General features: G+C 64.3%; 54 protein-coding genes. 19 read left to right on the top strand and 35 right to left on the bottom strand.

Features of this window, described 5'->3' with window-relative positions:
• The first annotated feature begins 331 nt into the window (after positions 1-331).
• Positions 332-1606, top strand: coding sequence for an acyl-CoA dehydrogenase family protein (locus Q2941_RS26690; RefSeq protein WP_458194215.1), 1275 nt, complete (start codon positions 332-334; stop codon positions 1604-1606).
• Between the two features lie 119 nt (positions 1607-1725).
• Here the strand turns inward: Q2941_RS26690 and yghU are convergent, their stop codons facing one another.
• Entirely contained in the window at positions 1726-2607 is an 882-nt protein-coding gene (yghU, locus tag Q2941_RS26685) for a glutathione-dependent disulfide-bond oxidoreductase (RefSeq protein ID WP_027525854.1), read from the bottom strand.
• 242 nt (positions 2608-2849) lie between these two features.
• Here yghU and Q2941_RS26680 point away from each other — a divergent pair, with 242 nt between their 5' ends.
• Together Q2941_RS26680 and Q2941_RS26675 are read left to right on the top strand one after the other, a co-directional pair.
• On the top strand, positions 2850-3983 hold the full coding sequence (locus Q2941_RS26680; RefSeq protein ID WP_458194214.1) for a nitronate monooxygenase: 1134 nt from the start codon (positions 2850-2852) through the stop codon (positions 3981-3983).
• Between the two features lie 120 nt (positions 3984-4103).
• A complete protein-coding gene (locus tag Q2941_RS26675) occupies positions 4104-5621 on the top strand; it encodes an acetyl-CoA acetyltransferase (protein WP_458194213.1) in 1518 nt (505 codons plus the stop codon).
• 135 nt (positions 5622-5756) lie between these two features.
• Here the strand turns inward: Q2941_RS26675 and Q2941_RS26670 are convergent, their stop codons facing one another.
• The 4 genes from Q2941_RS26670 to ltnD all read right to left on the bottom strand — a co-directional run bounded on the left by Q2941_RS26670 (position 5757) and on the right by ltnD (position 10612).
• Positions 5757-7448 carry a methyl-accepting chemotaxis protein gene (locus Q2941_RS26670; protein ID WP_027525851.1) on the bottom strand — a complete coding sequence of 564 codons (1692 nt, stop codon included), beginning with the start codon at positions 7446-7448 and terminating at the stop codon, positions 5757-5759.
• A 179-nt stretch (positions 7449-7627) separates the two neighbouring features.
• Positions 7628-8905 (bottom strand): 3-oxo-tetronate kinase, encoded by a 1278-nt coding sequence (otnK, locus tag Q2941_RS26665; RefSeq protein WP_458194212.1) that lies wholly within the window; start codon positions 8903-8905, stop codon positions 7628-7630.
• Positions 8902-9684 carry a 2-oxo-tetronate isomerase gene (gene otnI, locus Q2941_RS26660; RefSeq protein WP_458194211.1) on the bottom strand — a complete coding sequence of 261 codons (783 nt, stop codon included), beginning with the start codon at positions 9682-9684 and terminating at the stop codon, positions 8902-8904. Before otnI ends, otnK begins: the two co-directional genes overlap by 4 nt.
• 13 nt (positions 9685-9697) lie before the next feature.
• A complete protein-coding gene (ltnD, locus tag Q2941_RS26655) occupies positions 9698-10612 on the bottom strand; it encodes an L-threonate dehydrogenase (protein WP_458194210.1) in 915 nt (304 codons plus the stop codon).
• A gap of 119 nt (positions 10613-10731) precedes the next feature.
• Here ltnD and otnC point away from each other — a divergent pair, with 119 nt between their 5' ends.
• Complete coding sequence (gene otnC, locus Q2941_RS26650) at positions 10732-11397, top strand: 3-oxo-tetronate 4-phosphate decarboxylase (RefSeq protein ID WP_458194209.1); 666 nt, start codon at positions 10732-10734, stop codon at positions 11395-11397.
• Positions 11398-11659: 262 nt separating this feature from the next.
• Here otnC and Q2941_RS26645 read toward each other — a convergent pair whose 3' ends face one another.
• The 6 genes from Q2941_RS26645 to Q2941_RS26620 form a co-directional block, all read right to left on the bottom strand.
• Positions 11660-12364, bottom strand: a complete 705-nt coding sequence (locus Q2941_RS26645) for an ABC transporter ATP-binding protein (RefSeq protein ID WP_458194208.1) — start codon at positions 12362-12364, stop codon at positions 11660-11662.
• Complete coding sequence (locus tag Q2941_RS26640; protein ID WP_458194207.1) at positions 12348-13079, bottom strand: ABC transporter ATP-binding protein; 732 nt, start codon at positions 13077-13079, stop codon at positions 12348-12350. The genes Q2941_RS26645 and Q2941_RS26640 overlap by 17 nt, the downstream gene beginning before the upstream one ends.
• Positions 13076-14053, bottom strand: coding sequence for a branched-chain amino acid ABC transporter permease (locus Q2941_RS26635; protein WP_254106998.1), 978 nt, complete (start codon positions 14051-14053; stop codon positions 13076-13078). The genes Q2941_RS26640 and Q2941_RS26635 overlap by 4 nt, the downstream gene beginning before the upstream one ends.
• Positions 14053-14931, bottom strand: a complete 879-nt coding sequence (locus tag Q2941_RS26630) for a branched-chain amino acid ABC transporter permease (protein WP_458194206.1) — start codon at positions 14929-14931, stop codon at positions 14053-14055. The genes Q2941_RS26635 and Q2941_RS26630 overlap by 1 nt, the downstream gene beginning before the upstream one ends.
• 34 nt (positions 14932-14965) lie before the next feature.
• A complete protein-coding gene (locus tag Q2941_RS26625) occupies positions 14966-16216 on the bottom strand; it encodes an ABC transporter substrate-binding protein (protein WP_027525841.1) in 1251 nt (416 codons plus the stop codon).
• A gap of 84 nt (positions 16217-16300) precedes the next feature.
• Positions 16301-17116, bottom strand: a complete 816-nt coding sequence (locus tag Q2941_RS26620) for a putative hydro-lyase (protein WP_458194205.1) — start codon at positions 17114-17116, stop codon at positions 16301-16303.
• Positions 17117-17235: 119 nt separating this feature from the next.
• Here Q2941_RS26620 and Q2941_RS26615 point away from each other — a divergent pair, with 119 nt between their 5' ends.
• Together Q2941_RS26615 and Q2941_RS26610 are read left to right on the top strand one after the other, a co-directional pair.
• Positions 17236-18153 carry a LysR family transcriptional regulator gene (locus Q2941_RS26615; protein WP_027525839.1) on the top strand — a complete coding sequence of 306 codons (918 nt, stop codon included), beginning with the start codon at positions 17236-17238 and terminating at the stop codon, positions 18151-18153.
• 31 nt (positions 18154-18184) lie between these two features.
• Positions 18185-19435 carry a Zn-dependent hydrolase gene (locus Q2941_RS26610; protein WP_458194204.1) on the top strand — a complete coding sequence of 417 codons (1251 nt, stop codon included), beginning with the start codon at positions 18185-18187 and terminating at the stop codon, positions 19433-19435.
• A gap of 157 nt (positions 19436-19592) precedes the next feature.
• Here Q2941_RS26610 and Q2941_RS26605 read toward each other — a convergent pair whose 3' ends face one another.
• Together Q2941_RS26605 and Q2941_RS26600 are read right to left on the bottom strand one after the other, a co-directional pair.
• Entirely contained in the window at positions 19593-20234 is a 642-nt protein-coding gene (locus tag Q2941_RS26605) for a hypothetical protein (RefSeq protein WP_245288143.1), read from the bottom strand.
• 92 nt (positions 20235-20326) lie between these two features.
• Positions 20327-21400, bottom strand: coding sequence for a tartrate dehydrogenase (locus Q2941_RS26600; RefSeq protein ID WP_254107004.1), 1074 nt, complete (start codon positions 21398-21400; stop codon positions 20327-20329).
• A 191-nt stretch (positions 21401-21591) separates the two neighbouring features.
• Between Q2941_RS26600 and Q2941_RS26595 the strand changes: the two genes are divergently transcribed.
• Together Q2941_RS26595 and Q2941_RS26590 are read left to right on the top strand one after the other, a co-directional pair.
• Complete coding sequence (locus tag Q2941_RS26595) at positions 21592-22368, top strand: SDR family oxidoreductase (RefSeq protein ID WP_458194203.1); 777 nt, start codon at positions 21592-21594, stop codon at positions 22366-22368.
• Between the two features lie 124 nt (positions 22369-22492).
• Entirely contained in the window at positions 22493-23914 is a 1422-nt protein-coding gene (locus tag Q2941_RS26590; protein WP_027525834.1) for an amidase, read from the top strand.
• Between the two features lie 35 nt (positions 23915-23949).
• On the opposite strand, the gene Q2941_RS26585 is transcribed toward Q2941_RS26590, so the two are convergent.
• The 3 genes from Q2941_RS26585 to Q2941_RS26575 form a co-directional block, all read right to left on the bottom strand.
• Complete coding sequence (locus tag Q2941_RS26585) at positions 23950-25380, bottom strand: extracellular catalytic domain type 2 short-chain-length polyhydroxyalkanoate depolymerase (RefSeq protein ID WP_458194202.1); 1431 nt, start codon at positions 25378-25380, stop codon at positions 23950-23952.
• 98 nt (positions 25381-25478) lie between these two features.
• On the bottom strand, positions 25479-26579 hold the full coding sequence (locus tag Q2941_RS26580; protein WP_458194201.1) for an amino acid ABC transporter permease: 1101 nt from the start codon (positions 26577-26579) through the stop codon (positions 25479-25481).
• 2 nt (positions 26580-26581) lie between these two features.
• Positions 26582-27769, bottom strand: a complete 1188-nt coding sequence (locus tag Q2941_RS26575) for an amino acid ABC transporter permease (RefSeq protein WP_254107009.1) — start codon at positions 27767-27769, stop codon at positions 26582-26584.
• A 107-nt stretch (positions 27770-27876) separates the two neighbouring features.
• Between Q2941_RS26575 and Q2941_RS26570 the strand changes: the two genes are divergently transcribed.
• The 4 genes from Q2941_RS26570 (at position 27877) to Q2941_RS26555 (ending at position 31936) form a co-directional block, all read left to right on the top strand.
• Positions 27877-28749 carry a MurR/RpiR family transcriptional regulator gene (locus Q2941_RS26570; protein WP_027525831.1) on the top strand — a complete coding sequence of 291 codons (873 nt, stop codon included), beginning with the start codon at positions 27877-27879 and terminating at the stop codon, positions 28747-28749.
• Between the two features lie 3 nt (positions 28750-28752).
• Positions 28753-30102 carry an aspartate aminotransferase family protein gene (locus Q2941_RS26565; protein ID WP_254107010.1) on the top strand — a complete coding sequence of 450 codons (1350 nt, stop codon included), beginning with the start codon at positions 28753-28755 and terminating at the stop codon, positions 30100-30102.
• Positions 30103-30114: 12 nt separating this feature from the next.
• Positions 30115-31128: an amino acid ABC transporter substrate-binding protein gene (locus Q2941_RS26560; protein WP_254107011.1), complete on the top strand. Its 1014-nt coding sequence runs from the start codon at positions 30115-30117 to the stop codon at positions 31126-31128.
• A gap of 169 nt (positions 31129-31297) precedes the next feature.
• Complete coding sequence (locus Q2941_RS26555; RefSeq protein WP_458194199.1) at positions 31298-31936, top strand: aspartate/glutamate racemase family protein; 639 nt, start codon at positions 31298-31300, stop codon at positions 31934-31936.
• Here Q2941_RS26555 and Q2941_RS26550 read toward each other — a convergent pair.
• A complete protein-coding gene (locus Q2941_RS26550) occupies positions 31933-32574 on the bottom strand; it encodes a TetR/AcrR family transcriptional regulator (RefSeq protein WP_027525827.1) in 642 nt (213 codons plus the stop codon). The genes Q2941_RS26555 and Q2941_RS26550 overlap by 4 nt on opposite strands.
• Positions 32575-32734: 160 nt before the next feature.
• On the opposite strand from Q2941_RS26550, the gene Q2941_RS26545 reads away from it, so the two are divergent.
• The 5 genes from Q2941_RS26545 to Q2941_RS26525 are packed head-to-tail and all read left to right on the top strand — an operon-like array spanning position 32735 to position 37563.
• Positions 32735-32944 carry a ferredoxin gene (locus Q2941_RS26545; RefSeq protein ID WP_027525826.1) on the top strand — a complete coding sequence of 70 codons (210 nt, stop codon included), beginning with the start codon at positions 32735-32737 and terminating at the stop codon, positions 32942-32944.
• Between the two features lie 51 nt (positions 32945-32995).
• Positions 32996-34216 (top strand): cytochrome P450, encoded by a 1221-nt coding sequence (locus tag Q2941_RS26540; RefSeq protein WP_458194198.1) that lies wholly within the window; start codon positions 32996-32998, stop codon positions 34214-34216.
• A gap of 33 nt (positions 34217-34249) precedes the next feature.
• Complete coding sequence (locus tag Q2941_RS26535; RefSeq protein ID WP_027525824.1) at positions 34250-35572, top strand: MFS transporter; 1323 nt, start codon at positions 34250-34252, stop codon at positions 35570-35572.
• 48 nt (positions 35573-35620) lie between these two features.
• A complete protein-coding gene (locus tag Q2941_RS26530; protein ID WP_458194197.1) occupies positions 35621-36286 on the top strand; it encodes a sulfite oxidase-like oxidoreductase in 666 nt (221 codons plus the stop codon).
• A gap of 53 nt (positions 36287-36339) precedes the next feature.
• Positions 36340-37563 carry a bifunctional alpha/beta hydrolase/OsmC family protein gene (locus tag Q2941_RS26525; protein WP_458194196.1) on the top strand — a complete coding sequence of 408 codons (1224 nt, stop codon included), beginning with the start codon at positions 36340-36342 and terminating at the stop codon, positions 37561-37563.
• Positions 37564-37572: 9 nt separating this feature from the next.
• Here the strand turns inward: Q2941_RS26525 and pdxR are convergent, their stop codons facing one another.
• Positions 37573-39003, bottom strand: a complete 1431-nt coding sequence (pdxR, locus tag Q2941_RS26520) for a MocR-like pyridoxine biosynthesis transcription factor PdxR (protein ID WP_458194218.1) — start codon at positions 39001-39003, stop codon at positions 37573-37575.
• A gap of 101 nt (positions 39004-39104) precedes the next feature.
• On the opposite strand from pdxR, the gene Q2941_RS26515 reads away from it, so the two are divergent.
• On the top strand, positions 39105-40022 hold the full coding sequence (locus Q2941_RS26515) for a DMT family transporter (RefSeq protein WP_254107016.1): 918 nt from the start codon (positions 39105-39107) through the stop codon (positions 40020-40022).
• Here the strand turns inward: Q2941_RS26515 and Q2941_RS26510 are convergent.
• The 16 genes from Q2941_RS26510 to Q2941_RS26435 all read right to left on the bottom strand — a co-directional run bounded on the left by Q2941_RS26510 (position 40001) and on the right by Q2941_RS26435 (position 54236).
• Positions 40001-41059 carry a YeeE/YedE family protein gene (locus tag Q2941_RS26510; RefSeq protein ID WP_458194195.1) on the bottom strand — a complete coding sequence of 353 codons (1059 nt, stop codon included), beginning with the start codon at positions 41057-41059 and terminating at the stop codon, positions 40001-40003. The genes Q2941_RS26515 and Q2941_RS26510 overlap by 22 nt on opposite strands.
• A gap of 2 nt (positions 41060-41061) precedes the next feature.
• Positions 41062-42066 (bottom strand): quinone oxidoreductase family protein, encoded by a 1005-nt coding sequence (locus tag Q2941_RS26505; protein WP_458194194.1) that lies wholly within the window; start codon positions 42064-42066, stop codon positions 41062-41064.
• A 51-nt stretch (positions 42067-42117) separates the two neighbouring features.
• Positions 42118-43449, bottom strand: coding sequence for a phenylacetate--CoA ligase PaaK (gene paaK, locus Q2941_RS26500; protein ID WP_254107019.1), 1332 nt, complete (start codon positions 43447-43449; stop codon positions 42118-42120).
• 35 nt (positions 43450-43484) lie between these two features.
• Entirely contained in the window at positions 43485-43934 is a 450-nt protein-coding gene (gene paaI, locus Q2941_RS26495) for a hydroxyphenylacetyl-CoA thioesterase PaaI (RefSeq protein WP_027525816.1), read from the bottom strand.
• 101 nt (positions 43935-44035) lie between these two features.
• Positions 44036-45118, bottom strand: coding sequence for a 1,2-phenylacetyl-CoA epoxidase subunit PaaE (paaE, locus tag Q2941_RS26490; RefSeq protein WP_254107020.1), 1083 nt, complete (start codon positions 45116-45118; stop codon positions 44036-44038).
• A 2-nt stretch (positions 45119-45120) separates the two neighbouring features.
• Positions 45121-45624, bottom strand: a complete 504-nt coding sequence (gene paaD / locus Q2941_RS26485) for a 1,2-phenylacetyl-CoA epoxidase subunit PaaD (RefSeq protein WP_027525814.1) — start codon at positions 45622-45624, stop codon at positions 45121-45123.
• Positions 45618-46394, bottom strand: a complete 777-nt coding sequence (paaC, locus tag Q2941_RS26480) for a 1,2-phenylacetyl-CoA epoxidase subunit PaaC (RefSeq protein WP_254107021.1) — start codon at positions 46392-46394, stop codon at positions 45618-45620. Before paaC ends, paaD begins: the two co-directional genes overlap by 7 nt.
• A gap of 165 nt (positions 46395-46559) precedes the next feature.
• A complete protein-coding gene (gene paaB / locus Q2941_RS26475; protein WP_008136594.1) occupies positions 46560-46847 on the bottom strand; it encodes a 1,2-phenylacetyl-CoA epoxidase subunit PaaB in 288 nt (95 codons plus the stop codon).
• A 10-nt stretch (positions 46848-46857) separates the two neighbouring features.
• The gene (gene paaA / locus Q2941_RS26470) at positions 46858-47850 is read right to left on the bottom strand and encodes a 1,2-phenylacetyl-CoA epoxidase subunit PaaA (protein WP_458194193.1); all 993 of its coding nucleotides are present in this window, start codon (positions 47848-47850) and stop codon (positions 46858-46860) included.
• 204 nt (positions 47851-48054) lie between these two features.
• Positions 48055-48921 carry a phenylacetic acid degradation operon negative regulatory protein PaaX gene (gene paaX / locus Q2941_RS26465; protein WP_027525811.1) on the bottom strand — a complete coding sequence of 289 codons (867 nt, stop codon included), beginning with the start codon at positions 48919-48921 and terminating at the stop codon, positions 48055-48057.
• A 171-nt stretch (positions 48922-49092) separates the two neighbouring features.
• Positions 49093-49863, bottom strand: a complete 771-nt coding sequence (locus Q2941_RS26460; RefSeq protein WP_027525810.1) for an esterase/lipase family protein — start codon at positions 49861-49863, stop codon at positions 49093-49095.
• A gap of 186 nt (positions 49864-50049) precedes the next feature.
• Positions 50050-51336 (bottom strand): DUF445 domain-containing protein, encoded by a 1287-nt coding sequence (locus tag Q2941_RS26455; protein ID WP_458194192.1) that lies wholly within the window; start codon positions 51334-51336, stop codon positions 50050-50052.
• 170 nt (positions 51337-51506) lie between these two features.
• Positions 51507-51962 (bottom strand): phasin, encoded by a 456-nt coding sequence (locus Q2941_RS26450; protein WP_027525808.1) that lies wholly within the window; start codon positions 51960-51962, stop codon positions 51507-51509.
• A gap of 224 nt (positions 51963-52186) precedes the next feature.
• Entirely contained in the window at positions 52187-52780 is a 594-nt protein-coding gene (locus Q2941_RS26445) for a GNAT family N-acetyltransferase (RefSeq protein WP_458194191.1), read from the bottom strand.
• Complete coding sequence (locus tag Q2941_RS26440; RefSeq protein ID WP_027525806.1) at positions 52777-53859, bottom strand: PHA/PHB synthase family protein; 1083 nt, start codon at positions 53857-53859, stop codon at positions 52777-52779. The genes Q2941_RS26445 and Q2941_RS26440 overlap by 4 nt, the downstream gene beginning before the upstream one ends.
• Entirely contained in the window at positions 53856-54236 is a 381-nt protein-coding gene (locus tag Q2941_RS26435) for a hypothetical protein (protein ID WP_027525805.1), read from the bottom strand. Before Q2941_RS26435 ends, Q2941_RS26440 begins: the two co-directional genes overlap by 4 nt.
• Before the next feature lie 166 nt (positions 54237-54402).
• Between Q2941_RS26435 and Q2941_RS26430 the strand changes: the two genes are divergently transcribed.
• The gene (locus tag Q2941_RS26430; protein ID WP_458194190.1) at positions 54403-55320 is read left to right on the top strand and encodes an alpha/beta fold hydrolase; all 918 of its coding nucleotides are present in this window, start codon (positions 54403-54405) and stop codon (positions 55318-55320) included.
• A gap of 198 nt (positions 55321-55518) precedes the next feature.
• Here the strand turns inward: Q2941_RS26430 and Q2941_RS26425 are convergent, their stop codons facing one another.
• Positions 55519-56193: a spermidine synthase gene (locus Q2941_RS26425; protein ID WP_254113310.1), complete on the bottom strand. Its 675-nt coding sequence runs from the start codon at positions 56191-56193 to the stop codon at positions 55519-55521.
• Between the last annotated feature and the right edge of the window lie 161 nt (positions 56194-56354).

Here is a 56354-nt window from a genome sequence, read left to right as displayed (position 1 = left end):
CAAGGCTTCGCCGGGGCATGAGGTCTTAGGCCCGCCGAAGCTTCAGTGTAGGCGGCAAGCGGGGAATCCAGTACGCCGCGGCCTCTCCGTATCCCATCGCTGCCTCTGGAATACCGGATCGCCCGCCCCAGTGCGCAATTGCGCACAAGGCGGGCGATGACAGCGAGAGTGTGGTCCACGCGCGCCTCAAGCGTTTTAAACATCGTTTGATCCACGCTGATAAATTCCGCGGCGTGGCAGAGCGCGTCTTTCAAAAAACCACGCTCGCGCTTTCGGCTTGCCGCGTCTATTGTCGCGGCAATCGCAGCTCACTCAATCGGGAGGAACAAGAATGAAACACGCCTATGTGCCCCGCACCACCAACTACACGCTCAATCCCGGCGACGAGCTCAATGATCTGCGCATGTCGGACCAGGTCCGGCCGCTCTATGACCATGTGAAGAAGTTCATCCGCGAGACCGTCGAGCCGATGACGGTGGAGTTCATCAAGCACGGCCAGAAGAAAGACGACCGCTGGAGCTTTACGCCGGGTCAGCTCGAGGTGCTGGAGAAGGCCAAGAACAAGGCGAAGGAGGAAGGCCTGTGGAACTTCTTCCTGCCCGACGACGACACCGGCCAGGGCCTGAAGAACCTCGACTACGCCTATATCGCCGTCGAACTCGGCAAGAGCCCGCTGGCCTCGGAAACCATGAACTGCTCGGCGCCCGACACCGGCAACATGGAGGTGCTGGAGCGCGTCGGCACCAAGGCGCAGAAGGAGAAGTGGCTGAAGCCGCTGTTGAATGGCGAGATCCGCTCGGCCTACGCCATGACCGAGCCGAATGTCGCTTCATCCGATGCCAAGAACATCTCGACGACCGCAAAGCTCGTCGGCGACGAATGGGTGATCAACGGCGAGAAGTATTACATCTCAGGCCTTGGCGATCCCCGCTGCAAGATCATGATCGTGATGGTCAAGACCAATCCCGATGCGCCGCCGAGCAAGCAGCAGTCGCAGATCCTGGTGCCGAAGGACACGCCCGGCGTCGAAATCTTGGGACCGATGCACGTGTTCGGACAGGACCATGCGCCGCGCGGACACATGCACATGCGCTTCAACAATGTGCGCGTGCCCAAAGACAACATCCTGCTCGGTGAAGGCCGCGGCTTCGAGATCTCGCAGCTCCGCCTCGGACCCGGGCGCATCCATCACTGCATGCGTACCATCGGCAAGGCCGAGAAGGCGCTCGACATGATGGTGCAGCGTGGCCTCACCCGCGAAGCCTTCGGCAAGAAAATCGCCCATCTCGGCGGCAACCTTCAGATCATCGCGCAGGCACGCTGCGAGATCGAGGCGATGCGGCTGATGGTGCTGAAGGCGGCAAAGGCCATGGACGTGCTGGGCAACAAGGAGGCGCGCGTCTGGGTCTCCATGGTCAAGGCCATGGTGCCGGAGCGCGCCTGCACCATCATCGACCAGGCGATCCAGATGCACGGCGCCACCGGCATCTCGCAATGGACGCCGCTCGCCGAGATGTACCAGGACGTCCGCCACCTGCGCTTTGCGGATGGCCCCGACGAGGTGCACTGGATGGTGGTGGGACGGCATGAGCTGAGCATGCCGTAAAGGTACGGCCGTCGTAGGGTGGGCAAAGCGAAGCGTGCCCACCTCTTCCGTCGCAATCTTTGAAAGATAGTGGGCACGGCGCTGCGCGCCTTTGCCCACCCTACAGCTCGCGGATGGACTTACGACGCGGCCGCCGCCTGAAGCTTGTCCTGCGTCCTGGTCTCGAAATCCGATGCGTCGTGGCGCTCGTGCAGTTGGCTCGCGGGATCGCCGGAGACGCGGTTGACCATGCGGCCGCGCTTCACGGCCGGGCGCTTGGCGATCTGATCGGTCCAGCGCTGCACGTTCTTGTAGTCCTGCACGGACAGGAATTCGCCCGCGCCATAGACCAGCCCCTTGGCGAGCGCGCCGTACCAGGGCCACACCGCGATGTCGGCGATCGTGTACTCACCGCCGGCAAGGTACTCGCTCTCCGCAAGCCGCCGGTCGAGCACGTCGAGCTGGCGCTTGGTTTCCATCGCGAAGCGGTCGATGGCGTATTCGATCTTGGTCGGCGCATAGGCGTAGAAATGCCCGAAGCCGCCGCCGAGATAGGGCGCGCTGCCCATCTGCCAGAACAGCCAGGACATCGCCTCGGTGCGCGTCTTGATATCCTTGGGCAGGAAGGCGCCGAATTTCTCGGCGAGGTAGACGAGGATCGAGCCGGACTCGAAGACGCGGATCGGCTCGGGGCCGGAGCGGTCCAGCAGCGCGGGGATCTTCGAGTTCGGATTGATGGCGACGAAGCCGCTGCCGAACTGGTCGCCCTTGCCGATATTGATCAGCCAGGCGTCGTATTCCGCGCCCTTGTGGCCGAGCGCCAGGAGCTCCTCCAGCATCACGGTCACCTTGACGCCGTTCGGGGTCGCCAGCGAATAGAGCTGGAGCGGATGGCGGCCGACCGGCAGCTCCTTGTCGTGCGTCGGGCCTGCGATCGGCCGGTTGATGCTGGCAAACTGCCCGCCACTCGGCTTATTCCAGGTCCAGACTTTGGGCGGCTCGTAGGCGGGTGCGTCGGTCATGCAAAGGACTCCAGCGCGGAAGGCGCGTGGGGAGTTAGCTAGCGATAGCGGAGAGATTGGCAAGAGCGCCGGGTTGCATTGGCAGATGGGCGCCCTCCCCGTTTCGTCATGGCGGGGCATAGCCGCCCGTCTGGCGCCTGCGCGCAAGAAGCCCAGGGCGAACCGGCTTTGCATTGCGACGAGGCCGGGCTAGCGTTTCGCCAAGGCAAGGGCAACACCGAGCCGGCCGCCGGGAGGGACAGATGAAATCACCGATCTGCGAGATGCTGGGAATCGAGTTCCCCCTGTTCGCCTTCAGCCATTGCCGCGACGTCGTGGCCGCCGTGAGCCGCGCCGGCGGTTTTGGCGTGCTGGGCGCCACCGTGCACACGCCGGATACCCTCGAGCGCGAGCTGAAATGGATCGACGACCACGTCGACGGGAAGCCCTATGGCGTCGACGTGCTGATCCCCGAAAACATCTCGACGGCGGGCGAGAAGGACGTCACCTGGAAGAGCCTGGAAGCGCGCATTCCGCAGGCACATCGCGACTACACGCGCAACCTCCTGAAGAAGTACGACATCGAGCTGACCAGCACCTCCGTCGCCGACAACCGGCCGCAGCCGTTCGACGCCAAGACGGCGCTGGAGCTCTTGGAGGTCTCCTTCCGTCATCCGATCCGGCTGATCGCCAATGCGCTGGGCGTGCCACCGAAATCGATGATCGAGATGGGCAAGGCGCACGGCGTGCCGGTGGCCGCACTTGTCGGCGCCAAGGAGCACGCGCTGCGCCATGTCGCGGCCGGTGTCGACATCCTGGTTGCACAGGGCACCGAGGCCGGAGGGCATTGCGGCGAGGTCTCGACCATGGTGCTGGTGCCGGAAGTGATCAAAGCTGTGAAGCCGATCCGCGACGTACCGGTGCTGGCGGCCGGCGGCATCATGACGGGGCGCCAGATGGCCGCCTGCATGGCGATGGGCGCGGCCGGCGCGTGGACCGGCTCGGTGTGGCTCGCCACGACCGAGTCGGAGACCACGGAGATTTTTCGCGAGAAGATGATCGCGGCCTCCTCGCGCGACGCGGTGCGCTCGAAGGGCCGCACGGGAAAACCCGCGCGGCAGCTCCGCTCGGTCTGGACCGATGCATGGGACCGCGCACCGGACAGCCCGGGCGCGCTGCCGATGCCGCTGCAAAGCATCGTCAGCCGCGACGCCTTCAACTCGATCGACCGCGCGGCCGCAGCCGGCAATGCGCGGGCGCGCGACCTCGTCAGCTACTTTGTCGGCCAGGGCGTCGGTCTCGTCGACAGCGTGAAGTCGGCAGGCGCGGTGGTGCAGGAGTTCAAGGAAGAGTTCGCCGAAGCCGTCGAGCACATGAATGCGCTGGTGGCGGAGTAGCATCCATCGTCATTGCGAGCGAAGCGAAGCAATCCAGGGGCTTTCCGCGGAGACACTCTGGATTGCTTCGTCGCTTCGCTCCTCGCAATGACGAAACAACTTACATCGTGAATTGAAGTTATGACAGACAAGACCAGCATCCCCCCAGACCGCATTCCCGTCATCGTCGGCGTCGGCGAGATCGTCGACCGGCCCAAGGAAATCGCCGAGGGCCTCGAGCCGCTCGATCTGCTGGAACAGGCGCTGCGGCGCGCCGAAGAAGATGCCGGCGCAAAGCTGCTCGGCGAGGTGCAATCGCTCGACGTCGTCAACTTCCTGAGCTGGCGCTATCGCGATCCCGAAACGCTGCTGGCGCAGCGGCTCGGCATCGCGCCTTCGCATTGCTATTACGGACCGGTCGGCGGCGAGAGCCCGATCCGGTATCTGCATCACGCCGCTCAGCGCATCGCGCGCGGCGAATGCAGCGTCGCCGCCATCTGCGGCGCGGAAGCGCAGTCGACCGCGACCAAGGCGGAGCGCGCCGACGCAAAATTGCCATGGACGCCGTTTGCGCATGACGTCGAGGAGCCGAAGCGCGGCGCGGCGTTCCAGAAGCCGCTCGCCGTGAAGCTCGGCGTGTTCCGCCCAGTCACCGTCTATCCCTTCTACGAGGCCGCATCCTCGGCCCATTGGGGCCAGACGCCGCGCGAGGCGATGGCGGAATCAGGCACGCTGTGGTCGCGCTATTCGGAGACCACCGCGCAAAATCCCAACGCCTGGCTGAAGCGGCGCTTTGCGCCGGACGAGATCACGACACCGACCGCGGACAACCGCCTGATCGCCTGGCCCTACACGAAACTCATGGTCGCCAACCCCATGGTCAACATGGGCGGCGCGCTGCTGCTCACCAGTCTTGCCAAGGCGCGCGCGGCCGGCTTTGCCGAGGACCGGCTGGTCTATCCGCTCGGCGGCGCCTCGGCCGAGGAGCCGCGCGACTATCTCCTGCGCGACCAGTTCTATGAGAGCCATCCGCAGAATGCGGTGCTGAAGGCGGTGATCGATCTCGCCGGCGGCGACGGCAAAGCGTTCGACGCGATCGAGCTCTACAGTTGCTTTCCTTGCGTGCCCAAGATGGCGCGGCGGACGCTGGGCCTCGGGCCCGACGTGCAGCCGACCGTGACCGGCGGCCTCACCTTCTTCGGCGCGCCGCTCAACACCTACATGACGCATGCGGCCTGCGCGATGGTGCGGACGTTGCGCAATGGCGCGAAACTCGGCCTGCTCTACGGTCAGGGCGGCTTTGTCACCAAGCACCACGCCCTCGTGCTCTCGAAAACACCGCCGCGCGCGGCGCTGGCGCAGGACACGAGCGTGCAGCTTGATGCCGACCGCAACAAGCGCGTGGTGCCGGAGTTCGTGACCGAGGCTTCAGGCGCGGGCAAGGTCGAGAGCTTTACGGTGATCTACGGCCGCAATGGCAACATCGAGCACGGCGTCGTCATGCTGCGCACGGAAGACGAGCGGCGCACGCTGGCGCGCATTCCGGCGAGCGACGGCGCGACGCTGACACATCTGCTCGATATGGAGCGCACGCCGGTCGGCTCGCTCGGCCAGATCACGATGGCGGAGGACGGCGTGCCGGAGTGGCGGGTGGCGTAAGCGAACGCGCGCTCGCGCCAAAATTTGTAGGGTGGGCAAAGCGAAGCGTGCCCACCGTTTCTCTAGCGGGAGACGTGGTGGGCACGTCGCTCACGCTCCTTTGCCCACCCTACAATCTACGTCAATGTCAACAGATCACGCCGCGCGAACGTTGGTCAGGAATTTGCTGACCTCGGTCTTCAGGCGACTCGAGTCGTTCGACAGCATCCGCGCCGCCGACAGCACCTGCGAGGAGGCCGTGCCGGTCTCGGTCGCGCCGCGCTGCACGTCGGTGATGTTGGAGGAGACCTGCTGGGTGCCCTGCGCCGCCTGCTGCACGTTGCGGGCGATCTCCTGGGTCGCGGCGCCCTGCTCTTCCACCGCCGCTGCAATGGCCGAGGATATCTCGGAGAGGCGTTCGATGGTCGAGGAGATTTCCCTGATCGCACCCACGGATTCGTTGGTGGCGGCCTGGATGCCGGTGATCTGCTGGCCGATCTCGCCGGTCGCCTTCGCCGTCTGCTCGGCGAGCGCCTTCACTTCGGAGGCCACCACTGCGAAGCCGCGTCCGGCTTCGCCCGCACGCGCCGCCTCGATGGTCGCATTCAGCGCCAGAAGGTTGGTCTGGCCGGCGATGGTGTTGATCAGCTCGACGACGTCGCCGATGCGGGAGGCGGCCTTGGAGAGCTCGCTGACGCGTTCGCTGGTGGTGCGGGCCTGGCCGACGGCGTCGCCCGCCATCCGCGCCGATTCCTGGACCTGACGGCTGATCTCGCCGACCGACGAGGCCATCTCCTCGGTGGCTGAGGCCACCGACTGCACGTTGGTGGAGGCTTCTTCCGAAGCGGCGGCGACCGTGGTCGCCATCTGCTGGGAGCGATCGGCGGTCGCCGTCAGCGTCGAGGCGGACGCTTCGAGCTGGGTCGAGGCCGACGAGACTGTCTGCACGATCTCGCCGATCATGGATTCGAATTCGCGGGTGATGTTGTCGACACGGCGGCCGCGCTCGATCTTGACCTCGGCATCGCGCGCGGCGGCTTCGTCAGCCGCCTTCTTGGCGACCAGCGCTTCCTTGAAGACCTGGAGCGCGTCGGCCATGGCGCCGATCTCGGTCTTCTCTCCCCGATGCGGCACTTCCGCGCTCAGGTCGCCCTTGCCCAGCGCCTGCATCGGCTCGACGATGGAATTGATGCCGCTGGAGACATCGCGGATCATGTAGAAGCTGAGGCCGATGCCGATGACGAGCGCGACGCCGAGAATGACGGATACCAGCATGAAGGCGAAGGAATAGCTGTCGGCGGCATCCTGAGCCGCCTGGTTACCGCCTTTGGTGTTGAGCTCGATATCCTTTTTCAGCACCTCGTCCGATTGCAGGCCGAGCTTGCCAACGATCTTGGCGTTCAGCTCACGCGCATCGTGCGGGATCTTGCCGATATCCCTGCGCGACAGCGCCATGACATCGTCCGTACCCCTCTTGTAGTCGTCCCAGAGCTTGGACCATTCGGTGTACAGTGCTCGCTCCTCCGGCGAGGTGATCATCGGCTCGTATTCCTTGCGGGACTTGGCCAGTGCCTCGATCACGTCCCCGACCGTCTTTTCTGCCGCAAGCTTTTCCTCGATCGTTTCGGCCAACAGATGACCGCGTACCATGGTGCGATAAGTGAGGACGTTGGCGCGGAGCTCGCCGAGCACCCGAACGCTCGGCATCCAGCTCGTGGCGATATCGACGGTGTTGGCGTTGATCGCCCGCATCTTCATGACGGCAAGCACACCCATGCCGGTCATCGCGGCCAGAAGGAAGGCCACGACGCTGATGATCTTGGCACGAATGGAAATTCTCGCGAGCATTGCTGGTCTCTTGTCTTGGATCGCGGCGTTCGAGCCACGACCGCGCGTCAGGAATAGCTGCAACCAAAAGGAGTGCGGCCGACATCCAACAACAAACGACCTGAGCAGATGTTAACTACGGACTCCGTACGAGTACGGAACCCGAAAGAAATAAACAGAGGACTAAGAGAGCCCTGCGCTCAGCGCATGAGCCCAAGCGCATCAGAGAAAAACTCCGGCCCGCCGAAATTGCCTGATTTAAGGGCAAGCAGCATGCCGCCTTCGTTTGCGCCCACAGCGCGCAACACCGGGACTCCGGCAGCGATCTCCGCGCCGACGAGGAAGCCCGGAATCTTCAAGCGGTCGACGACGGCGCCCGATGTTTCGCCGCCGGCAACGACCAGACGCCGAACGCCCGACTGCACCAATCCTTCGGCGATATCGGCCATGGCCTGCTCGATGGCGTGACCGGCAGCATCACGGCCGTGACGCGCCTGCACTGCTGCGACCGCCTCCGGCGTGGCGCTCGAGGCGATCAGCACCGGACCATCAGCGAGCCGCGGCCGTGCCCAGGCCAGCGCGTGCTGCGCTTCGCCACCGCCTGCGACAATTTGCTCGGGGTTTAGATGTAACACCGGCATGACACGCTCGGCATTCGCGATCTGCTGAAGGGTCGCCTGCGAGCAGCTTCCGGCGAGACACGCCGCCAGTCCGCCGACCAGCGCACTCGCCTCGACATCTGCGACAATCGGACTCACCCTCCCCGTGGAGACGAGCGCCCGCGCCAGCCCAAGGCCGATGCCGGAGGCGCCGACCGACAGCCGGTGGCCAGCTGCGACGAGGCCGATGGTCTCGAGATCACGGTCGAACACGGCGTCAATGATCGCGGCGCCCAAGCCCTTGGCCGAGAGCTCAGTGAGCTGCGCACGCACGGCGTCCGCGCCGCGCGTCACGGCAGCGAGATTCACGAGCCCAACCTTCGTCCTGCCCTGCCGCGCCAACACCCGCACCAGGTTGGAATCGTGCATCGGGTTGAGTGGATGGTCTTTCAGCGGGCTCTCGTTGAGCGGAACAGTGCCGACAAACAAATTGCCCTGGTAGACGGTGCGACCGGTTTCGGGGAAAGCCGGCGTCACCAGCACGATCGCCTCACCGCAGTCGTCGCGCAGCGCGTCCATCACCGGGCCGATATTGCCGGCGTCGGTCGAATCGAAGGTCGAGCAGATCTTGAACAGCACATGGCCCGCACCGCGGCCGCGCAGCCATTTCTCCGCCGCGCGCGAGCGCGTCACCGCAAGTCCCGCCTCGATCGAGCGGCTCTTCAAGGACACCACGACCGCGTCGACCTCGGGCAGTGCGAGGTCGTCCGCGGGAACGCCGATGGTCTGCACGGTGCGTAGGCCCGCGCGCGTCAGCGTGTTGGCGAGATCCGAGGCGCCGGTATAGTCGTCGGCGATGCAACCCAACGCAAGTGTCACGACTTTGCTCCGGCGTAAGGCTTGAACCAGGCGAGACCATCGGTGGTCTTGCCGCGCGGATTGTATTCGCAGCCGACGAAGCCGGCATAGCCGAGCCGGTCGAGCTCGGCGAACAGGAAGGGATAGTTCAGCTCTTCGCTATCGGGCTCGTTGCGCGAGGGAATGCTCGCGATCTGGATATGGCCGATGATCGGCATCATCTCGCGCAGGCGCATGGTGACGTCGCCATGGATGATCTGGCAGTGATAGATGTCGAACTGGAGCTTGAGGTTCGGGATCCTCAGCTCCTCGACCACATCGCGCGCGAAGCCGAAATCGTTGAGGAAATAGCCGGGGACATTGCGCGGGTTGATCGGCTCGATCACGATGTCGATGCCGTGCGGCGCAAAGAACTCCGCGGCCCACGCCACCGACTTGTAGAATGCCTCGATCGCGAGGCGATCGCCGCGGTTCGCCATGCCGGCCATCAGGTGCATACGCTTCACGCCGGTCGCTTTGGCGTAAGGCAGCGCCGTCTCCAGACTCTGCTTGAGATCGCCGAAGCGCGAAGGCAGCGCCGCAAAGCCCTTCTCGCCGGCGTCCCAGTTACCGGGCGGCAGGTTGAACAGCGCCTGAGTAAGGCCGTTGCGCTTCAGCCGCTCGCCGACCGCTTCGGCCGGGTGCTCATAGGGAAACAGGAATTCGACGGCGGTGAAGCCGGCCTGTGCGGCGGCATCGAAGCGGTCGAGGAACGGCACCTCGGTGAACATCATCGAGAGGTTGGCGGCAAAACGGGGCATCGGAATCCTCTTGTTATTTATCGCCTGGCAACTTCACACCGGTGACCTGCGCATACATCCGGGCCACCGACGCATCGTCGTCGCGACCCATGCCAGCCGCGGCGGTCATGAGGAACATCTGGAGCGCCGCGGCCGAGACCGGCACCGGGAATTTTGCCGAGCGCGCCATGTCCTGGATGATGCCGAGGTCCTTCACGAAAATCTCGACCGCGCTGCGCGGGGTGTAGTCGCCGTCGAGCACGTGCGGCATGCGGTTCTCGAACATCCAGGAGTTGCCGGCGGAGGCCGTGATCACCTCGTAGACCTTCCGGATGTCGAGACCCTGCTTGGCGGCAAAGGCGATCGCTTCCGAGGCGGCGGCGATGTGCACGCCGGCGAGGAGCTGGTTGATCATCTTGAAGGCCGCGCCCTGGCCCGCGGCATCGCCGAGCTCGTAGAGCTTTGCCGCCATCGCATCGAGCGCGGGGCGCGCCTTGGCGAACGCAGCAGGGCTGCCGGAGGCGAGGATGGTCAGCTCTCCCTGCGCGGCGCGCTGCGCTCCACCGGAGATCGGCGCATCCAGGTAGTGCCGGCCGGTCGCCTCGAGCTGCTTTGCGAGGCGCCGGGCGACGTCGGGGTCCATGGTGGCGGAGGAGATGAACACGCTGTCCTTCGGCAGGGTCTCGGCCGCGCCGTTTTGGCCGAACAGGATCGCCTCGGTCTGCGCCGCGTTGACGACGACGCTGACGACGACATCCGCCTCCCGAGCCGCCTCCGCCGGCGTCTTCGCGCCCGCGCCGCCGTCCTTGACGAAGCGCGCGACCGTGTCGGCCGAGACATCGCAACCGGTGACGGCAAATCCCGCCCGTTTCAGCGAAGTGGCCATGCCAAAGCCCATCGAGCCGAGCCCGATGACGGCGATACGCGATTTTTGCGAGGCTGACGACATGCGATTGGTCCCCTGGAACGTTCCTCAATGGCCGGTCTCGGCGGCCTGTTGAACCGCATATCACGGCTTGGCCGCGCTGCCAAAGCGTGAGACAACGAGGCCAACAGGGCGCTCCTTTCATGAGCAATGACAGCAAACTACGCGAGGATATCTGCCGCTTCGGCCGCTCGCTGTTCGAGCGCGGCCTGACGCCGGGCTCCTCCGGCAACATCAGCGTGAAGCTCGAGGATGGCGGCTGGCTGGTGACGCCGACCAACGCCTCGCTCGGCTTCCTTGATCCCGCGCGGCTGTCGCGGCTCGATCCCTCCGGCCGGCTCGTCTCGGGCGATGCGCCGACCAAGGAGGTTCCGCTGCACACCGCGCTCTACGAGACGCGGGGCGCAGCGCGGGCCATCGTGCATCTGCATTCGACCCATTCGGTTGCGCTCTCGATGCTGCCCGAGATCGACCCGCGCGCCGCACTGCCGCCGATGACGGCCTATTACCTGATGAAATGCGGCGCCACCGCGCTCGTGCCCTATTACCGCCCCGGCGATCCCGCGGTGGCAGACGCAATCAAGGGGCTGGCGGGTAAATATTCATCCGTGCTGCTCGCCAATCACGGCCCGGTCGTCGCCGGCGACACGCTGGAAGCCGCCGTGTTCGCGACCGAGGAGCTCGAAGAGACGGCAAAGCTCTATCTGCTGCTGCGCGGGCTGAACCCGCGCCATCTGTCGCCGGAGCAGGTGAATGATCTGGTGAAGGTGTTCGGGCTCACGCTGCCGGAGCATGGCGAGCACGACTAGCGCCATCCGCTATGGGCGCGACGATATCTCCCCAACCACCGCTGTCATTCCCCGCGAATGCGGGGAATCCAGTACGCCGCGGCTTCTCCGTATCCAACTGCTGTCTCTGGAATACTGGATCGCCCGCTTTCGCGGGCGATGACAGCGAGAAGTTGGAAAGCCCCTGTCTCAATCCCGTCATCGCGAGCGCAGCAATCCAGAATCTCAACGCGGAAAGACACTGGATTGCTTCGTCGCTTTGCTCCTCGCAATGACGGGCAATCTACAGCCCCAGATACGCCTTGCGCACGTCCGGGTTGCCCTTGATCTCGGCGGACGGGCCCTGCATCAGCACGCGGCCGGTTTGCAGGATGTAGGCGCGGTCGGCGATCTCCAGGCACTCGGCCATGCGCTGCTCGACGATCAGCACGGTCATGCCGGCGTCGCGGATGCGTTTGACGGCCTGAAAGATCTCATCGACGAGCTTTGGCATGATGCCCTGCGACGGCTCGTCCAGCATCAGCAGCCGCGGACGCGTCATCAGGGCGCGGCCGATCGCGAGCATCTGCTGCTCGCCACCGGAGAGCGTCTCGGCGCGCTGTTCGAGACGTTCGGACAGACGCGGGAACAGGTTGAAGACGAGGTCGAGCGGCCCTTCGCGGTTCGCTTCGCCGCGGTAAAGATAGCTGCCGAGGCGAAGATTGTCGCGCACCGACAGACGCGGGAACAGGCGGCGGTTCTCCGGCACATAGGCGATGCCGGTGGCCGTGATGTGATGCTGCGCCATGCCGTCGAGCCGCTTGCCGTCGAAGGTGACGGTGCCGGAGCGCGGACGCTCGGCACCAGCGATGGATTTCAGCAGCGTCGACTTACCGGCGCCGTTGGCGCCGGCAACGCAGACGATCTCGCCCTTCTCGACATGGATCGACGCGGAGGAGATCGCAACCAGCCCCTGATAGGCGGTCGTGACTTCATGCACCCTGAGCATGACGATCTCCCAGATATGCGCTGATCACCTTGGGATCGCGGACGACGTCAGCGGGCTTGCCCTCGACCAGCACCTTGCCGAGATCGAGCACGATGGCGCGGTCGACGAGCGGCATCACGATTTCCATGACGTGCTCGACCATCAGCACGGTGATGCCGGCATCGCGCACCTTGCGCACCAGCGCGACGCCTGTCTGCGCTTCCGTCGGCGTGAGGCCGGTGAGGACTTCGTCGAGCAGCAAGAGCTTTGGCTCGGTCGCAAGCGCGCGCGCCACTTCAAGGCGCCGCTTCTCGGCCGGCACGAGGTCGCTTGCGAGCACGCCTGCGCGCGCGGCAAGGCCGGTGAACTCCAATACCTCATGCGCCTTGCGACGCGCCTCGCGCATCACGGTGTTGCGCACCAGCGCGCCGACGATGACGTTGTCGACGACCGTCATGGTCTCAAAGCTCTTGACGACCTGGAAGGTGCGCCCGACGCCGCGCTGGCAGCGCTCGGCCGCGGGCATGCGCGTGACATCCTCGCCGTCGAACCAGATCGAGCCTTGCGTCGGCGGCAGGACGCCGGCGATGAGATTGAACAGCGTCGACTTGCCTGCGCCGTTGGGTCCGATCAGCCCGACGATCTCGCTGCGGCCGACCGAGATCGAGACGTCGGAGTTGGCGACGAGGCCGCCGAAGCGCTGCCAGACGCCGCGGGTTTCAAGGAGCGCGGTCATCGTGCGGCTCCCTTGCGCGAGGAAAACAGGCTCACCAGCCCTCGCGGCAGCGCCAGCGAGATCAGGATGATCAGTGAGCCATAGACGATGAGGTCGACGCCGCGGCCGGAGCCGCCGATATAGGAGCGCGTCAATTCCGTCAGCGGGATCAGGATGACCGCGCCGAGCGCGGGTCCCCAGAGAGTGCCGATCCCGCCCAGCACCGCCGGCAGCGCCATGAGCAGCGAGAACTGGAAGCCCATCACGCTTTCAGGATCGATATAGGAGACGAACTGCGCATAGAAGCTGCCGCCAACTGCGACCAGGAAGGCCGAGACGGCCGCGGCGCCCATCTTGGAATTGAACACGTCGACGCCCAGACTCTCGGCGGCCTGCGGATTGTCCTTCACCGCACGCCACCAAAAGCCCCATTTGGAATCTTCCAGCCACCAGGTGACGAACCACGCGACACAGGCGAGCACGAGGGCAAAATAGAAGTACGGCAGCTTGCTTCGCGTGAACTGGAACTTCAGCCAGCTGTCGCCGCGCACGGGAATGTCGATGCCGAGCGCTGCGCCCGCCCAGTCCCAGTTCTGGATCAACAGCAGCGCGATCTCGGCGATCACGATGGTGGCGATGGCGAAATAGTGGCCGCCGAGCCGGAAACAGGGATAGCCGAGCGCCATCGCGATCGCTGCGGAGATCAAACCGCCGGCGATCATCCCGAACCACGGCAGCACTCCGAACTTCATGAAGAGAAGCGCGGTGGTGTAGGCACCCAACCCGAAATAAAGGGCGTGGCCCAGCGAAATCTGTCCGCAATAGCCGGAGAGGATATTCCAGCTCTGCGATAACGCTGCGTACATCAGCGTCAGGATCATGATGTTCTGGACGTAGACGTCCTTCACGAACAGCGGCACCAGTGCCGCGATCGCCGCCAACACGGCGGCTATGATCAGGTCGCGGCGGCGCCGCGAGGAAAAATCCTTGTCCATCACATCGACCCGAACAGGCCGCGCGGCCGGATGAAGACCACGAGGAGATAGACGGCGTAGATGCCGACCGATTTCAGCGATGGCGGCAGCACCAGCGCGGTCGTTGCTTCGACCAAACCGACGACGATACCGCCGGCGAAGGCGCCGAACACGCTGCCGAAGCCGCCGAGGGCCACCGTGACATAGGCGATCAGCGCAAAGGACGCGCCGACGTCGGGATAAATATAGAAGAAGACCGCCATGATGGCGCCGGACAGACCGACCAGGGCCGCCCCGAGGCCCCAGCCGAGCGCGAACACGCGGTTCTTGTCGATCCCAACGAGCGCGACCGCGCCGGGGTCTTCACGAGTCGCCTCTAGCGCGCGGCCGAAATCGGTGCGGTTGATGAAGAAATAGAGCCCGGCAAACGCCGCGATCGACACCAGGGCGCCAACGAGCTGCGGCTCCGGCAGGAAGATGCCGGCGACCGACACCGTCTTGCCACCGAGCCAGGAGTGCGTGACGCTGCGATAGTCCGGCGTGAAGAAGAGCTGCGCCAATCCGCGCATCACGATCGCCAGGCCAAATGTCGCGAAGATCTGCACCATGCCGGCGTTGGCCTTGGCGCGCATCGCAAAGCGCACGATCAAGAGATAGATCAGGGCCCCGAACACGAACAAGGCCGCGGCGACCAGCGGCGCCGAGAGCAAGGGGTCGATCGCGAAGAAGGCGAACAGGAAGAAGGTCGCGTACATCGCGATCATCAGGAACTCGCCATGGGCGAAGTTCACGACGTCCATCAGACCGAAGATCAGGGCGAGCCCGACCGCGATCAATCCATAGAGCAGCCCCATCAGGAGGCCGCTCGCAAGACTTTGGATAATGGTCTCGGTTGTCACAGTGCTTGGTCCCCCACCCTGCCCTGCGGCCTGTTTACTTCATCGGCCAGATCGGTTCGGCCACCGCGGCCTGCGCCGGCGAGATGGTGACGAACTTGCCGCCGACATATTGCAGAAGCACGGGATCGGCATCGTTGTTCTGGCCCATCTCGTCGAACTTCACGCGCTTCCATGGCATGATGGTCTGCTCGCCCGGCATCTCGGTTGCGGCCAGAGCGTCGCGGATCTTCTCGCCGTCGGTGGACTTGGCGCGGTTGATGGCGTCCGCCATGATGATCATGGTCATGAATTCCCGCGAGGTGTTGTCGTTGAGATCCTTGCCGGACTTCGCCTTGAACATGTCGTTGATCTTGCCGACCATCGGCCGCTTGGCGGCGAGATCGAGCGAGAAGCTGCCGCGGGTGATCACACCCTCGACCTTGTCGCCGACCGCGTCATAGAACGCCTTCTCGGAGAAGCCGGCGGCCTGCGCCACGATGGAGTTCGGCTTGTAGCCGAGCTCACCCATGGTCTTGATCAGAAGGATGCCGTCGGTGGTGTAGCTCGAGGGCATCAGCACGTCGGCGTTGGCAGCCTTCAGTTGCTGCACTTCGGCCGACAGCGACGGCGAATTGGCACGATACTTGATGTCGGCGGCGACCTTGTAGCCGCGCTCGGCGGCAAGCTTGAGCTGCGCATTCGACGAGTCAGTGCCAAAGATCGTGTCCTCGTGGAACAGGGCCAGCGACTCGATCTTGGTCCCCTTCCTCTTCATCGCATCAAGGAAATCGAACATTGCCGCCGAGAACATCTCGTCGTGCGGCGAGGCACGGAAATAGTATTTCAGGCCGCGGCGATGCAGGCTGGGCGAGGAGTTGTCGGCCGACATGAACGGTATCTGGTAACGTTCGCAGATCTGGCTGACGGTGACCGCGACAGCGCTCTGATAGGTGCCGAGCACCGCACAGACCTTTTCCTGCGTGATCAGGCGTTCGGCCTCGGCGCGGCCCTTCTGCGGATCGCCCTGGTGATCGGCGAAGACCAGGCGGATCTTGGCGCCGCCGAGGCCCGGCAGTCCTTCACCCTTGGCTAGCGGCAGGTCAAGTTCGAAGTCCTTGTTGATGATGTCGACCGCAGTCTCGAATGCGCGCTGCGCATCGACGCCGATCTGGGCGTTGGCGCCCGACAAGGGATAGGTCAGGCCGATCACCACTTCCGAGGTCTGCGCGCGAGCTGCGAGCGGCATGAGTGCAGCAGTTGCGGTAGCAGTAGCTCCGAGCAGAACGTCGCGGCGCGTGATCGTCATTAGCAAATTCCCCTCTTATTTGCGGCTATCGATGGAGCGATTGGTGTGTACGGTAAAGCCCGAAGAAGCAGCATACGCTGCCCATTAAATCACGGCCATGTTCTTGTTCTTCAGGTCCGTCACCAGCATCAGCCCCGGCGAATGCGTGATCGCGAACGGCAGCTTCGCGGCATTGATGACGGACTGCGGCGTGACGCCGCATGCCCAGAACACCGGGATCTCGTCATCGGCGACCGGCACGGGATCGCCGTAGTCGGGCTTGGCGATGTCCTTGATGCCGATCAGGTGCGGATGGCCGAGATGCACGGGCGCGCCGTGCACGGCGGGGTAGCGCGAGGTGATCTGCACCGCGCGGATCGCATCGGCCGGCTTGAATGGACGCATCGACACCACCATTGGGCCCGCGAACGGTCCCGAGGCGCCGCACGCGATGTTGGTGCGGTACATCGGCACGCGCACATTGTGCTCGATGTGGCGGATCGGCATGCCCTCGTCGAGCAGCGCCTCTTCAAAGGAGAACGAGCAGCCGAGCACGAAGGTCACGAGGTCGTCGCGCCAGTGTTTCGTGATGTCGGTCGGCTCTTCCACGACCTCACCGTCGCGCCACACGCGATAGCGCGGCACGTCGCTGCGGATGTCGAGATCGGCGCCAAGCGCGGGGATGTACGGACTGCCGACGTCGGACATGCCGATGATCGGGCACGGTTTTGGATTGAGCTGGCAGAAGCGGTGAAAGGCGCTGGCGTATTTCTCGGGCAGGATCGCCAGATTGCCCTGCACGAAGCCGGGGGCAACGCCGGCCGTCGAGCTGACCTGTCCGCTGCGATAAGCGAGCCGCGCCTGACGGCTCGGAAGGGCGTTGTTTGTTTCAGTTTGCTGCGCTGCCACCAAAACAGTCATTTGATCGACCTGCCTATAATCTCGACAAGGACAGCCAACACCAGCCGTGCTATAAAGTCTAATCTTCCTTTCTAATATAGATCGATAAATTCCATTTATCGATTGGAAAACTCCGTCCAATGCTGGACTTCAGGTCGATCGAAACCTTCCTCTGGGTTGTGAAGCTCGGCAGCTTCCGCGGGGCCGCGCAACGGCTCAACACCACCCAGCCGGCGATCTCCCAGCGCATTGCCCAGCTCGAGCGCGAGATGGGCGTCAAGCTCCTCAACCGCGATCATCGGATCGCCTCGCCGACGCCGAGCGGCCGGCAGATGATGGTCTATGCGGAAAAGCTGATCGGCCTGCGCGCGGCGATGATGGCCGAGATCGGCAACGCGTCGGCGATGCGCGGCGTGATGCGGCTGGGTGTCGCCGAGACCATCGTGCACACCTGGCTGCCGCGGCTCGTCAAGAGCGTGAACGAGATCTACCCGAACCTGTCGCTCGAGATCGAGGTCGACATCACGCCGAACCTCACAGCGCGCCTCTTGGCACAGGAGATCGAGCTTGCCTTCGTGGTCGGACCGCTATCGGCTTCCGGCGTGCATAACCGCGTGCTGACGGAATATCCGATCGGCTTTCTCGCAAGCCCTTCGCTCGGGCTCGGCCACGGTCCGGTCACCAGGCAGGACCTTGCGCGCTTTCCGATCATCACCTTCCCGCGCAAGACCAGACCGTATGAGGCCGTGCGCGAGGTCTTCGACCGGCCCGAGCTGCCCCCGATCCGTCTGCATGCCTCCGCGTCGCTCGCGACCGTCATCCACATGGCGGTCGAGGGACTTGGCATCGCGGTGATCCCCGCCGCGATCGTCGAGAACGAGCTCGCCGACGGACGGTTGCAGCTGCTCGATACCGACCTCAACATCACGCCGCTGACCTTCACGGCAAGCTGGCTCGCCTCGCCCGACGTCATCGCCGTCGAGCGCGTCGCCGATCTCGCGCGGCAGATCGCGCAAAAGAGTCTCGCGGTTGACGCGGAGATGACGGCGCGTCATTGAAATTGGGCCTGACAGGAATGGAAATAGACGCATGAGCCGAGCCGCCACCAATCTGCAAATCGATTCCGCCCGCCTCTGGGGCTCCATCCACGAGACCGCGCAATTCGGCGCGACGCAGAAGGGCGGCGTGCGGCGGCTGACACTGAGCGCCGAGGACAAGCAGGTGCGCGACTGGTTCCGCAATGCGTGCGAGGATGCCGGCCTCGAGGTGCACATCGACGCGCTCGGCTCGATGTTCGGCTTGCGGAGGGGCCGTGACCTGTCGAAGCTGCCCGTCGGCATCGGCTCGCATCTTGATACGCAGCCGACCGGCGGCAAGTATGACGGCATTCTGGGGACGCTCGGCGCGCTCGAGGTGATCCGCACGCTGAACGACGCCGGCATCGAGACCGAGGCGCCGATCTGCGTCGTGAACTGGACCAACGAGGAAGGCTCGCGCTTTGCGCCCGCGATGATGGCGTCCGCCGCCTATGTCGGCGATTTCACCACCGACGATATCCTGTCGCGCAAGGACGCCGAGGACGTCACGGTCGGCCAGGCCCTCGATACGATCGGCTATCGCGGCGACAAGCCTGTCGGCTTCCAGAAACTCGGCTGCTTCGTCGAACTGCATATCGAGCAGGGACCGATCCTGGAGGCGGAAGCCAAGACCATCGGCGTCGTCGACTCCGGCCAGGGGGTGCTGTGGTATGACGGCCATATCACCGGCTTCGAAAGCCATGCCGGCTCGACGCCGATGCCGCTGCGCCGCGACGCGCTGGCGACCTTGTCCGAAATCGTGCTGGCGATGGAGGCCATCGCGAAGAAGCACGGGCCGAAAGCCGTCGGCACCATCGGCGAGGCCGTGATCGCAAATCCCTCGCGCAACGTGATCCCCGGCGAGATCGCCTTCACCATGGATTGCCGCAGCGCAGATGCCGCGATCATGGACGCGCTCGATCGCAACCTGCGCGCGGCCATTGCCGAGATCGCCGCGCGGCGCAAGGTCGAGGTGAAGCTTGATCTGGTCTGGCGCAAGGCGCCGACGCATTTTGATCCCAAGCTCATTGCGGCCGTCGAGAATGCCGCCAATACGCTCGGCTATTCCAGCCGCCGCATCACCTCCGGTGCCGGTCACGATGCCTGCAACCTCAACACCGTGATGCCGGCGGCGATGGTGTTCGTACCCTGCAAGGACGGCATCAGCCACAACGAGCTCGAAGACGCGACGCAGGCAGACTGCACCGCTGGCGCCAACGTATTGATGCACACCGTGCTGGCGATTGCGGGCGTTGCGTCTTGAGAGACGGGCGCTGTCGTCGTCGCGGACAACAACTCGTAGGGTGGGTTAGCCTTGCGACTGCGCGAAGCGCAGTTCGCTGGGCGTAACCCACCGCTTTTCTGGCCACATAGGTGGTGGGTACGCCTTCCGCCCCAGCTCGATGCAGCTGCTCGGAAGGTCAGTTGCAGGTCGTGTTCATGTTGGTGCAGATCGCCGTGGTCCAGCCGATGCCCTTCTTGACCTGAACCTTGAGAAATTCGCCCCAGCAGCCCAACATGTCGACACGCTGATCCCCGGAGACGTGAGAATCGACCAGGTCAGTTCGGATATCGTGATTGCGATAGACTACGCCGCCGTTTTGCAGACCGCTGATGCCCACCACACTTTTGTGCAGATACCCCTTTCCCTGGAAAATGACCTTGCCGCCTGATGGCTGATCGGCGTCGATCAGATTGGCGCGGTCGATCTCGTACCAGTCACCGAACTGGCCGGTGACATGCACGCCGATCCAGCCGTCACTCGTGGTGTTCTTCAGCAACGCGATGGCATTTCCGCCCGGAGTTGCCCTTACATTGGTGCCCTTGGGGTCGGTATCGGTAACGTCGATGTTCACATTGCAGGCCTGCTTCTGCGCGGTCTGGGCCAGGCAGACTGTGGTCGGCGTCAGCGCCAGAAACAAGACAAAGACAGCAGGACTTTTCATCGGAGTTTCACGGTTGGGTTTCGGTGAGAGTTGCGCCGCGGCTTGGTCATCCGCTTCTCTGTCGAAGCCCGTTGATGTCGGGTTCGAGGCACGCCGAAAGAAATCGCGACGAAGCAATCGTAAGGTGGGTTAGCGAAGCGTAACCCACCGCTTTTGTGCCGCATAAGGGGTGGGTTAGTCTTCAGCTAACCCACCCTGCGCACCGAGGCCTAATCCACCATCTCCGCGACCGCCTTGCCGCAGGCGGTCGTGTCGGCGTTGCCGCCGAGGTCTTTCGTGCGCAACGTGCGTTCGGCGAGCGTGCGCTCGATGGCGTCGACGATCGACTTGCCGGCTTCCTTCTCGCCGAGATGCTCGAACATCATCGCGCCCGACCAGATCATGCCGATCGGGTTGGCAATGCCCTGCCCCGCGATATCGGGCGCCGAGCCGTGCACGGGCTCGAACACCGACGGGAAATTGCGTTCGGGGTTGATGTTGCCCGACGGCGCGATGCCGATGGTGCCGGTGCAGGCGGGGCCGAGATCGGAGAGGATGTCGCCGAACAGGTTGGAGCCGACCACGACGTCGAACCAGTCCGGATGCAGCACGAAGTTCGCCGTCAAGATGTCGATGTGGTACTTGTCCCACTTCACGCCCGGAAACTTCTTCGCCATCGCCTCCACGCGCTCGTCCCAATAGGGCATGGTGATCGAGATGCCGTTGGACTTGGTCGCCGAGGTCAGGTGCTTCTTCGGCCGCGACTGCGCGAGCTCGAAGGCGAATTTCAGGATACGGTCGACGCCGACGCGGGTCATCACGGTCTGCTGCGTGACGAATTCGCGGTCGGTATCCGGGAACATGCGGCCGCCGACGGACGAATATTCGCCTTCGGTGTTCTCACGCACCACCCAGAAATCGATATCGCCGGGCTTGCGGTTCGCAAGCGGCGACGGCACGCCGGGCATCAGCCGGACCGGGCGCAGGTTCACATACTGGTCGAACTCGCGGCGGAACTTGATCAGCGACCCCCACAGCGAGACGTGATCCGGAATTTTTGCCGGCCAGCCGACCGCGCCGAAGTAGATCGCGTCATGCTTGCCGATCTTCTCCTTCCAGTCGTCAGGCATCATCTGGCCGTGCTTCTCGTAATAGTCGTAGGACGAAAAGTCGAAATGATCGAACTGCACGGAGACGCCGTGTTTCTTCGCGGCCGCCTCCAGCACGCGCAGCCCCTCGGGCATCACTTCCTTGCCGATGCCGTCGCCGGGGATCACCGCGATCCGGTATTGTTTCTTGCTCATTCTGGTTGTCCTGGAAGCTTTCTTTGGAAATTGTCCTGGCTTGATCTGGCCGGGCCGACCATGGGCCCTGGTTGATAGGCCTGCAATGGACCAAACTCGCCAGCAGCGCAACGCTGCACTGCAATGTTGACCATGGCACGGGCGACCGCCTACTGATTTCATCCTGTTCCCCGACGTCAGCGAGAATCCACATGGACCTGCATCTGCGTGGCAAGCGCGTCCTGATCACCGGCGCGTCCAAAGGCATCGGCGCGGCCGCTGCCGAGGCGTTCGCCGAGGAAGGCTGCCACCTCCTGCTCGCCGCCCGCAGCGGCGACCACCTCAAGACGCTGGCTGACCGTTTGCGCTCGGCGCATCAGATCGATGCGGCGACGAGCGTCGTTGACTTGCGCAAAGCTGAAGACGTCGCGCTGCTCGCCAAGGAGGCCGCCGGGATCGACATCCTCGTCAACAATGCCGGCGACATTCCCGGCGGCTCCATCGACAAGATCGACGAAGCGACCTGGCGTCACGCCTGGGAATTGAAAGTATTCGGCTACATCAATCTCACGCGCATGATCTACGCCCAGTTGAAGACGCGCGGCGGCGGCGTGATCGTCAACGACATCGGCGCGGCCGGCGAGAAATTCGACGCCAACTACATCTGCGGCAGCGCCGGCAATGCGGCGCTGATGGCCTTCACACGTGCGCTCGGGGGCAAGAGCCTCGCCGACAACATCCGCGTGGTCGGCATCAATCCGGGCCCGGTCGGGACCGACCGCCACGTCATGCTGCTCAAGACCCGCGCAAAGCACCAGTTTGGCGACGAGAACCGTTACAAGGAATTCCAGAAAAGCCTGCCGCTCGGCCGGCCTGCGCATGCGCGCGAGATCGGCGATCTGATGGCGTTCCTGGCCTCGGACCGTTCCGGTTATACGTCGGGCGTCATCTATACGGTGGATGGCGGGATCAGCGCGGGTTGGGGTTGAGTTTTCCCGTCATTGCGAGCGAAGCGAAGCAATCCAGAAATGTCTCCACGGTGAAAGTCTAGATTGCTTCGTCGCTTCGCCCCACGCAATGACGGCGCACTTGGTAACAACAGGAGAATCCTAATTGTCAGCCCAAGACCTGATCCGCGAAACTGCCTGCGCCGTGGTCGACAAGCTGCGTTCGGGCGACGTCACGCCACTTGATCTTCTCGATGCGCTGGAGAAGCGCATCGCGGAGGTCGACGGCAAGGTCAATGCGCTGCCGATTCTGTGCTTCGATCGCGCGCGGAAAAGCGCCACCGCACTGATGCAGAAGCCGATCGCCGAGCGCGGGCTGCTCGCCGGCCTGCCGGTGCCGATCAAGGATCTGACCGACGTTGCCGGCGTGCTGAACACGCAGGGCTCGCCGATCTTCAAGGATAACATCCCTGTGCGATCGGACCTTCTGGTCGAACATCTCGAAGGCAATGGCGCGGTCGTCTACGCAAAATCCAACACGCCGGAATTCGGCGCCGGCGCTAACACGTTCAACGAGGTGTTCGGCGCGACACTCAATCCCTGGGACACGTCGAAGTCGGCGGCCGGCTCATCCGGCGGCGCGGCGGTGGCACTTGCGACCGGCACGGCTTGGCTCGCGCACGGCTCCGATATGGGCGGCAGCCTGCGCAGCCCGGCGAGCTTTTGCGGCATCGTCGGCATGCGGCCAAGCATCGGCCGCGTCGCGCATACGCCCGCGGCCGGCGTCGACCGCAATCTCGGCCAGCAGGGGCCGATGGCGCGCAACGTCGAGGACCTTGCGCTGCTGCTCGACGCCATGAGCGGCGAATATGCGGCCGATCCGCTGTCGCTGCCGGCGCCGGCGACCTCGTTCCTCTCCGCGGCCCGCTCGGGCAAGAAGCCGAAGCGCATCGCCTATTCGCCCGACCTCGGCATCACGCCCGTCGACCCCGAGGTCAAGGCGATCACGCGTAAGGCGGCGGAGCACTTTGCGGAAGCCGACGTAATCGTGGAAGAAGCGCACCCGGACTGGCGCGAGGCGCTTGAATGCTTCCACGTGCTGCGTGCGCTCGACTTCGCCATGAGCAAGGCCAGGCTCCTGCGCGAAAAGCGCGATCTATTGAAGCCCGAAGTGATCTGGAACATCGAGGAAGGGCTCAGACTCACGGTCGACGAGATCGCGCGCGCGGAGGCGCAACGCCTTGCGATGACGGCGCGTGCGGTTGAGTTCTTCAAAACCTACGACCTCCTGCTCACGCCCACGACGATCGTACCGCCGTTCCCGATCGAGAACCGCTATGTCGCCGAATGCGACGGCAAGCGGTTCGACAATTACATCGAGTGGCTCGGCATCGTCTCCGCCATCACGCTCGCCTGCTGCCCGTCCCTGTCGCTGCCCTGCGGCTTCACCGCATCCGGACTGCCGGTCGGCGTGCAGGTGGTTGCCACTCCCCGCGGCGATGCCGAGGTGATCGCGGGTGCAAAGGTGCTGGAGGATATTCTGGGCGTGCGTGGGACGACGCCGATCGATCCGAGGGTAAAGAAGTAAAGCCTCGCTTCGCGCGTCGACGCAGTGCTGCCTGGCTATTTGGCGATCGGGCAGGAGCCGGGATCGTTGCAGCGAGGAGGCGGCGACTGCGTTGTGCCGATCGCGTCCTCGGAGGCAGGCCCTTCCGTTCCGTTCCGAACGGCGGAGACGCGCCAGCGGTATGTCGTCTGCGGTGTAAGGCCGGAATCTGCAAAGCTCGCGCCCGTCACCTCGCCAATCCTCTGGAACGCACCATCGGTCCCCGCACGCCAAACCCGATAGGCAGTCACGCCGTCCACCGGCAACCAAGCGAGGTCGATGCCGGTGTCCGACGCATCGATCGCCGTGACCCACTGAGGTGCGGACAGGGATGACGCGGTCGCGTCGTCCGACGCCGGGCTGCCCGCCGTGAGTGCGTCCAGCATGGCTTTGATCGCCCTGATCTGCGATCCGGACTTCGTCACGTAGCTGTCTTCATGGTCGACATAGCTCCACCAATCCCAGCACGCCTGCGGATTGCCTGGCAGATATGGGCTGGCCTTCGTCTGCGGATAGAGGACGATCAGGTGATTGGTATCGGCCCACGCATTGTAGCCGGCCTCGTCGACGAACCGGCGGCCGATGTCGCCGACATCCTGCTTACATCCGTGGAGCGCGACGTGGACGCGACACGGGGCGCCCTGCTCGCAATCCTGAGGCACGAACACGTAACCGGTGTCGCCCATGCTCAGCGCGTCGGGCACATCCGGCCCGGTATAGACGGATTGATCAAAGCTCTTCACCGAGCCCGCAAGCTGCGCGGGATTGGGCCGATTCAAGCGCCCGTAGATGTGCTGCAGGATGATGCCAGCCTGATCGTAGCCGCATTGGTCGATATAGGGCTCGGCGTTGCCCTTGCAGTCGTTGAGACCAGGAGCGTCCTGTCTGGTCACGACGAACGAGTGGCCCGCGCCGAGCGCGGTCTGGTAGAACAGGTTGCCGCGATTGGCATCACCCATATAGTGCCGATAGAAATCGGCGGTCGCGTCGGTCGCCGCCTTGTCGACGACCGCGTCATTGTAGCCGTGAAAGAGATAGATCTTCTGCCTCTTCACATTGCTGAGCGGATCGATCTCGCCCGCCGCTGCCTTCGCATCGGCCTTTGCCGTGAAATCGCTCGTATGCAGATCCGTCGCGGGCCCTTTCATGCAGGCACCCGTGGCCCGCCAGATCGGCCCCCAGTACCCTGTGACGGCATCGAACGCGTCCGCCTTGGCGCACCAATAAGGGCCGCCCGCAACCACGCCGACGCCCTTGATGACCGACGACCAGGCCGTGCCGAACTGCACAGCCATGAATGCGCCTGACGAAATCCCTGAAATCGAGCTCTCACCGATCGGAGCCTGATAGCTGCGCAGCCCTGCGGGCTCGGCAGCAAGCGGCGACACGCCGATGACGGCAGCGACGATCAAAGTGACGATGTATCGTTGCGAAACGGCCACGCGCATGACGGCCTCGCCAAATCGACTAAAACTCAATCTCTGGTATTACAACTTGAGATCAGCAATCTACGCAAGCGCAAACTTTCGGCAGGTCGCGACCAACGTCATCGTCCCGTCGCCTGCGCCTCGAGGCTTCGGCTATAGCGAGACATCGCGAAGCAGAAGGCGAAATAGATCACGGCGATGAAGATGTAGACCTCGACCGAAAACTGCTGCCAGGCGGGATCGATGATTGCGGTCTTGGCTGTCGTCAGCAGGTCGAAGATGCCGATGATCAGGACGAGGCTGGTGTCCTTGAAGAAGGCGATGAAGGTATTGACCAGCGGCGGGATGACGTGGCGGATGGCCTGCGGCAGGATGATCAGCCGCTGCTTGCGCCAGTAGGATAGCCCGAGCGCGTCGGCGGCCTCATATTGCCCGCGCGGCACGGCCTGGAGACCGCCGCGGATCACTTCGGCAAGATAGGCGCCGGCGAACAGGATGATTGCGATCTGCGCGCGGAGCAGCTTGTCGATGTTGAAGCCGCCGGGCATGAATAGCGGAAACATCACGCTTGCCATGAACAAGAGGCTCACCAGCGGTACGCCGCGGATCAGTTCGACATAGAGCACGCAGAGCGAGCGGATCGCCGGCAATTTGGAGCGTCGGCCGAGCGCCACCAGGATACCGAGCGGGAAGCCGAAGGCGAGGCCAAAGGTCGCCAGGATCAGCGTCACCGGCAATCCGCCCCAGCGGTCCTGCGAGACGAAGGACAGCCCGAAGACGCCGCCCCACATCAACACGCTGATTAGCGCGAGCGCGGCGATCCAGACATAGACGAGCTCGCGCCGCCACCACGCGCGGCGGGTCGAGACGTAGAACAGCGCGATGAAGAGCAGGACCGCGAGCGCCGGCCGCCACTGCTCGTCGAACGGATAGGTGCCGAACAGGATGAAGCGGTACTTTTCGGGGATGACGGCCCAGCAGGCGCCGACGCCGCGCGCCGCGCGGCAAGCACTGGAGTCATTCGGAGGCGTCAGCCAGACCGCGTTCGCAATGCCCCATTGCACGAAGCTGATCACGCCCTTGGCGAGCACTGCGAAGAGCACGAGCGTGATGATCACATTCGGGATTGAGGAGAACAGGTTGGCGCGCACCCAGCGCAGCACGCGGTTGCCGGATTGCGGCCGGCGGACAGTGCGCGGAACGTCAGTGATCGCCGTCATCGTCAGCGCTCCACCAGCGCGATGCGCGCGTTGTACCAGTTCATGAAGAAGCTGATCGACAGGCTGATGGTCAGGAACACCGCCATGATCAGCGCAATCGCCTCGATCGCCTGCCCGGTCTGGTTCAGCGTGGTGTTGGCGATCGAGACCACGTCCTGGTAGCCGATCGCAACCGCGAGCGAGGAGTTCTTGGTGAGGTTGAGATACTGGCTCGTCATCGGCGGCACGATGACGCGCAGCGCCTGCGGCAGGATGATCTGCCGCAGCATGAAGCTGCGGCGCAGGCCGAGCGCGTTGGCGGCGTCCCACTGTCCCCGCGGCACCGACTGAATGCCGCTGCGCACGATCTCGGCGATGAAGGCCGAAGTGTAGGTCACGAGCGCGATCAGCAGCGCAAAATATTCCGGCGCGAGCGTCAACCCGCCGACGAAGTTGAAGCCGCGCAGCTCGGGCCAGGCGATGGTCCAGCGCACACCGAGCTGCCACGACAACAGCGCCGGCAGCGCGACGATGAGGCCGAGCGCAAAAGGCCAGGCCGGCCGAGGCCTGCCGTCGAGCATCTGCTGCGCGATCAGAGCCCGCCTTATGACGTAAAACACGACCGCGCCGGCAAGGGCGGTGCCGAGTACCCAAAGCTGCCCCTCGCCGATCGGGATCGACGGCAGAATCAGACCGCGATTGGACAGGAAGACACCCTCGATCGGCCGCCATGCAGCGCGCGCGGCCGGTAGCGCCTGCATCAGCACGTACCAGAACAGGAGCTGCAACAGCAGCGGGATGTCGCGCAGCACCTCGACATAGACGGCAGCGAGCCGCGACAGCAGCCAGTTGGCCGATAGGCGCGAGATGCCAATCAGCGTTCCCAGGATCGTCGCGAGCACGATGCCGATGACGGCGACGCGCAAGGTGTTGGCGACACCGACGACGAACGCCCAGAAGTAGGTGTCCTTCGGGCTGTAGGCGAGCAGGCTGTCGGCGATCGGCATGCCGGCCTCGCGGCCGAGGAACGCAAAGCCGGTGGAGATGCGGCGCGCCGAGAGATTGTGAACGGTGTTGGACCAGAGGAAGGCGATGATGGCGAGGGCAATGCCGACGACGAGGATCTGCCACAGCAGGCCCTTGAGCTGCGGGCCTCCCAGCGCGAGCGAGAATGTCCGGCGCGGCGGCGGTCTGGGGCTATCGGTCGTCACAGCACAAAAATCCTCAAAGCGCTTTGAAAGCAGCGATTTCCGGCCATGCGCCTCGTTGGCGCGCATCAACTGTTGCACCAATCGGCGATATATGCAACAAATGTTTCATGGCCGAGCCAGCGAAATCCTCACCCCTGAGCGAACTCTGCAGCGCATTGCCATCGCTCCCGATGCGGCTGCAGGAGGTCGGACGTTTTGTCGCGGCCAATGACTACGACGCCACCACCCGCTCGATGCGCGATCTCGCGGCCGAAGCCGGCGCCGACCCTGCCGCATTCACGCGGCTTGCCAAGGCGATCGGCTATTCCGGCTGGGACGCGTTACGCGCGGCGCTGACCGAAGCGCGACGGCCGTCGCAGACCTCGCCCTTCTCGGGCCGCGCCAAAGGGCGCCGCCACGGTCCGAATTCCGACGTCGCGCTGATCAGCGACAAGCTCGAAGCGGAAGCTTTGGGCCTGCCGCGGATCTCGGCCTCCTCGGTGGCCGATGCCGCAAAGGCATTGCACGACGCCAAGCGCATCTGGATTGCCGGCTTCCGAAGCTGCCGCAGTGTTGCGGAGCTCCTGAACTATGAGCTGCGGCTGTTCCGCGCGGGTGAGGTGCAGATCGTCGGCGGCTCCGGCCCTGACGATCTCGACATCGGCGCCTTCCGTGCCGGCGAAGCGGTCGTCGTGATCGGCTTCACGCCCTACACGGGCGCAAGCGTTCGTGTTGCCCAGGCCGCCTATCGCGCCGGCGCGACGCTGATCTCGATCGCGGACAGCGTTGCGGCACCGATGGCCGAAGGCGCGGACCATGTGCTGCTGTTTGAAGCTGCGTCTTCGCCCGGATTCTTCCCGAGCCTCACCGGCGCGATCGCGATCGCGCAGTCGCTCGCCGCGGTGACGTTCTCGCTCGGCGGCGCAGCTGCGAAGAAGCGCCTCCAGGACACCGAGGCGCGATTGACCGCTACCTCCATCTACGTATCAGAGAAAGGTTGAGCCATGGGCACCCGCACGAGCCACGTGCTGCACCGTTCGTTGCGCGAGACGCCGCCGAAGGCAATCGGCGGCGAAGGCGTTTACCTCTTCGCCGAGGACGGACGGCGCGTGATCGACGCCTCCGGAGGCGCCGCCGTCTCCTGCCTCGGCCATCAGCATCCGCGCGTGATCGCGGCGCTGGCGAAGCAGGCCTCGACACTGGCCTATGCGCACACCGCATTCTTCTCTTCCGAGGCGGCGGAGCGGCTGGCCGAGACGCTGGTCGGCGATGAGCCCGGCGGGCTCGCCTACGCCTATTTCGTCAGCGGCGGGTCGGAAGCGATCGAAGCCAGCATCAAGCTCGCGCGGCAATACTTCATCGAGCGCGGCGAGCCGCAACGGCAACACTTCATCGCGCGGCGCCAGAGCTATCACGGCAACACGCTCGGCGCACTCGCCGCCGGCGGCAACGCCTGGCGCCGCGAACCCTATGCGCCGCTGCTGTCCGGCGCCTTCAGCCATGTGACGCCGGCCTTTGCCTATCACGAGAAGCACGACAACGAGTCCGATGCAGCGTTCGTGGCACGGCTGGCCGCCGAACTCGAAGCCGAGTTCCAGCGGCTCGGTCCCGACACCGTCGCAGCCTTCCTTGCCGAGCCGGTCGTCGGCGCCACCGCCGGTGCCGTCACTGCGCCGGATGGCTACTTCAAGGCGGTGCGCGAGATCTGCAACCGCCATGGCGCGCTGCTCATCCTCGACGAAGTTATGTGCGGCATGGGCCGCACCGGCACCACGCATGCCTGGCAGCAGGAAGGCATCGCGCCCGACATCCAGGCGATCGCCAAGGGTCTTGGCGGCGGCTATCAGCCGATCGGCGCGATGCTCGCAAGCGGCAAGATCGTCGACACGATCCGCGCCGGAAGCGGTGCGTTTCAGCACGGCCACACTTATCTCGCCCATCCCCTCGCCTGCGCCGCGGCACTCGCCGTGCAGGAGGTGATCCGCGAGGACGCCCTGCTCGACCAGGTCAGGGAGCGCGGACGTCAGCTCGAGCAGCGGCTGACCGAGCGCTTTGGCAATCACCGCCATGTCGGCGATATCAGGGGCCGCGGCCTGTTCTGGGCGATCGAGCTCGTCGCCGATCGCGCGACGCGCACCTCGTTCGATCCGGCGCTCAAGCTGCATCAGAAGATCAAGGCCGCCACCTTCGCCGAGGGGCTCGGCTGCTATCCCGGCGGCGGCACCGTGGATGGCGTCCGCGGCGACCATGTGTTGCTGGCGCCGCCCTACATCGCCTCGGCGGGCGAGATCGACCTGATTGTCGACAAGCTCGGCACGGCCGTCGACAACGTCTTGCGTAGTGTCAATCAGTGAGGGGAGAGTAGCATGATGAGGAACGTGATTATCGCGGCGGGCTTGCTTGCGGCTTCGGGCAGCGTGGCGTCGGCTGCGACGCTGGACACGGTGAAGAGCCGCGGCACGCTGGTGTGCGGCGTCAGCGCCGGCTTTGCCGGCTTCTCCGCGCCGGACTCGCAGGGCAATTACAAGGGCCTCGACGTCGACTACTGCCGCGCGCTCGCCGCCGGCGTGTTAGGGGATCCCAACAAGGTGCGCTATGTCGCGCTGACCGCGCAGAACCGCTTCACCGCGCTGCAATCGGGCGAGATCGACGTGCTTTACCGCAACTCGACGCAGACCTATTTGCGCGGTGTCACGCTGGGCTTGCGGCAGGGACCGATCAACTTCTACGACGGCCAGGGCTTTGTCGTGAAAAAGGACCTCGGCGTGAAGGAGCTGAAGGATCTCAAGGGCGCCACCGTCTGCGTCGCGCAGGGCACCACCCATGAGGTGACGCTCGGCGATTACGGCCGCGCCAACGGCATCGACTGGAAGCCGCTGGTGTTCGACCGCGTCGACACCATGTACCAGACCTTCTTCGGCGGCCGCTGCGATGCCATGACCCAGGATGCCTCGGCACTGGCCGGCGCGGTCACGACCGCCGCGCCAAACCCGGCCGACTATGTCGTGCTACCGCAGACCATCAGCAAGGAACCGCTCGGACCCTTTACCCGCAATGGCGACGAAGTCTGGAGCGACATCATCACCTGGCTGCATTACGGGCTGATCGAGGCGGAAGAGCTCGGCGTGACGCAGGCCAATGTCGAGGAGATGGCAAAGTCGCAGACGCCCGCGGTGCAGCGGCTGTTAGGTACCTCCGGCGATCTCGGCTCGCGGCTTGGGCTGGACAACAAGTGGCTGGCCACGGCGATCAAGGCGACCGGCAACTACGGCGAGATCTACGAGCGCAACGTCGGCAAAGGCAGCCCGCTGAAGCTCGAGCGCGGCCTCAACGGCCTCTGGAGCAAGGGCGGCTTGATGTACGCCATTCCGTTCAAGTAAAGAATTTTGCCTCGCCCCGTTCTTAGGGGGAGAGGTCGACCGCGTAGCGGTCGGGTGAGGGGCGCTTCCGCGAGTCCATCTCTCACCTTTTCGTATGGATAGAGCCCCTCACCCCAACCCTCTCCCCGTAAGAACGGGGAGAGGGATGAGAAGGCAGCAACGAAACCTCATGCGCATCACCCTGATCCACGCCCTCAAGCATTCCATCGCGCCGATCGAGTCGGCCTTTGCGCGTCTTTGGCCGGAGGCGCGACTGATGAACCTGCTCGACGACAGCCTGTCGGCGGATCTGGCGCGCGACGGCGCGCTCACCGACGCCATGACCGACCGGTTCCTTGCGCTCGGGGATTATACCGTCGCGACCGGGGCTGACGCGATCCTGTTCACCTGCTCGGCCTTCGGGCCCTGCATCGAGGCGGTTGCGCGCGCGCATGCGCCGAAGCCGGTCCTGAAACCGAATGAAGCAATGATCGAGCAGGCGGTGACGATGGGCCGGCGCATCGGCCTGCTCTCGACCTTCCCGCCGACGTTGCAATCGATGCCGCTGGAGTTTCCCGCCTCTGTCGAGATCGTACCGAAGCTCGCCGAAGGCGCGCTCGCCGCGCTCGATCGCGGCGACCGCGCCACGCACGACCGCCTGATTGCGGAAGCCTCAAAAGACCTGCGCGACTGCGACGTGATCGCGCTCGCCCAATTCAGCATCGCGTCCACCGCGCCGCTGGTTGCGGATGCGACCGGCAAGCCGGTGGTGACGACGCCTGACAGCGCCGTGCTGAAACTGATGAAGCTGTTGTCGGCGACGCGCTAGTCGGCTTTGCCGCGGCGCACTCCCTTGATCGCGACCTCCAGCGCGAGCTTGGTCTCGGCGACGAAATCCTCGACCAGCTCCTCGCGCGTGGTATGCGCCGACCGGCCGGTGAGCATGCCCTGCTCGGCCAACATCACCACGCCGTGCAGCGCGGCCCAGATCTTCAGCGCATGGCGCTCGCGCAAATAGCCGACGGCCGGCGCCTCCAGCGCCTCGATCACGAGCGCGAAGGTCTCGTTGGTTGCCGCGTGCAACTCGCTCCCCGCGTCCGCACAGGAGACGGTGCGCGAGGCGAACATCAGCCGGTAGATGCCGTTGCGGCGCAGGCCGAAATCCAGCGTGGCCTGGGCGAGCCGCGAAAGCCTCGACTGCTTCGATGGCTTCGCCATGGCCTCGCGCAGCACAGCGGTGAATTGCCGGAAGGCTTCCGCCGTCACCGCGGCGAGCAGCGCCTCGCGGTCGGCGAAATGACGATACGGCGCAGGTTGCGACACGCCGAGTTCCTTCGCCAGTGCCTTGATGCTGATCGCCTCCGCCCCGCCCTGCTCGGCCTCGCGCAGGGCGGCCTTGATCAGGGCATCACGAAGATCGCCATGGTGATAGGCGTTTTGCGGCTTGCGGGCGAGTTGCGTCGGCATGTTGAGCGGAAACCTATAAGTTTGCGCTTGACAGGGAAAGCCCGTCCGCAATGTAATATACTATAACTTAACCTCGCGGTGAACGCCGCGGACAAAAATCAATTGAGGAACGCGCCCGGCCCCGCATGGGGTCTGCATGCGCATCACCGAGGGAGCTTAGATGGCAGAACGACTGAGGGTTCACGTCGATCCCGAAAAGTGTCAGGGGCACGCACGCTGCAAGGCGCTGGCGCCGGAACTGTTCGAGCTTGACGAATACGGCAATGCGCATGAGGTCGGCGACGGCACCGTGCCGGCCGGCCTTGAAGACAAGGCCTGGCTTGCCAAATCCAACTGTCCGGAAATCGCAATCGAAGTGACCGAGGAGTAGTGCGCCGCACGCCTGCGTTCTTCCGTGAACACAAGCCCCAAGGATCCAGAGATGTCCGACGTCAGCCAACCCGCCGCCCATCCGCCCGTCACCGATTGGCTCCACGATTTTGATCACACCGATCCGCGCTGGACGGAAGATCCCTTCCCGATCTGGGACCAGATGCGTGCCGCAAGCCCTGTCGTGCACACCGAGCGCTTTCTCGGCTGCTATTTGCCGACGACCTACGAAGCGGTGCGGCAGATCGCCAACGACACCGACAGCTTCTCCTCGCGTCGCATCATCGTTCGCGATGAACGGCCCGAAGTCGCCAAGAACGCGGCGCCGCCGATCACCTCCGATCCGCCGGACCACAAGCCGGCCAAGCAATTGCTGCTGCCGCCGTTCACGCCGGATGCGATGAAGAAGCTCGAGCCGCGCGTCCGCGCCATCTGCAACGAGCTGATCGACGAATTCATCGCCGACGGCAAGGTCGACGCCGCCGCGCGATACACCAAGCACATCCCGGTGCGCGCGATCGCCCACATGCTCGGCATCCCCGAGAGCGACGGCGACCTCTTCATCAAGTGGATCCACATGATCCTCGAGCTGAGCATCAAGAACGAGATGATGCTGAAGCAGGCGGCCGAGGAGATGACCAACTATTTCGCCGGCCATGTCGAAGCGCGCAAGAAGGCGCCGGGCGACGACCTGATCTCCTATCTCCTCAACGCACGTGACAGGAACGGGCAGCCGCTCGATGACTCCCACATCTACGGCTCGCTGCGGCTGCTCCTGATCGCCGGCATCGACACCACCTGGAGTGCGATCGGCTCCTCGCTCTGGCACCTTGCAAAGACGCCTGGAGACCGCGAGCGCCTGATCGCCGAGCCCGAGCTGATGCCGATCGCTGTCGAGGAACTCTTGCGCGCCTATTCGCCAGTGACGATGGCGCGCGAGGTGATGAAGGAGACGACCATCGCCGGCTGTCCGGTCAAGCCGGGCAACATGGTGCTGCTGTCCTTCCCCGCCGCCAACCTCGACCCCAAAATGTTCCCCGATGCCGACAGGGTCGTGCTCGATCGCCGGGAGAACCGCCATGCCGCCTTCGGCCTCGGCATCCACCGCTGCGTCGGTTCCAACCTGGCGCGGATGGAGATGCAGGTCGCAATTGAGGAATGGTTGAAGCGAATCCCGGACTTCCGGCTCAACCCGGCCGGCACCGTGACCTGGTCGCAAGGGACCGTGCGCGGCCCCCGCCAGTTGCCATTTCTGCTCGGAAAGGCCATGTAGCCTCCAGACAGAAAATGTTCTGGGAGGCCGGTGATGACAGACCAAGCAATCGAGCCGGCCTCCGAGCGATTCGACATTGCCGACGCCGAACGCCGCATCAAGGCGATCTTCATCGGTTCGATCGGCAACCTCGTCGAATGGTACGATTTCTACGCCTATACGGCGTTCGCGCTGTATTTCGCGCCGGCGTTCTTCCCCGGCGACGATCCTGTCGTCCAGCAACTGAACGTCGCCGTCGTGTTCGCGGCGACCTTCCTGATGCGCCCCTTGGGCGGCTGGTTCTTCGGCTATCTCGCCGATCATTTCGGACGCCGGATCTCGCTGACGCTCTCCGTCGTCTTCATGTGCTTTGGCTCACTGATCATCGCGGTGACGCCGACCTATGCCTCGATCGGTCTTGCCGCCCCAGCGATCCTTGCGGTCGCGCGCGTGATCGAGGGCTTAAGTCTCGGCGGCGAATATGGCGCCAGCGCCACCTATTTGAGCGAGGTCGCCGATCCCAGGCATCGCGGCTTCTATTCGAGCTTTCAGTACGTCACCCTGATCGGCGGACAGCTCACCGCGATCATCGTGCTGTTGCTCTTGCAAAAGGTGTTCCTCACGCCCGAGGAGCTGAAGGCCTGGGGTTGGCGCATTCCGTTTGCGATCGGTGCAATGCTGGCGATCTTCGCCGCGGTGATGCGGCGCGGCCTGCATGAGACCGAGGCGTTCGAGGAAGCCAAGAAGGTCGTGAAGCCGACCGGCTCCATCGCAAACCTCCTGAAATATCCGCGGGAGCTGTTGCTGGTGGTGGGACTGACCGCGGGCGGTACCGCGGCATTCTACACCTTCACCACCTACATGCAGACCTTCGTCAAGCTCTCGGTCGGGCTCACCGAGGACCAGACCACCTTCGTGATCTTCGGCACGTTGATCTTCGCGACCATCCTGCAACCGATCTATGGCGCGATCTCCGACAAAATCGGACGCAAGCCGCTGCTGATCTTCTTCGGCGTCGCCGGCACGCTCGCAACCGTCCCGCTGCTGATGACGCTGAAGGAGACGAAATCGCCCTTCATGGCATTCGTGCTGATCTGCTGCGCCTGGCTGTTCGTCGCCGGCTACACCTCGATCAACGCGGTGGTGAAGGCCGAGCTGTTCCCGACCAATGTCCGCGCGCTCGGCGTGGGGCTACCCTATGCGATCACGGTCTCCCTGTTCGGCGGCACGGCGCCGGCGATCGCACTCTACTTCAAGACCATCGGGCACGAGGAGTGGTTCTATTACTATCTCAGCGGCATCATCTGCCTCTCGCTGATCATCTATGCTACGATGCGCGACACCAAGCATGCCTCCGCGATGCATCGTCACGAGTAGACATCGTTACGAGTAGATGTCACGAGTAGACATTGCCACGAGTAGATCATGGCTGACGAGAACGAGCCGCCGCCCGAAAGCAAGCTGACGCGGACCAAGGAGAAATGGGCGCGCGAGGGCCGCTTCCTCACCGGCAGGATCGCACGCCCGGAAGATCAGCGCCTGCCGCCCGGACAGCATCTCACCAAGGACTGGCCCGTGCTCGATCTGGGCCTCACACCGGAAATCTCGCCGGAACGCTGGCGGCTCGACGTCTATGGCGCGGTCGAAAACCCGGTGTTCTGGACGTTTGCGGAATTCACGGCGCAGAAGCAGGCGCAATTCACCTCCGACATCCATTGCGTGACGACCTGGTCGCGCTACGACAACCAGTGGGAGGGGCTTGCGACGCGCGAGCTGCTGGCGGCCTGCCAGCCGCGCGATGATGCGCGCTTCGTCGTGCTGCATTCCTATGACGGCTACACCACCAATCTGTCGCTGGAGGATTTCGCCGCTGAGGGCGCCCTGCTCGCCCATAGCTGGTCGGGCGAGCCGCTGTCCGAGGAACATGGCGGTCCAGTGCGGCTCGTCGTGCCGCATCTTTATTTCTGGAAGAGCGCCAAATGGCTTCAGGCGATCGAGTTTCTGACCGAGGATGCGCCCGGCTATTGGGAAGTCCGTGGCTATCATAACCGCGGCGATCCCTGGACTGAAGAACGCTATTCCGGGGACTGACATTCCCACCTCTCCCGTTGGGAGAGGTGGACGCCAACGTCGAGGAGATACCCATGCCGATGGAGCGCTTTCAATTCACAGGCGAAGGCGGCCATCTGCTGGCGGCCGCGCTGGAGTTGCCGGAGGGTGAACCTGCGGCTTACGCGCTGTTTGCGCACTGCTTCACCTGCGGCAAGGACGTGCTGGCCGCACGCCGGATCGCGGTCGCTCTCGCAGCAAAAGGCATCGCCGTGCTGCGCTTCGATTTCACCGGGCTTGGCTCGAGCGAAGGCGACTTCGCCAACTCCACCTTCTCCTCCAACGTTGCCGATCTCGTGCACGCCGCCGATCATCTGCGCGCAACACGAAAGGCGCCAGCGATCCTGATCGGCCATAGCCTCGGTGGCGCTGCGATCCTGGCGGCAGCCGGAAAGATTCCGGAGCCCAAGGCGGTGGTGACGATTGCTGCGCCATCCGACCCAGCGCACGTCACCGGGCTATTCAGGGAACATCTGAACGACATCCGTACGCAGGGCGAGGTCGAGGTGTCGCTCGCAGGGCGGCCCTTCCGCATCAAGCGCGAATTCCTCGACGACATCGTCGAGCACGAGTTGATGAAGGATATCACGGGCTTGCACAAGGCGCTGCTGGTGATGCATTCGCCCGTCGACGACACCGTCGGCATCGACAATGCGACGAAGATCTTCGTCTCGGCGAAACATCCGAAGAGCTTCGTCTCGCTCGACCACGCCGATCATCTGCTCAGCAAGGCGAGCGATGCCGTTTATGTCGCCGACGTGATCGCGGCCTGGGCGAGCCGCTATGTCGAAGCTGCAAGACCGGCGAAAGTGGCAGGCCTCCCCGAGGCGCCGCGCCAGGTCATCGTACAGGAGACCCGCAAGAGCAAGTTCAACCAGTTGATCTCCGTCGGGCCGCATCGGCTGGTGGCCGACGAGCCGGTCGCGGCCGGCGGCGAGGATGCCGGCCCCGGCCCCTATGATTTCCTGCTCGCTGGCCTTGGCGCCTGCACGTCCATGACCATGCGGCTCTATGCCGACCGCAAATCGCTGCCGCTCGATCGCGTCACGGTGACGCTGAAGCACGCCAAGATCTACGCGAAAGATTGCGAAGAATGCGAGACCCGCGACGGCATGCTCGACCAGATCGACCGCGTGATCGCGATGGACGGCGCACTCGATGCCGAGCAGCGCAAGAAGCTGATGGAGATCGCCGACAAGTGCCCGGTGCACCGGACGCTGACGTCGGAGATCCGGATCGTGACGAAGCCTGCGGACTGAGCGACCGCGCTAGAAGCAAGACGCCATCGTCCGCACGGCCGTGCTGATCTCGCTCTCGCGCCAGGCCGCAAAGCCGAGCAGCAAGCCATGATCGCGCGGCCGGCCGAGCGACAGGGTCGATAACGCCCGCGTCTCGACTCCAGCCTCAACCAGCCGCTTGACCGCTGCCCGGTCTGCGCCGCCGCGCTTGAGGCGTGCAACGAGTTGGATGCCGCCCGAGGGCGTCTCGACCTCAAGAAGGCCACCCAGACGGCGTTCCATCTCGCCGACGAGGTGATTGCGGCGCGCGTGGTAGAGGCGGCGCATCCGGCGAAGGTGTGCGAGGAAGTGTCCATCGATGATGAACTCGGCCAGCGCTTCCTGGATGTGACTGGCCGCGATCAGTCCCATGTGCCGCTGCGCGATCTCCAACGTGTCGCACAGGGCCGGCGGCGCGACGAGATATCCGAGGCGGATGTCCGAGGTCATCACCTTCGAAAAGGTGCCGACATAGAACACGCGGCCGTGGGCATCGAGCCCTTGCAAGGAGGGCACCGGCCGGCTGTCGTAGTGGAATTCGCCGTCGTAGTCGTCTTCGATGATCCAGGTCTTGCCCGGCCGGCTTGCAGCGAGAAATTCGGTGCGGCGGACAAGCGACATCAATCGCCCCGTCGGGTGCTGGTGCGATGGCGTCATGAAGATGAGCCTTGGCGCGACCGTTCCAGCTACCCGCTGCATGCCCTGCTCATCCAGCCCCATGCCGACCACGCGTGCGCCGGAAGCGCGGAAGGCGGCCGTGGCACCCGGATAGCCTGGATCCTCCACCCAGACCTCGTCACCGGGCGTGATAAGCGTGGCGGCAATCAAGGTCAGCGCGGCCTGCGCGCTCGGCAGGATCATCACCTGCGCCGCCGCTACGCGAACGCCCCTGCTGGTCGCAAGATACTGCGCCAAAGCCTCCCGCAGGCGCGGCCGGTTGACCGCTCCGATCTCGCGCCTCGCCGACTGCACGGCGCTGCGGCGCAGGCAACGTGCCCAGATCTCGTTCGGAAACTCCCGGGCGTCGGCGTGGCCGGGCCTTAGCGGTCGCAACGACGCGAGATAAGACATCGGCCAGTCCGTCTCGCGCAACTTGGAGGCCCAGGGCGAGAGCCGGGGCTTTCCGGGCTGCACGCGCGATACGGCGGTGCCTGCTCCCTCGGTCCGTTCGCCGCCATCGACCATCACCACCGGACGCCGCCCGTGCGACATCGCGAGGTAGCCCTCAGCGGCGAGCTGCTCGAACGCGAAGCTGACGGTGTTGCGGGACACGCCGAGATCGCTCGCAAGCCGGCGGCTCGACGGCAGCACACGATCCTTGCCGATCCGACCGCTCGCGATCAGGCGCCTGAGCTGGCCGGTCAATTGCACTACCAGCCCTGCCTCGCCGGATCGCTCCAGCGTGATAAGCCCGGAGATCATTGCATCGGAAACTGGCACCTTAGTTCTTTCCAATCTGGCACTTTTTTAAGTGCCAATTGCGATGCTATCTGCCGGGCTGCGCCGCTTCAAGGATCTTTGCAATGAACGCCTCCCTGTCACCACGCGCAGCCATCGGCCTGTTCCTGATCGTCGTGCTGGCCTGGGGCGTGAACTGGTCGGTGACGAAGCAGCTGGTGCAGTTCGTCCCCCCGCTGTGGAGCGCGGCGATCCGGAGCTGGATCGCGCTCGTCGGCCTGTTCGTGATCCTGCGCGCGAACAACAATCTGGTGATTCCGGATCGACACGACGTCCCCGTGATCCTGAGCGTGGCGCTTTTGCATATGACGCTGTTCTCGACACTGGCCGCCGCCGGCCTGCGCTTCATTCCCGCCAGCAAGGGCATCGTGCTCGGCTATACGACACCGCTCTGGGTCGCGCTCGCGGCACCCCTGCTCGGGAAGGACACATTGAGCGCGCCGAAAGTCGGCGGAGCAATGCTGGGCCTGGCCGGGCTTGCCGTGATCTTGAACCCCTCCTCAATCGACTGGACCAATATCAATGTCCTGATCGGCGCCGGCATGGTGATCCTGGCCGCCATGTGCTGGGCGGCGAACATCATCTATCTCCGATCGCATCATTGGATCGCCTCGCCGCTCCAGCTCCTGATCTGGCAAGTGCTCGTGGCAACGGTGGTGTTGTCGATCACGGCAACGATAACGGACGGCCTGCCGCACGTGGAATGGTCATCGCGGCTCGTCTTGCTGTTCCTGTACTCCGGCCTGATCGGGACCGCGCTGGCCTATTGGGCGATGTCGATGGTCAACAAGAGCATCTCGGCCCTGACGACGTCGCTCGGCACCACGGCGACGCCAATCGTCGGCATTGCCAGTGCCGCCATCCTGCTCGGCGAGCCCATCGACATCAGCCTTGCCGTCGCGGCTACGCTGATCGTTGCCGGCATCGGCCTTGCGACACTCGCCAATCGTCCCCTGCGCAGTCAGGCGACCTTGAGAGGCTGAACGCGGAGCGCGCCGCGTAGACCGGCGGCGGTGCCGAGCAAAATGCCGGCGACCGCGACGAACGAGGCCAGCGCCAGTGTCGAGAGGCCAGTGAGCCCCTGCCCGATCGAGCAGCCGAAGGCCATGACGCCGCCGATGCCCATCAGCGCCGCGCCACCCGCCGAGCGCAGCATGTGGCGCGGCGATGAATAGCCTTCGAGCTGGAAGCGCCCCGTCGCCAGCGCAGTGACGAGGCTGCCGGCGAACACGCCGGCGACCGTGGCGATGCCGAAATTGAGCGTCAGGCCGGTCGAGAGCATGGCGTATTGCAGCGCGTCCGCAATCGGCGCGATGAAGGTCAGCGAGGTCACCGGCACTGGGTTGAAATCGTCAGCGCCGAGGAAGCCGGTGACGTACCAGCCGCCCGCGATCAGGAGACCGACGATGGCGCCTGCCGCAATCTGGCCCGGCGAGCAGCGGAACGCCGCGTGGGCAAAGGCGAACAGCGCCAGCGCGGCCGCGAGCACGGCAGCACCGAGCGTTCGCGAGGCAGCATCGCCGAGCCCGAAAGCAGACAACAGCGCCGGCAGCGAATTCGCGCCCACGGTGGTCTGCGAGGCCTGCACCAGCGCGATGCGCGCCGGCGCGATCAGGCCTTTCAGCGTCATCTGGGCGGCGATCGCCAGCACGATCACGACGACGAAGGAGCGAAGATTGCCGCGGCCGAGCAGCACCAGCGCGCGCGAGCCACAGCCGTTCGACAGCACCATGCCGTAGCCGAACAGGAGCCCGCCAAGGAACAGCACCGGCGCCGAGAAGGTCTGTTGCAGATAGATCGACTTGCCGAGATCGACCGTGCCGCTTCCGGCAAGGAACTGGCTCGCCGCGATCGCGACTGCGATCGCCAGCGCATAGGTGCGGACCAGCCGGCCGTCGCCGTCCGCGAGGTACCCGCGCATGCTGCTCATCAGGCAGAAATCGCTGAGCAGGCCGACGGCGCCGTAGACGAGGCCGATGGCGAGGCCTGCAAGGATGACGAGTTGGGTCGACGATGCCATCGTTACGGCTTCAGGATCACGCGATCGCGCGAGGAACCGGCAACGGCAACGTAAGCCTCTTTGGCGCGCTCAAGCGCATAAATCGCGCCTTCCTTGATCGGAAACGGCTTCAGCTGCCCGCTGGCAAAGCCCGGACCGAGATCGCGCAGCACTGCTCCCGTCGCGGTCGATGACAGGCCGAGCGTGTCGATGCCGACATAGGTGTGCTGGCCACGGTAAAATTCCAGGATGTTGAACTGCACGATGCGGTCGATCGCTGCGATGAGGATCTGGCGGCCACGCAAGGCGAGCGACTTGTGCGCGGCCTGGAAGTAGGGATCGCCGACCGTGTTGAAGACGATGTCCGCCCCCTTGCCGCCGGTCACTTCGCGTACGCGCGCGGCGACATCGGTGGCGGAAGAGTCGATCACCTCGACGGGCGCGTTGGTATGGCCTTCATAGGCCTCCGCCTTGCGCCCCACGCCGATCACGCGCGCGCCCTGCCAGGTCGCGATCTGCACGGCGGCCTGGCCGACCTTGCCGTTAACGCCCATCACCAGCACGGTCTCGCCCTGCTTCGGCAGGCCAGCGCGACGAAAACCTTCCATTGCGGTGACGAAGGGCACGCCGATGCCGGCGGCTTCCTCCCAGGACAGCGCCTTGGGCTTTTCCACCACGGCATCAAGCTCGACGACAAGATGGGTGGCGTGGGTGCCGTCGCGGCGGATGCCGAGGTCGCCAGAGGAGCCGAGCACCTCGCGGCCGATCGTGCCGGCCGGGCCGTCGATGACGACGCCGGCATAATCACGGCCGGGCGTTCGCGGAAACACGGCATAGGGCATCAAGCCGGTCGCAGCCTTCACGTCGGACGGGTTGACGGCGGCGGCCTTCACTTCGATCAGGACGTCGTTGGCGCCGCGGGCGAGCGCGTGATGCTCGACGCGAGGCGCAAGCGCCGCTGCATTCTCGGCCTTGGCATTGAGGCGCACGCAGCGCGCTTCGACGGTTTTGCTATCGGTTGCCGACATCGAAAGACCCACGATTTCTCGCGGGCCTTGTCGCCTTTGGGGCCGGTCAAGTCAATCCTTCGGACGCTTGTCGAAGAGGCGCTTCGCCTTGCCGAGCGATCGCTCCAGCGTAGCCGGCGCGACCGCCCGCACCTTGGCGGTGATGCCGATGGTGTTCTTGATGTGAGTCGATATACGCTCGGCGTGGTCGACGAGCCCGCGGCCGTCCCAGCTTTCGGGGCGCGCCTCCGCGATGATGGTCAGCTCATCCATCCGGCCCTCGCGGGTCAGTTCCATGATGAAGTGGCCTCCGCACCACTCGGTCGCGAGCAGCACCTCCTCGATCTGGGTCGGGAACAGGTTGACGCCGCGCAGGATGATCATGTCGTCCGAACGCCCCGTCACCTTCTCCATCCGCCGCATCCCCGGCCGCGCTGTGCCGGGCAGGAGGCGCGTGAGATCGCGGGTGCGATAGCGGATCACCGGGAAGGCTTCCTTGGTGAGGGAGGTGAAGACCAGCTCGCCCTTTTCGCCGTCGGGCAGCACGGCGCCGGTCTCGGGATCGATCACCTCGGGGTAGAAGTGATCCTCCCAGATGTGCAGACCGTCCTTGGTCTCGATGCATTCCTGCGCGACGCCCGGACCGATCACTTCAGACAGGCCATAGATGTCGGTCGCATCCATGTCGAAGGCCTCTTCGATCTCGCCGCGCATCGCGTTGGTCCAGGGCTCGGCGCCAAAAATCCCGACCTTGAGCGAGCATTGGCGCGGATCAAGCTTCTGGCGCTTGAACTCGTCGAGGATCGCCAAGACGTAGCTCGGCGTCACCGTGATGATGTCAGGCCGGAAATCGTTGATAAGCTGCACCTGCCGCTCGGTCATGCCGCCGGAAATCGGCACCACGGTGCAGCCGAGCTTCTCCGCGCCGTAATGGACGCCGAGGCCGCCGGTGAAGAGGCCATAGCCATAAGCGTTGTGGATGATCATGCCGGTGCGGCCACCAGCGGCACGGATCGAGCGCGCCATCACCTCTGACCAGGTGTCGATATCGGCCCTCGTGTAGCCGACGACGATCGGCTTGCCCGTCGTGCCCGAGGAGGCATGCACGCGCACCAGCTTTTCGCGGGGGACCGCGAACATGTTGAAAGGATAGTTGTCGCGCAGATCCGTCTTCACCGTAAACGGAAACTTTGCGAGATCGGACAGCTCTTTGAAATCGGACGGATGCACGCCGGCCTTGTCGAAGGCCTTGCGATAATGCGCGACGTTGTCGTAGGCGTGCTTCAGCGACCAGCCCAGGCGCTGCGTCTGCAACGCCATGATCTCGTCGCGCGAGGCGCGCTCGTGCGCGTCCATCTCGGCACTATAGGCGTTTCCACCTGCCTTCAGCCTGGTCAGAGCCATCCTCGCTTCCCCACATCATTTGTTTGTTCTTGTGTTCACTGATCTTGCGTCGGCAGCCACGTGCCGCGAATGACACGCGAATGCCCACGGAATTCGGCGATGACGATGTCGCCGGCGGTGACGCGCACGTCATAGATGCCGGAACGGCCGCTGCGGGCGACTTCGCGTGCTCTTGCGACGAGACGATCGCCAAGCCTGCCTGGCTTGATGAAAGTGATCTGCCCCTGCGCCGCGACCACGCGTTCATTGTGCGAGTTGCAGGCGAACGCGAAGGCGGAATCGGCAAGCGTGAAGATGAAGCCACCATGGGCAATGCGCTGGCCGTTGACCATGTCCGGCCGCACCGTCATCGCCAGCGTCGCAAAGCCCGGGCCGATCTCGACGATCTCCATGCCGAGATCTTTCGAGGCGTCGTCCTCCGCCCACATCGCATCGGCGCAGGCGCGGGCGATGTCTTCCGGTGACAGGGCTGCTTTGACATTCACTTGCGTCTCCCACCTGTTCTTTTGCGCGCGATGTTCTGCCGATCGCTCAAGACTGTCAAATAATGCGACGCATTTGCATCATCAGGTTCTGATGCAGCCCCTCAGACATGGTCGTAGTCGACCACGACCCGCTCGGACGAGGGTTTTGCCTGGCAGGTCAGTACGAACCCCGCCTTCAGCTCCCAGGGCTCCAGCGAATAGTTGATGTCCATCGGCGCCTCGCCCTCGACCAGCTTGGCGCGGCAGGTCGAGCACATGCCGCCCTTGCAGGCGAAGGGCAGATCGACGCCGGCGCGCAGCGCGGCATCGAGGATCGCTTCGTCCTCGGCGACCGGAACATCGCGGCGCTTGCCGTCGATGATCAGCGACGCGATGGCCTTCGGCGGCGCATCGGCTGCGACCGCCTTCTTCGGACGCGGCTTGCCGCCGAACTCGGACACGAAACGTTCGACGTGAATGCGATCATCCGCAATGCCGAGATCGCGGCAGGTCGCCTCGATCTCCTCGCTCATGCCAGACGGACCGCAGACGAAGACGTGATCGACGCTTGCGGCCGGGACCAGCGAGCGCAGCAGCACCCTCACCTTCTCGCCGTCGAGCCGGCCATGCAGGATCGGGATATCCTGCTCCTCGCCCGAGATGACGTGGAAGATCGAGAGGCGATCGATGAAGCGGTCCTTGAGTTCCTCGAGCGCCTCCAGGAACATGATGTTGTCGGTCGCCCGGTTGCCGTAGAACAGGAAGAAGCGGCTCTTGGGCTCGCGCGCCAGCACGCCCTTGACGATCGACAGGATTGGCGTGATGCCGGAGCCTGCGGCAAAGCCGACATGGACACGCGCGGTGTCGCCTTGCGGGATCGCACCGAAGCGGCCGGTCGGCGTCATCACGTCGAGCTCGTCGCCGCACTTCAATTCGTCGGCCACCCAATTCGAAAACGCGCCGCCGTCGACCTTCTTCACGGCGATGCGAAGCTCGCCGTCGTCAGGACCCGAGCAGATCGAATAGGAGCGGCGCACCTCCTCGCCTTCGAGCATGGTGCGGAGCGTCAGATACTGGCCGGGCGTGAAGGCATAGTCGCTGGCGAGCTCGCCCGGAATGCCGAAGGTCATCGATACGGCATCCGAAGCCTCGCGGCGGAGGTCGTTGACGGCGAGACGATGAAAACGTGGTGCGGCTGCGGACATGGTCAATGACACTTGAAGTAGTCGAACGGTTCGCGGCACGACTTGCAGCGCCAGAGCGCCTTGCAGGAGGTCGAGCCGAATTCGGACAACAGCTCGGTATTCTCCGAGCCGCATTGCGGGCATGCGACCGCCTGCTCGCCGAACAGCGCGCGGCGCGAACCAGAGGCTTGCGGCGGCGCGATGCCGTAGGCGCGGAGCTTTTGGCGGCCCTCCTCGCTCATCCAGTCGGTGGTCCAGGCGGGCGACAGCACGGTGCGCACTTTTGGGCGATGGAAGCCGGCGCGTTCCAGCGCCAGTTCGATCTCGAGCGCGATCATGTTCATCGCGGGGCAGCCTGAATAGGTCGGGGTGATCGCGACCTCGACGTGATCGCCGCGAAGCGCAACATCACGCAGCACGCCGAGATCGGCAATGGTCAATACCGGAATCTCCGGATCGACCACGCTTGCCGCCGCGTCCCATGCGCGCTGGCGCAGATCGCTCTTGCTGTCGAGCGCCGTCACCATGTCAGCCCCGGGAAGGTGCGCTGCATCGATTGCAGTTCGCTGAGGAGATGGCCGAGATGCTCGCTGTGCCGGCCGGCTCGGCCGCCCTGCTGCATCCAGTTGTTTTGCGGCAGCGTGAGCGTCGCCTCGCTGGCGACATTGGCGAGCGTCGTCAGCCAACGGTCGCGCAACGTTGCGGGATCGATCGCGATGCCAACATCGATCAAGCTTCGCTCGCCGTCGTCGACGGCAAACATCTCGCCGGTGAAGGACCAGAGATGATCGATCGCTCCTTGCGCACGCGCGTGGCTCTCCTCGGTGCCGTCACCGAGCCGGATGATCCACTCCGAGGCATGGCGCAAATGATAGGCGCTTTCCTTCTCGGACTTGGCGGCAATGGCTGCGAGCGTTGCGTCGCGCGAGGTCATCATCGCCCGCCAGTAGAGATCGGCGAAGGCGGAATAGAAGAACTGCCGCACCAGGGTCTGGGCGAAATCGCCGTTCGGCTGCTCGACCAGCAGCAGGTTGCGGTACTGGCGAACATCGCGCAAGTAAGCGAACTTGTCCTCGTCATTGTCCTTGCCTTCAACCTTGGCCGCATAGGTATAGAGCTCGCGGGCCTGGCCGATGAGGTCAAGCGCGATGTTGGAGAGCGCCATATCCTCTTCCAGCATCGGCGCGTGCCCGCACCATTCCGACAGCCTATGGCCGAGGATCAGCGCATCGTCGGCGCGGCGCAGCGTGTAGAGCACGAGCGGTGTCTCGGAGACCTGGATGTTGGCGACTGGCATCTGTTCAATCCACCTTGCCACTTGTTCCAACCTCATCCTGACGAGGCGCGAAGCGCCGTCTCGAAGGATGGGCCGCGCGTCACGGGCCTTCATGGTTCGCCCGGCGATGCGAAGCATCTTCCGGAGACGCCGCTTCGCGGCTCCTCACCATGAGGGTTGAGAGAGCTACATGTGCCCGACTTCTTCCGGCACCTCGTAAAACGTCGGATGCCGGTAGATCTTGGATTCCGCAGGCTCGAACATCATGCCCTTCTCGGCGGGATCGCTCGCCGTAATGGCAGTGGACGGCACCACCCAAATCGACAGGCCCTCGCCGCGACGGGTGTAGATGTCGCGCGCGGCTTGCAGCGCCATGGTGGCATCGCTCGCATGCAGCGAGCCGACATGCTTGTGCGCGAGCCCGTTGCGGCTGCGAATGAAGACTTCCCACAGCGGTGTGTTCGGCGTGGCCATAGTGATCTCCCTACTCCGCAGCTTGCGCGGTCTGGCGGTGCTGGCGTTTCGCTGCATAGCTAGCTGCCGCCTCGCGCACCCAGGCGCCGTCGTCATGCGCCTTGCGGCGCGCGGCGATGCGGTCGCGGTTGCAGGGGCCGTTGCCGGCGAGCACCTGCTTGAATTCGGTCCAGTCGATCTCGCTGTAGCGCCAGTGTCCGTCGGCATCCTGCGTCATGCCGGGATCGGGAATGGTCAGCCCGAGATATTGGGCCTGCGGCACCGTAGCATCGACGAACTTCTGGCGCAGTTCGTCATTGGAGAAGCGCTTGATCTTCCATCTCGTCGAGGTGTCGCTGTGCTGGCTTGCCGCATCGGGCGGACCGAACATCATCAGCACCGGCCACCACCAGCGGTTCAATGCGTCCTGCGCCATCGCCTTCTGCTCGTCCGAGCCGCGGCACAGCGTCAGCATGATCTCGTAGCCCTGGCGCTGGTGGAAGGACTCCTCCTTGCAGACGCGGATCATCGCGCGCGCGTAGGGACCATACGAGCAGCGGCACAGCGGGATCTGGTTCATGATCGCAGCGCCGTCGACCAGCCAGCCGATGGTACCAATGTCAGCCCAGGTCAGCGTCGGATAGTTGAAGATCGAGGAGTACTTGGCCTTGCCGGCGAGCATCGCATCGACCAGCTCCTCGCGCGAAGAGCCGAGCGTCTCGGCAGCGGCATAGAGATAGAGCCCGTGGCCGCATTCGTCCTGCACTTTTGCGAGCAACGCCGCCTTACGCCGCAGCGTCGGCGCGCGGGTGATCCAGTTGCCTTCGGGCAGCATGCCGACGATTTCGGAATGGGCGTGCTGGGAGATCTGCCGGGTAAGCGTCTTGCGGTAGGCCGCAGGCATCCAGTCGTTCGGCTCGATGCGCTCCTCGGCATCGATCCGCGCCTGGAATTGCGCAGCCTTGGCGGCATCCTCGAGGCCGCGATCGTCGGCCTCGGCCGTGTTCAGCGCTTGGGTGTACATGCGCATCCTCCCGATTTATTGGGAGGCAATATATAACAAAAATTAGATCATGCAAGATATTTCTGTAACATAAAATCCAATGCATGATCCGGAAAAGTGCGAAGCGGTTTTCCCTCGCGACAAACGCGGAACACGTTTGCGCGGAGATCATGCGCAAACAATAACCTGAAGCGCGATGACGATTTATCCCAATCGCACCGCGCTTTAGGCGCCGAACCTCCGTTCCAGCAGCTTCCGCGCCGCGGGGAGCGTCCCCTTTTCATTGGTTCCGTGGTCATCAAGCCATTGTTCCGACCGGACCAGGAGCGCGCGATAGATCTCGCCGCAGAGCTCGCGAGCCGCCCTGCCCGGCCAGTCCGCCGGCAGCAATTCGCCCGGCAGCAGCGGATCGCGCAGCACCACGCGGCGATAATAGTGGATCAAGAGCATGCGCGCGGTGAAGGCGTCGGCGTCAGAGAGGTCAGTGCCGCGCGCAATCGCGGTGCGCAGCGGCTCGAACATCTTCATGAATTTCAGATAGGCATCGGCCGTACGATCGAGCGGCCAGCTCGCGCTGAGCAGGCGGCGGCCGCTGTCATCCTCGGCCGAGACCTCGAGGCGGATCGCACCGGCAGCCTCGTCAGGCACCGGCACGCCCGATGGCGCGACCCACACGCCCGGCAGCGGACTGCCGAAGCCGGCATTGCGCAGCGCCTCACGCGAGGCGTCGCGGTCCTCGCCGTTGCCGATCAGCAGCAGCTCGAAGCGGCCGGTCCAGTCGGATGGCGGCGGATCGTAGATGTGGCGCGTCGCGGCCTCGAAGGTCTGGCGCCCCTTTTCGGCGAGGCGATAAAAGCTGTTGCGTCCGACCTTTTCGCGCGTGAGCCAGCCGTCGGCGGCAAGCCGCGACATCGCAGTGCGAACGACGCCGCTGTCGATGTCGAGACCTGCAAAGAATTCGAGCAGCGTGCCGAGCCACACCGAGCCGCCGCGCGGCACGATGGCATCGCCGAACACGGTGATGACGATGGAGCCGGTGCGCGACGGCTCGCGCTTTAGCTGGTCGATGATGCGGGAAAGCGGATGCGCCATGCGAGAGGCATAGCGCGATTTGCGCTAATGCCAAAGCCGGGCTCGATCCTTCGAGACGGCGCTTCGCGCCTCCTCAGGATGAGGTCGAACAGCTATCGCGAGGATTCAGGTCTCAAGCCCTCATGGTGAGGAGCGCGGCAGCGCCGCGCGTCTCGAACCATACAGGCCCGCTCAGCGATGCGGATCGGGGTAAACCAGGCTGCGCCAGCCGCCGCGATCGAAGGGCTGCCACTGGCCCTCCTTCTGCGCCAGACGATCAGCCACCGCGTAAACGGCGGCGGGGTGATGTCCCATGCCGCAATGGCTGCTCTCGACCTCGATGCTCTCGGTCTGCGCGCCCGTCTTCTCCATGCAGCCCTGCCAGGCGCAGACGCCGTCGGTGCGGCTGAAGATCGCGGTGGTCGGCACCGGCGGCGGGACGGAGAGCTCGCCGCCGAAGCGCGGATCGACTTCGTCGGCTTTACGACCGCTCGCCCATTCATAGACGCGCCAGGCATTGGTCGAGCGCGGATCGCCGGCAAAGGGGCTGCCTAGCGTGATCACCTGACGCACGCGCTCCGGCATCATCTTGGCGAGCTGGCGCGCGTAGAGACCCCCTAAGCTCCAACCGACCAGGCTGATCTTGCGACCATGGGTATCGTTGAGCCCCTGGACGAGATCGACCATCGCATCCTGCACGCCCAGACGCAGGCCATAGTTGCGGCCCTGGCGCCAGCCGCTGACGGCATAGCCCTTGCCCTTGAGGAACGAGCGCAGCGGCCGCGTCGAGGCGTCCGACGCAACAAGGCCGGGCAACACCAGCACCGGGTGGCCGTCGCCGCGCGGCGCGAGGCTGAGCAGTGGCAGCGCGCCGAGGAAGGCGCCGAGTTCGTGGATAGCCCGCCCCTCCAGAAACATCAGGGTGCGGGACGGCGGGCGCAGCGTCTGGGCAGTAGCGGTCATCAATGTTTCCTCTGAAGGCACCGGCCGCGATGCCGGTCGATGGGCATGAATTCCAAGACGCCGGCTTCTTGATCGTTCCGCAGCGCAACATGAATCAGCTAGGCGGCCGGTTCCCGACATTCAAGCCGGTACAAACGGGAGCGACAATAGGTCCGCGCGTTAATGCTAACGGCCGTGACGCAAAAGTCACAGCAGCCGGAGCAGGAATTCTGCGGAGTAGAGCGCAAGGCCTGCGAGCCCGCCGATCAGCGAGCCGTTGAAGCGGATGTATTGCAGGTCGCGGCCGATGTTGATTTCGATCAGCGAAATCAACTGCGTCATATTCCACGACTTGACCTGGTCGGAGATGAAGGTCGAGACGCCGCTCTTCTGGTCGGCGACGAAGCTGCGCAGCACCGTGACCAGGCCCTTGTTGATCTCGCCGCGCAGCTCAGTGTCGCCGGCGAGCGCCTCTCCCGCCGCGACGAACATGCCGGCGAGATGATGCTGAAGTACCTGGGTCTCGCCGGAGGCGCTACGTTCGATGAAGGCGCGCGTGTTGGCCCACACCGTGCGCGCAAGATCCGCAAGCTCGGGCCGCGCCAAGAGATCCCGCTTCAGACCGTCGATGCGGTCAGTATAGGTCTGGTCGGTGCCGAGCCGGTCGACGAAGGTCAGCACCATGCGATCGAACTCGCCGCGAAACGGATGCTTGGGATCGCTGCGCACCTCCTCGAAGAAGGCGCTCGCAGACGCCACGATCTTGTTCACCAGAAACTTGTCGGCGCGATAGAGCCTGAGCAGGGTCGGCAATTCCGCGCGCACCTTCTCGCGGATCATCGCCATTGTCTCCTTCCCCGTCAGCGTGTCGTGCATGACGCGCAGGAGATCGTCGAACAGCCCCTGGTGCCGCCCCTCCGCAACGAAGCCGCGCAGCGTGCCGGCCGCGAGCGGCGCGAGGTCGATGGCCTGCAGTTGCGAAGACATGCGGCGGATGATGAAGGTCATCAGGCCCGAGCTTTCCGTTGCGGAGAAAGCCTCCGGCAACAGCCGCAACGCAAAGCGCGCGAGGTCGTCGCTGCGCTTGCGGTCACGCAGCCAGTCGGCGACGAAGGAGCCGAAGTCGATCTCCATCAGCTTCGCCTCGACCGGACCCGCCTCGAGGAAATGCACCTGGATGAATTCGCCGAGCTTGTCGGCGATGCGAGCCTGGTTGCTCTGGATGATCGCGGTGTGCGGAATTGGCAGGCCGAGAGGCCGCTTGAACAGCGCGACCACGGCGTACCAGTCGGCAAGGCCACCGATCGTCGCGGCTTCCGCGAAGGCCGCGATGAAGCCGAATACGGGGTGCACGTTGAGCAGCCATTTCGCGACCACGAACAGCGCGAGCGTCGAGGCCAGCACGAACGTCGCCAGCGCCTTGACGCGGCGCAGCTCGGCCGCGCGTTCGGCGTCGCCGGGGGCATCGAAGGAGAAGGTGCCTGATGGAGTCATGACTACATCACAGTACTCCGTCATTGCGAGCGAAGCGAAGCAATCCAGAATCTTCCCGCGGAAAGACTCTGGATTGCTTCGTCGCTTCGCTCCTCGCAATGACAGTAGTACAAAAAACAAGGCCCGCCGAAGCGGGCCTCAAATTCAGTTTGTCGACGCGAGCGCACACATCAGGCGGTCTTGTTGTAGACTTTCGCGAAATTGTCCTGAGCGGACTTCGCGCCGTTGGCGGCGAGCTTGCCGAGATAGTCGGTGGTCGCCTTGGCGCGCGAGACGAACGCTTCGCCGCGCGAACGGAGCAGGCTGGACTGGATCTCGACGGCTTCGCTGACCGACTTGGCCGAAGCGAGCTTGTCGATGCCGGAGAAGAACGCCTCGGCGTCCTCGTAGATCGCCTGCTGGATGTTGCGGCTGATCTTGCCGGCCTCGGTGACGGACTCAGCAACCGCGTTCTCGATGGCGGCGGTCACCCGCTCGGAGCCAGCGAAAACTTCGGCAGCACGATCCTTGGCGGTGTTGGCAGTCTTCTTGACGAATTCGCGGGCAGCCTCGGGAACTTCCAGGTTCTGGATGTTCTTGAACGCGTCCTTGAAGCCCTCGAAAGCGGTGTTGGTTTCGGTCGTCATGGGGTCTCTCCATCCTCAATTGTCTGAGCTATGGGCTCACCCCGTCCGGATTGGCCCGGGGCACGGCTTATATGACACAGTTAATTGTGCGTCGCAACATTCCTGTTGCACTGCGATATCACGAAATCGTGAACAGCCTTAATGGGAGGCATCATGATGCCTCCTTGGCCATTTCGGGAGCTGATGCAGGGCCTTGCTGCCTGCCTAAGGGCTGGACGGCGCTCTTAGTGTTCGACGGCGCCTGGCAGCCCGTAGGCCTCCATCTGGGCCTGGACCTGCGCGATGTTGTGCCCGAGCACGACGATGTCATGGGTCTTGCCGTCGACGTCCCGGACGTGGTCGCGCAGCAGCGCCTCGGCCTTGAAGCCGAGGCTCTCGAACAGGGCGATCGCCGCCTGCTGGTCAACCGTCATCTGGACCGAGAGCTTTTCGAGGCCGGCACCGAGGGCGAGCGCAAAGGTCTCCTGCGACAGCGCCCGCCCGACCCCCTTCCCGCGGACGTCCTGCGACACCACCATCCGGATCTCGCCGACATGGGGCGACCAGGAATGGGGATCGCGCACCAGCGTGCCGCAACCGACGACCTTGCCGTCCTTCACCGCGAGCAGGCTCTGAATCGCGCCGCGCTCGATCTCCTTGACCCAGGCCGACAGCACCTTCGGCTCGCTGATGTTGCGCGGCAGGAACAGGAGATCATGCGTCGGCAGCGCCTTGCCGAAGGTGAGCACGGCGGATTCATCTGCCGGGGACATCAGGCGCATCTCGACGTCTCCAGCATCCGTCTTGACGCGACGCGGATAGGAACGCGCTTCACTCATGTCGATCTCTTCCCCAGCCAGGTATCCAGTTTCGGCCACAGCCGTTTGATCGCGTTGGCGCCGGCGACGAGCGAGACGTGGCCGCCCTTCAGCATCACCTCTTCCTTGTCCTCGGACCCGATCTTCGTGATCAGATGCTTTGCGGCGTCATATGGCACGATGTGATCGTGCTCGGCGACCGCATGCAGGATCGGCACCTTGATGTCTTCGAGCTTTGCCGCGCGTCCCCCCACCGACATGGTGTCATTGAAGAGCTTGTTGTCCCACATCAGGTCCTTGGTGATGGCGCGGAAATATTCGCCGGCGAGCGGCAGCGTGTCGGTCGCCCAGCGGTCGAACATCCGGTAGGATTTGACGAACTCGTCGTTCCAGATGTTCTCCCAGAGCTGGATCTGGCTCACCGTGCGCGAGGCGGGGCGCAGCATCTCGAAGGAGGAGAGAATCATCTCGGGCGGAACGTTGCCGACGCTGTCGACGAGCCGGTCGACGTCGAAATAGCGGCGGTCGGAAAAATTCGAGAACAGCTTCATCTCGCGAAAATCGATCGGCGTGGTGAAGCAGATCAGATTTTTCATCGGCCCATCCCGAAAGATCGAGCCGTAGAGCAGCGACAGCACGCCGCCGAAGCAATAACCGATCACGGAGACGTCCTGCTCGCCGGAATCCTGTTGCACGCGGCGGACGCAATCCGGGATGAAGTCGAGGACATAGTCCTCCATCGCCAGGCTCTTCTCCTCCGGCCGCGGCGCGGTCCAGTCCAGCATGTAGACGTCGTAGCCGCGCTTCAAAAGGAACTCGATAAAACTCTGGCCCGGCACGAGATCGAGGATGTAGCCGCGGTTGGTGGTGGCCATCACGATCAGCACTGGAACGCGGTAGATCTCCTCCGACATCGGGCGGTAGTGATAGAGGCTCATCGTGCCGCGCGAATGCAGCACGTCCTTCGGCGTCGACCCGAGCGTGGGCCCTGAGGTCGAGAAATATTCGACGCCCTTGATGCTGCGCATGATGGCACGCTGCACCTCGGACTGGATGCGCTCCGGGATCGATGCGAAATCAAGTCCCGTCGGCGCGTTCATTTCGACTCTCCGCTCTCGGGCGGCGGGCGCTTCGTGCGCGGCGGCCGGGGCGCTGCGCCTGCTGGCGACGTGCCTGACGAGGCCGACATCTGGCTGAGCATGGACTTGATCTCGCCTAGCTGGCCCTCGATGGATTGCAGCCGTTCGGCAATGCCGGTCATCTGCTCGCGGCTCGGCAGATTCATCGAGAGAAGATACTTCTCCATGACATCGCCGAACTGCTTCTGAGCACCCGCAGCCACGCCGCCGGCCCGGTTCATGGCCTGCGAGAATTCGGGTGTCTCCATCGCATTGGTAGCGAACGAGTTGAAGCCTTTCTCCATCTCGCCAATCATCTTCTGCCACAAGGCGACCGGATCGTTGATCTTGTCGGTCATCGGCGTCCTCCAGGTAGAGGGCTCTTGCCCTTCTTTTCCCGCCATACCACACCGTTGTGACGGGCGGGTCAACCCACGAGCGGCGGCCTGATGTCGCGCACGCGGCTTCTTTGCGGCGGCAAACCGTGCGATACAACGCTGACTGCCAGCAAGGGGGAACGGGCCCGTGAATGCTTCCGCTCATCAGCCGCCGCAGATCGTCCGCGCCAACGGCATCGACATCTGCTACGAGATTTTCGGCAACGACAACGCCGAGCCTCTGCTGCTGATCATGGGGTTAGGCGCCCAGATGATCCACTGGGACGACGCGTTCTGCGAACAGCTCGCCGCCCGCGGCTTTCGCGTGATCCGCTTCGACAATCGCGACATCGGCAAGTCCAGCCATCTGACCGGCGGCAAGCGGCTGACGCCGTTAGAGCTGTTGAAGCTGCGCTTCCTGAAGATTCCGGTGGCCGCCACCTACAAGCTGATCGACATGGCCAGGGACACGGTCGGACTGATGGATGCGCTCGGAATCAAGTCGACGCATCTCGTCGGCGCCTCGATGGGGGGCATGATCGCGCAGGAAATCACGCTGTCGTTTCCGCAGCGCGTGCGCTCGCTCACCTCGATCATGTCGACGACGGGCAATCCCCGCGTGCCGCCGCCGACCCGCGAGGCGGCTGCCATGCTGATGGCGCCGCCACCGCGCAGCGAGGAATTCATCGTGCGCTATGGCGAGACCTGGAAGGTGCTGCGCGCCGGCCATTTTCCGGAGGAAGAGGCGCTCGATCCCGGCCGCGCCGAACGCGTATTCGCGCGCGGGCTGAATCCGGCCGGCGTCGGCCGGCAGCTGCGCGCGGTGCTCGCCTCCGGCAGCCGCAAGGAGCGCTTGCACAGCGTGAAGACGCCGACGCTGGTCATCCACGGCACCGTCGATCCGCTGGTACGCCCCGAAGGCGGCAAGGACACCGCGGCATCGATTCCCAACGCAAGACTTCTGATGATCGACGGCATGGGCCACGCACTGCCGATGCGCTTCTGGCAGCAAATCATCAACGCCGTCGACAAGCACGCGCATGGGGCGGCGGCAAAGGCGGCCTAGGACCAGCGTGACTGGTCTCCTCGCGGTGACTACGTGAGCTACCGGATACTCTCTTACGGCAGGCTGGCGCGAAAGCTATACAGACGCTCTGCAATTGCAAGGGAACGAGGCTGCGGCCTCTCGCCCATTCCCGACAATCCCGCGAACAGCAACACGATGTTCTGACGAATGGAACCGGAGTACAGTGGCGAAGGCGGCCTAACTCTTCCTCGCCATCCAGATCACATGGCGCGCGCCACCACCTCTTCCGGTGGCGCGGACGTTGACCTCGTTGACCTCGAAGCCGGCAGCCCGAAGGCGGCGTGAAAATTTCGGGTGCGGCCCTGACGACCAGACTGCGAGCACCCCACCGTGCCGCAACGCCGTGTGAGCTATTCTCAACCCGGCGTCATCGTACAAGGCGTCGTTGGCTTTGCGGGTGAGACCTTCCGGACCATTGTCAACGTCGAGCAGGATCGCATCGAACCTGAGCGGATGTCTTTCGATCAACTGCCCAACATCCATTTCATGTATCTCGACGCGGCGGTCACCGAGACTGTCACCGAAAATCTCGGCCATCGGACCTCGCGCCCATGCCACCACGGCAGGGACCAGTTCGGCCACCATGATCTGCGCCTTGCTTCCGAGCACGGCGAGCGCCGCACGCAGCGTAAAGCCCATGCCCAATCCGCCGATGAGGACGACGGGTTGGGCGACCTTCTCGATCTGTTTGGCCGCAAGCGTCGCGAGTGCGGCCTCGGAGCCCGACAGGCGGCTGTTCATCAGCTCATTGGTGCCGAGCATGATGGAAAACTCTTTGCCGCGGCGCATCAGGCGAAGCTCGCCATCGGAGCCGGGGATCCGGCCGGTATCGATCTTTTCCCAGGGAATCATACGCAAGCTTTAGCACGATCGAGAATCGTAGGGTGGTTAGCCGAAAGCGTAACCCACCTCTTGGCTGTCCGCGTCGAGAGAAGCGGTGGGTTACGCTTCGCTAATACTACTGCGTCATAATTTTCGTTGCCTGCCGAGACGCGGCGATGCCCCGCAACAAG

The organism is Bradyrhizobium sp. UFLA05-153 (genome assembly GCF_054185185.1).
Note: the sequence above shows the minus strand (reverse complement) of the source record. Positions and strands in the feature narration are given on the sequence as shown.

Bases quoted from the DNA above. Each gene is read 5' to 3' on its own strand.
- paaK (WP_254107019.1), bottom strand. From the start codon at position 43,449: ATGGCTCTGACCAGGCTGAAGGCAGGTGGAAACGCCTATAGTGCCGAG.
- Q2941_RS26580 (WP_458194201.1), bottom strand. From the start codon at position 26,579: ATGACGGCGATCACTGACGTTCCGCGCACTGTCCGCCGGCCGCAATCC.
- Q2941_RS26425 (WP_254113310.1), bottom strand. From the start codon at position 56,193: ATGATTCCCTGGGAAAAGATCGATACCGGCCGGATCCCCGGCTCCGAT.
- paaA (WP_458194193.1), bottom strand. From the start codon at position 47,850: ATGTACACCCAAGCGCTGAACACGGCCGAGGCCGACGATCGCGGCCTC.
- Q2941_RS26570 (WP_027525831.1), top strand. From the start codon at position 27,877: ATGGCCGAGCCAGCGAAATCCTCACCCCTGAGCGAACTCTGCAGCGCA.
- Q2941_RS26560 (WP_254107011.1), top strand. From the start codon at position 30,115: ATGATGAGGAACGTGATTATCGCGGCGGGCTTGCTTGCGGCTTCGGGC.
- Q2941_RS26600 (WP_254107004.1), bottom strand. From the start codon at position 21,400: ATGAGCAAGAAACAATACCGGATCGCGGTGATCCCCGGCGACGGCATC.
- Q2941_RS26640 (WP_458194207.1), bottom strand. From the start codon at position 13,079: ATGACCGCGCTCCTTGAAACCCGCGGCGTCTGGCAGCGCTTCGGCGGC.
- Q2941_RS26450 (WP_027525808.1), bottom strand. From the start codon at position 51,962: ATGACGACCGAAACCAACACCGCTTTCGAGGGCTTCAAGGACGCGTTC.
- Q2941_RS26455 (WP_458194192.1), bottom strand. From the start codon at position 51,336: ATGACTCCATCAGGCACCTTCTCCTTCGATGCCCCCGGCGACGCCGAA.
- paaB (WP_008136594.1), bottom strand. From the start codon at position 46,847: ATGGCCACGCCGAACACACCGCTGTGGGAAGTCTTCATTCGCAGCCGC.
- paaC (WP_254107021.1), bottom strand. From the start codon at position 46,394: ATGCCAGTCGCCAACATCCAGGTCTCCGAGACACCGCTCGTGCTCTAC.
- Q2941_RS26510 (WP_458194195.1), bottom strand. From the start codon at position 41,059: ATGGCATCGTCGACCCAACTCGTCATCCTTGCAGGCCTCGCCATCGGC.
- Q2941_RS26545 (WP_027525826.1), top strand. From the start codon at position 32,735: ATGGCAGAACGACTGAGGGTTCACGTCGATCCCGAAAAGTGTCAGGGG.
- Q2941_RS26460 (WP_027525810.1), bottom strand. From the start codon at position 49,863: ATGACCGCTACTGCCCAGACGCTGCGCCCGCCGTCCCGCACCCTGATG.
- Q2941_RS26565 (WP_254107010.1), top strand. From the start codon at position 28,753: ATGGGCACCCGCACGAGCCACGTGCTGCACCGTTCGTTGCGCGAGACG.
- Q2941_RS26635 (WP_254106998.1), bottom strand. From the start codon at position 14,053: ATGGACAAGGATTTTTCCTCGCGGCGCCGCCGCGACCTGATCATAGCC.
- Q2941_RS26610 (WP_458194204.1), top strand. From the start codon at position 18,185: ATGAGCCGAGCCGCCACCAATCTGCAAATCGATTCCGCCCGCCTCTGG.
- yghU (WP_027525854.1), bottom strand. From the start codon at position 2,607: ATGACCGACGCACCCGCCTACGAGCCGCCCAAAGTCTGGACCTGGAAT.
- Q2941_RS26525 (WP_458194196.1), top strand. From the start codon at position 36,340: ATGCCGATGGAGCGCTTTCAATTCACAGGCGAAGGCGGCCATCTGCTG.
- Q2941_RS26595 (WP_458194203.1), top strand. From the start codon at position 21,592: ATGGACCTGCATCTGCGTGGCAAGCGCGTCCTGATCACCGGCGCGTCC.
- otnI (WP_458194211.1), bottom strand. From the start codon at position 9,684: ATGCCCCGTTTTGCCGCCAACCTCTCGATGATGTTCACCGAGGTGCCG.
- Q2941_RS26670 (WP_027525851.1), bottom strand. From the start codon at position 7,448: ATGCTCGCGAGAATTTCCATTCGTGCCAAGATCATCAGCGTCGTGGCC.
- paaD (WP_027525814.1), bottom strand. From the start codon at position 45,624: ATGGTGACGGCGCTCGACAGCAAGAGCGATCTGCGCCAGCGCGCATGG.
- Q2941_RS26555 (WP_458194199.1), top strand. From the start codon at position 31,298: ATGCGCATCACCCTGATCCACGCCCTCAAGCATTCCATCGCGCCGATC.
- pdxR (WP_458194218.1), bottom strand. From the start codon at position 39,003: ATGATCTCCGGGCTTATCACGCTGGAGCGATCCGGCGAGGCAGGGCTG.
- Q2941_RS26515 (WP_254107016.1), top strand. From the start codon at position 39,105: ATGAACGCCTCCCTGTCACCACGCGCAGCCATCGGCCTGTTCCTGATC.
- Q2941_RS26535 (WP_027525824.1), top strand. From the start codon at position 34,250: ATGACAGACCAAGCAATCGAGCCGGCCTCCGAGCGATTCGACATTGCC.
- Q2941_RS26690 (WP_458194215.1), top strand. From the start codon at position 332: ATGAAACACGCCTATGTGCCCCGCACCACCAACTACACGCTCAATCCC.
- Q2941_RS26445 (WP_458194191.1), bottom strand. From the start codon at position 52,780: ATGAGTGAAGCGCGTTCCTATCCGCGTCGCGTCAAGACGGATGCTGGA.
- otnC (WP_458194209.1), top strand. From the start codon at position 10,732: ATGAGCAATGACAGCAAACTACGCGAGGATATCTGCCGCTTCGGCCGC.
- Q2941_RS26435 (WP_027525805.1), bottom strand. From the start codon at position 54,236: ATGACCGACAAGATCAACGATCCGGTCGCCTTGTGGCAGAAGATGATT.
- ltnD (WP_458194210.1), bottom strand. From the start codon at position 10,612: ATGTCGTCAGCCTCGCAAAAATCGCGTATCGCCGTCATCGGGCTCGGC.
- Q2941_RS26675 (WP_458194213.1), top strand. From the start codon at position 4,104: ATGACAGACAAGACCAGCATCCCCCCAGACCGCATTCCCGTCATCGTC.
- Q2941_RS26620 (WP_458194205.1), bottom strand. From the start codon at position 17,116: ATGACTGTTTTGGTGGCAGCGCAGCAAACTGAAACAAACAACGCCCTT.
- Q2941_RS26505 (WP_458194194.1), bottom strand. From the start codon at position 42,066: ATGTCGGCAACCGATAGCAAAACCGTCGAAGCGCGCTGCGTGCGCCTC.
- Q2941_RS26440 (WP_027525806.1), bottom strand. From the start codon at position 53,859: ATGAACGCGCCGACGGGACTTGATTTCGCATCGATCCCGGAGCGCATC.
- Q2941_RS26540 (WP_458194198.1), top strand. From the start codon at position 32,996: ATGTCCGACGTCAGCCAACCCGCCGCCCATCCGCCCGTCACCGATTGG.
- Q2941_RS26615 (WP_027525839.1), top strand. From the start codon at position 17,236: ATGCTGGACTTCAGGTCGATCGAAACCTTCCTCTGGGTTGTGAAGCTC.
- Q2941_RS26680 (WP_458194214.1), top strand. From the start codon at position 2,850: ATGAAATCACCGATCTGCGAGATGCTGGGAATCGAGTTCCCCCTGTTC.
- Q2941_RS26550 (WP_027525827.1), bottom strand. From the start codon at position 32,574: ATGCCGACGCAACTCGCCCGCAAGCCGCAAAACGCCTATCACCATGGC.
- Q2941_RS26625 (WP_027525841.1), bottom strand. From the start codon at position 16,216: ATGACGATCACGCGCCGCGACGTTCTGCTCGGAGCTACTGCTACCGCA.
- paaX (WP_027525811.1), bottom strand. From the start codon at position 48,921: ATGGCGCATCCGCTTTCCCGCATCATCGACCAGCTAAAGCGCGAGCCG.
- paaE (WP_254107020.1), bottom strand. From the start codon at position 45,118: ATGTCCGCAGCCGCACCACGTTTTCATCGTCTCGCCGTCAACGACCTC.
- Q2941_RS26530 (WP_458194197.1), top strand. From the start codon at position 35,621: ATGGCTGACGAGAACGAGCCGCCGCCCGAAAGCAAGCTGACGCGGACC.
- Q2941_RS26585 (WP_458194202.1), bottom strand. From the start codon at position 25,380: ATGCGCGTGGCCGTTTCGCAACGATACATCGTCACTTTGATCGTCGCT.
- Q2941_RS26645 (WP_458194208.1), bottom strand. From the start codon at position 12,364: ATGCTCAGGGTGCATGAAGTCACGACCGCCTATCAGGGGCTGGTTGCG.